Annotated in this window: 68 protein-coding genes and 2 tRNA genes (2 of these 70 only partly in view); 55 read left to right on the forward strand and 15 right to left on the reverse strand. The window is 58.7% G+C overall.

The window, feature by feature from the left end; all coding sequences use genetic code 11:
• The 3 genes from FB593_RS11540 to FB593_RS11550 all read right to left on the reverse strand — a co-directional run.
• A protein-coding gene (locus FB593_RS11540) for an LON peptidase substrate-binding domain-containing protein (protein ID WP_003511372.1) crosses the window boundary here: on the reverse strand, window positions 1–69 show its 5' portion. 603 nt of this gene lie to the left of the window's left edge; 69 of the gene's 672 nt are visible here — the first part of the coding sequence; it begins with the start codon at window positions 67–69; the stop codon falls past the left edge of the window.
• A gap of 68 nt (window positions 70–137) precedes the next feature.
• Window positions 138–1,106, reverse strand: a complete 969-nt coding sequence (gene trxA, locus FB593_RS11545) for a thioredoxin (RefSeq protein ID WP_003511373.1) — start codon at window positions 1,104–1,106, stop codon at window positions 138–140.
• 54 nt (window positions 1,107–1,160) lie between these two features.
• Complete coding sequence (locus FB593_RS11550) at window positions 1,161–1,670, reverse strand: prolyl-tRNA synthetase associated domain-containing protein (RefSeq protein ID WP_013761810.1); 510 nt, start codon at window positions 1,668–1,670, stop codon at window positions 1,161–1,163.
• Between the two features lie 256 nt (window positions 1,671–1,926).
• Between FB593_RS11550 and FB593_RS11555 the strand changes: the two genes are divergently transcribed.
• Window positions 1,927–2,001: transfer RNA gene (locus tag FB593_RS11555), tRNA-Gly, on the forward strand.
• A gap of 1,152 nt (window positions 2,002–3,153) precedes the next feature.
• On the opposite strand, the gene FB593_RS11560 is transcribed toward FB593_RS11555, so the two are convergent.
• Complete coding sequence (locus tag FB593_RS11560; RefSeq protein WP_321186273.1) at window positions 3,154–3,420, reverse strand: hypothetical protein; 267 nt, start codon at window positions 3,418–3,420, stop codon at window positions 3,154–3,156.
• An 89-nt stretch (window positions 3,421–3,509) separates the two neighbouring features.
• The gene (locus tag FB593_RS11565; protein ID WP_321186274.1) at window positions 3,510–4,283 is read right to left on the reverse strand and encodes a LexA family transcriptional regulator; all 774 of its coding nucleotides are present in this window, start codon (window positions 4,281–4,283) and stop codon (window positions 3,510–3,512) included.
• 43 nt (window positions 4,284–4,326) lie between these two features.
• Here FB593_RS11565 and FB593_RS11570 point away from each other — a divergent pair, with 43 nt between their 5' ends.
• The 54 genes from FB593_RS11570 to FB593_RS11835 all read left to right on the forward strand — a co-directional run bounded on the left by FB593_RS11570 (window position 4,327) and on the right by FB593_RS11835 (window position 43,131).
• A complete protein-coding gene (locus FB593_RS11570; protein ID WP_145166578.1) occupies window positions 4,327–4,656 on the forward strand; it encodes a helix-turn-helix domain-containing protein in 330 nt (109 codons plus the stop codon).
• Window positions 4,653–4,949 (forward strand): hypothetical protein, encoded by a 297-nt coding sequence (locus FB593_RS11575; protein WP_145166579.1) that lies wholly within the window; start codon window positions 4,653–4,655, stop codon window positions 4,947–4,949. Before FB593_RS11570 ends, FB593_RS11575 begins: the two co-directional genes overlap by 4 nt.
• A complete protein-coding gene (locus FB593_RS11580) occupies window positions 4,946–5,629 on the forward strand; it encodes a hypothetical protein (protein ID WP_145166580.1) in 684 nt (227 codons plus the stop codon). The genes FB593_RS11575 and FB593_RS11580 overlap by 4 nt, the downstream gene beginning before the upstream one ends.
• Window positions 5,630–5,760: 131 nt before the next feature.
• Window positions 5,761–6,132: a hypothetical protein gene (locus FB593_RS11585; RefSeq protein WP_112191594.1), complete on the forward strand. Its 372-nt coding sequence runs from the start codon at window positions 5,761–5,763 to the stop codon at window positions 6,130–6,132.
• On the forward strand, window positions 6,125–6,970 hold the full coding sequence (locus tag FB593_RS11590) for a ParB N-terminal domain-containing protein (RefSeq protein WP_145166581.1): 846 nt from the start codon (window positions 6,125–6,127) through the stop codon (window positions 6,968–6,970). Before FB593_RS11585 ends, FB593_RS11590 begins: the two co-directional genes overlap by 8 nt.
• The gene (locus FB593_RS11595) at window positions 6,967–7,431 is read left to right on the forward strand and encodes a hypothetical protein (RefSeq protein ID WP_145166582.1); all 465 of its coding nucleotides are present in this window, start codon (window positions 6,967–6,969) and stop codon (window positions 7,429–7,431) included. Before FB593_RS11590 ends, FB593_RS11595 begins: the two co-directional genes overlap by 4 nt.
• Window positions 7,428–9,446 (forward strand): transposase domain-containing protein, encoded by a 2,019-nt coding sequence (locus tag FB593_RS11600; RefSeq protein WP_145166583.1) that lies wholly within the window; start codon window positions 7,428–7,430, stop codon window positions 9,444–9,446. Before FB593_RS11595 ends, FB593_RS11600 begins: the two co-directional genes overlap by 4 nt.
• Before the next feature lie 79 nt (window positions 9,447–9,525).
• Window positions 9,526–10,557 carry an AAA family ATPase gene (locus FB593_RS11605; protein ID WP_145166584.1) on the forward strand — a complete coding sequence of 344 codons (1,032 nt, stop codon included), beginning with the start codon at window positions 9,526–9,528 and terminating at the stop codon, window positions 10,555–10,557.
• Window positions 10,554–10,880, forward strand: a complete 327-nt coding sequence (locus tag FB593_RS11610; RefSeq protein ID WP_145166585.1) for a hypothetical protein — start codon at window positions 10,554–10,556, stop codon at window positions 10,878–10,880. The genes FB593_RS11605 and FB593_RS11610 overlap by 4 nt, the downstream gene beginning before the upstream one ends.
• Complete coding sequence (locus tag FB593_RS11615; protein ID WP_145166586.1) at window positions 10,864–11,226, forward strand: hypothetical protein; 363 nt, start codon at window positions 10,864–10,866, stop codon at window positions 11,224–11,226. Before FB593_RS11610 ends, FB593_RS11615 begins: the two co-directional genes overlap by 17 nt.
• 33 nt (window positions 11,227–11,259) lie before the next feature.
• Entirely contained in the window at window positions 11,260–11,919 is a 660-nt protein-coding gene (locus FB593_RS11620) for a DUF3164 family protein (RefSeq protein ID WP_112191601.1), read from the forward strand.
• 7 nt (window positions 11,920–11,926) lie between these two features.
• Window positions 11,927–12,226, forward strand: coding sequence for a hypothetical protein (locus tag FB593_RS11625; RefSeq protein WP_145166587.1), 300 nt, complete (start codon window positions 11,927–11,929; stop codon window positions 12,224–12,226).
• Window positions 12,223–12,933, forward strand: coding sequence for a hypothetical protein (locus FB593_RS27520; RefSeq protein ID WP_186447908.1), 711 nt, complete (start codon window positions 12,223–12,225; stop codon window positions 12,931–12,933). The genes FB593_RS11625 and FB593_RS27520 overlap by 4 nt, the downstream gene beginning before the upstream one ends.
• Entirely contained in the window at window positions 12,930–13,301 is a 372-nt protein-coding gene (locus FB593_RS11635; protein ID WP_145166588.1) for a hypothetical protein, read from the forward strand. The genes FB593_RS27520 and FB593_RS11635 overlap by 4 nt, the downstream gene beginning before the upstream one ends.
• Entirely contained in the window at window positions 13,301–13,582 is a 282-nt protein-coding gene (locus FB593_RS11640) for a host nuclease inhibitor protein (RefSeq protein WP_145166589.1), read from the forward strand. Before FB593_RS11635 ends, FB593_RS11640 begins: the two co-directional genes overlap by 1 nt.
• Window positions 13,579–13,782, forward strand: a complete 204-nt coding sequence (locus tag FB593_RS11645) for a hypothetical protein (protein WP_145166590.1) — start codon at window positions 13,579–13,581, stop codon at window positions 13,780–13,782. The genes FB593_RS11640 and FB593_RS11645 overlap by 4 nt, the downstream gene beginning before the upstream one ends.
• The gene (locus tag FB593_RS11650; protein ID WP_087745975.1) at window positions 13,772–14,035 is read left to right on the forward strand and encodes a hypothetical protein; all 264 of its coding nucleotides are present in this window, start codon (window positions 13,772–13,774) and stop codon (window positions 14,033–14,035) included. Before FB593_RS11645 ends, FB593_RS11650 begins: the two co-directional genes overlap by 11 nt.
• Window positions 14,019–14,213 carry a hypothetical protein gene (locus FB593_RS11655; protein WP_145166591.1) on the forward strand — a complete coding sequence of 65 codons (195 nt, stop codon included), beginning with the start codon at window positions 14,019–14,021 and terminating at the stop codon, window positions 14,211–14,213. Before FB593_RS11650 ends, FB593_RS11655 begins: the two co-directional genes overlap by 17 nt.
• Window positions 14,210–14,887 carry a regulatory protein GemA gene (locus tag FB593_RS11660; protein ID WP_145166592.1) on the forward strand — a complete coding sequence of 226 codons (678 nt, stop codon included), beginning with the start codon at window positions 14,210–14,212 and terminating at the stop codon, window positions 14,885–14,887. The genes FB593_RS11655 and FB593_RS11660 overlap by 4 nt, the downstream gene beginning before the upstream one ends.
• Window positions 14,884–15,129: a hypothetical protein gene (locus tag FB593_RS11665; RefSeq protein WP_145166593.1), complete on the forward strand. Its 246-nt coding sequence runs from the start codon at window positions 14,884–14,886 to the stop codon at window positions 15,127–15,129. Before FB593_RS11660 ends, FB593_RS11665 begins: the two co-directional genes overlap by 4 nt.
• A complete protein-coding gene (locus tag FB593_RS11670) occupies window positions 15,129–15,512 on the forward strand; it encodes a LuxR C-terminal-related transcriptional regulator (protein WP_145166594.1) in 384 nt (127 codons plus the stop codon). Before FB593_RS11665 ends, FB593_RS11670 begins: the two co-directional genes overlap by 1 nt.
• Window positions 15,513–15,606: 94 nt before the next feature.
• Window positions 15,607–16,359, forward strand: coding sequence for a TIGR02594 family protein (locus FB593_RS11675; protein WP_145166595.1), 753 nt, complete (start codon window positions 15,607–15,609; stop codon window positions 16,357–16,359).
• A gap of 6 nt (window positions 16,360–16,365) precedes the next feature.
• Window positions 16,366–16,662 (forward strand): NAD(P)+ transhydrogenase beta chain, encoded by a 297-nt coding sequence (locus FB593_RS11680; RefSeq protein ID WP_145166596.1) that lies wholly within the window; start codon window positions 16,366–16,368, stop codon window positions 16,660–16,662.
• Entirely contained in the window at window positions 16,659–17,024 is a 366-nt protein-coding gene (locus FB593_RS11685; protein ID WP_145166597.1) for a hypothetical protein, read from the forward strand. Before FB593_RS11680 ends, FB593_RS11685 begins: the two co-directional genes overlap by 4 nt.
• Window positions 17,025–17,243: 219 nt before the next feature.
• Window positions 17,244–17,579 carry a DUF2730 family protein gene (locus FB593_RS11695; protein ID WP_145166599.1) on the forward strand — a complete coding sequence of 112 codons (336 nt, stop codon included), beginning with the start codon at window positions 17,244–17,246 and terminating at the stop codon, window positions 17,577–17,579.
• Window positions 17,576–17,893, forward strand: coding sequence for a hypothetical protein (locus FB593_RS11700; protein WP_035222448.1), 318 nt, complete (start codon window positions 17,576–17,578; stop codon window positions 17,891–17,893). Before FB593_RS11695 ends, FB593_RS11700 begins: the two co-directional genes overlap by 4 nt.
• Before the next feature lies 1 nt (window position 17,894).
• A complete protein-coding gene (locus tag FB593_RS11705) occupies window positions 17,895–18,473 on the forward strand; it encodes a phage protein Gp27 family protein (protein ID WP_145166600.1) in 579 nt (192 codons plus the stop codon).
• Window positions 18,473–19,915, forward strand: coding sequence for a terminase large subunit domain-containing protein (locus FB593_RS11710; RefSeq protein ID WP_145166601.1), 1,443 nt, complete (start codon window positions 18,473–18,475; stop codon window positions 19,913–19,915). Before FB593_RS11705 ends, FB593_RS11710 begins: the two co-directional genes overlap by 1 nt.
• Window positions 19,915–21,498, forward strand: coding sequence for a DUF935 domain-containing protein (locus FB593_RS11715; RefSeq protein WP_145166602.1), 1,584 nt, complete (start codon window positions 19,915–19,917; stop codon window positions 21,496–21,498). Before FB593_RS11710 ends, FB593_RS11715 begins: the two co-directional genes overlap by 1 nt.
• Window positions 21,499–21,501: 3 nt before the next feature.
• Window positions 21,502–22,302 carry a phage minor head protein gene (locus FB593_RS11720; protein ID WP_145166603.1) on the forward strand — a complete coding sequence of 267 codons (801 nt, stop codon included), beginning with the start codon at window positions 21,502–21,504 and terminating at the stop codon, window positions 22,300–22,302.
• Between the two features lie 229 nt (window positions 22,303–22,531).
• The gene (locus tag FB593_RS11725) at window positions 22,532–23,686 is read left to right on the forward strand and encodes a phage protease (protein WP_145166604.1); all 1,155 of its coding nucleotides are present in this window, start codon (window positions 22,532–22,534) and stop codon (window positions 23,684–23,686) included.
• Entirely contained in the window at window positions 23,683–24,093 is a 411-nt protein-coding gene (locus tag FB593_RS11730) for a hypothetical protein (protein WP_145166605.1), read from the forward strand. The genes FB593_RS11725 and FB593_RS11730 overlap by 4 nt, the downstream gene beginning before the upstream one ends.
• A 13-nt stretch (window positions 24,094–24,106) precedes the next feature.
• Entirely contained in the window at window positions 24,107–25,003 is an 897-nt protein-coding gene (locus FB593_RS11735; protein WP_112191620.1) for a Mu-like prophage major head subunit gpT family protein, read from the forward strand.
• Between the two features lie 98 nt (window positions 25,004–25,101).
• A complete protein-coding gene (locus FB593_RS11740; RefSeq protein ID WP_145166606.1) occupies window positions 25,102–26,010 on the forward strand; it encodes a hypothetical protein in 909 nt (302 codons plus the stop codon).
• Window positions 26,010–26,441: a gp436 family protein gene (locus FB593_RS11745; protein WP_145166607.1), complete on the forward strand. Its 432-nt coding sequence runs from the start codon at window positions 26,010–26,012 to the stop codon at window positions 26,439–26,441. The genes FB593_RS11740 and FB593_RS11745 overlap by 1 nt, the downstream gene beginning before the upstream one ends.
• Window positions 26,441–27,004 (forward strand): phage virion morphogenesis protein, encoded by a 564-nt coding sequence (locus FB593_RS11750; protein WP_112191623.1) that lies wholly within the window; start codon window positions 26,441–26,443, stop codon window positions 27,002–27,004. The genes FB593_RS11745 and FB593_RS11750 overlap by 1 nt, the downstream gene beginning before the upstream one ends.
• Complete coding sequence (locus FB593_RS11755; RefSeq protein WP_112291899.1) at window positions 27,001–27,417, forward strand: hypothetical protein; 417 nt, start codon at window positions 27,001–27,003, stop codon at window positions 27,415–27,417. The genes FB593_RS11750 and FB593_RS11755 overlap by 4 nt, the downstream gene beginning before the upstream one ends.
• Window positions 27,417–27,587, forward strand: coding sequence for a hypothetical protein (locus tag FB593_RS27525; RefSeq protein ID WP_186447909.1), 171 nt, complete (start codon window positions 27,417–27,419; stop codon window positions 27,585–27,587). Before FB593_RS11755 ends, FB593_RS27525 begins: the two co-directional genes overlap by 1 nt.
• A complete protein-coding gene (locus FB593_RS11760) occupies window positions 27,580–28,512 on the forward strand; it encodes a phage tail tube protein (RefSeq protein WP_145166608.1) in 933 nt (310 codons plus the stop codon). Before FB593_RS27525 ends, FB593_RS11760 begins: the two co-directional genes overlap by 8 nt.
• A 236-nt stretch (window positions 28,513–28,748) precedes the next feature.
• Entirely contained in the window at window positions 28,749–29,171 is a 423-nt protein-coding gene (locus tag FB593_RS11765) for a phage tail assembly chaperone (RefSeq protein WP_145166609.1), read from the forward strand.
• Window positions 29,172–29,314: 143 nt separating this feature from the next.
• Window positions 29,315–29,527: a DUF1799 domain-containing protein gene (locus FB593_RS28055; protein ID WP_367078662.1), complete on the forward strand. Its 213-nt coding sequence runs from the start codon at window positions 29,315–29,317 to the stop codon at window positions 29,525–29,527.
• The gene (locus tag FB593_RS11775) at window positions 29,527–32,058 is read left to right on the forward strand and encodes a phage tail length tape measure family protein (protein ID WP_321186276.1); all 2,532 of its coding nucleotides are present in this window, start codon (window positions 29,527–29,529) and stop codon (window positions 32,056–32,058) included. The genes FB593_RS28055 and FB593_RS11775 overlap by 1 nt, the downstream gene beginning before the upstream one ends.
• Complete coding sequence (locus FB593_RS11780; protein WP_145166611.1) at window positions 32,058–32,708, forward strand: hypothetical protein; 651 nt, start codon at window positions 32,058–32,060, stop codon at window positions 32,706–32,708. Before FB593_RS11775 ends, FB593_RS11780 begins: the two co-directional genes overlap by 1 nt.
• Window position 32,709: 1 nt before the next feature.
• The gene (locus FB593_RS11785; protein WP_112191630.1) at window positions 32,710–33,333 is read left to right on the forward strand and encodes a hypothetical protein; all 624 of its coding nucleotides are present in this window, start codon (window positions 32,710–32,712) and stop codon (window positions 33,331–33,333) included.
• Window positions 33,330–33,755, forward strand: coding sequence for a DUF6950 family protein (locus FB593_RS11790; protein ID WP_145166612.1), 426 nt, complete (start codon window positions 33,330–33,332; stop codon window positions 33,753–33,755). The genes FB593_RS11785 and FB593_RS11790 overlap by 4 nt, the downstream gene beginning before the upstream one ends.
• Window position 33,756: 1 nt before the next feature.
• Entirely contained in the window at window positions 33,757–36,324 is a 2,568-nt protein-coding gene (locus tag FB593_RS11795; protein ID WP_145166613.1) for a phage tail protein, read from the forward strand.
• Entirely contained in the window at window positions 36,321–37,862 is a 1,542-nt protein-coding gene (locus tag FB593_RS11800; RefSeq protein ID WP_145166614.1) for a hypothetical protein, read from the forward strand. The genes FB593_RS11795 and FB593_RS11800 overlap by 4 nt, the downstream gene beginning before the upstream one ends.
• 2 nt (window positions 37,863–37,864) lie before the next feature.
• A complete protein-coding gene (locus FB593_RS11805) occupies window positions 37,865–39,373 on the forward strand; it encodes a hypothetical protein (protein ID WP_145166615.1) in 1,509 nt (502 codons plus the stop codon).
• Window positions 39,370–39,705, forward strand: a complete 336-nt coding sequence (locus FB593_RS11810) for a hypothetical protein (RefSeq protein WP_210246035.1) — start codon at window positions 39,370–39,372, stop codon at window positions 39,703–39,705. Before FB593_RS11805 ends, FB593_RS11810 begins: the two co-directional genes overlap by 4 nt.
• Before the next feature lie 22 nt (window positions 39,706–39,727).
• Window positions 39,728–40,003, forward strand: a complete 276-nt coding sequence (locus tag FB593_RS11815) for a hypothetical protein (RefSeq protein WP_145166616.1) — start codon at window positions 39,728–39,730, stop codon at window positions 40,001–40,003.
• On the forward strand, window positions 40,000–41,415 hold the full coding sequence (locus tag FB593_RS11820; RefSeq protein WP_145166617.1) for an SGNH/GDSL hydrolase family protein: 1,416 nt from the start codon (window positions 40,000–40,002) through the stop codon (window positions 41,413–41,415). Before FB593_RS11815 ends, FB593_RS11820 begins: the two co-directional genes overlap by 4 nt.
• Before the next feature lie 168 nt (window positions 41,416–41,583).
• Window positions 41,584–41,778: a Com family DNA-binding transcriptional regulator gene (locus tag FB593_RS28060; protein WP_080723101.1), complete on the forward strand. Its 195-nt coding sequence runs from the start codon at window positions 41,584–41,586 to the stop codon at window positions 41,776–41,778.
• Window positions 41,753–42,661 carry a DNA cytosine methyltransferase gene (locus tag FB593_RS11830; RefSeq protein ID WP_145166618.1) on the forward strand — a complete coding sequence of 303 codons (909 nt, stop codon included), beginning with the start codon at window positions 41,753–41,755 and terminating at the stop codon, window positions 42,659–42,661. Before FB593_RS28060 ends, FB593_RS11830 begins: the two co-directional genes overlap by 26 nt.
• Window positions 42,662–42,723: 62 nt before the next feature.
• Window positions 42,724–43,131, forward strand: a complete 408-nt coding sequence (locus FB593_RS11835) for a hypothetical protein (protein WP_145166619.1) — start codon at window positions 42,724–42,726, stop codon at window positions 43,129–43,131.
• A gap of 24 nt (window positions 43,132–43,155) precedes the next feature.
• Here FB593_RS11835 and FB593_RS11840 read toward each other — a convergent pair whose 3' ends face one another.
• From FB593_RS11840 to ftsH, 10 genes are all read right to left on the reverse strand, one after another.
• Entirely contained in the window at window positions 43,156–43,500 is a 345-nt protein-coding gene (locus tag FB593_RS11840; RefSeq protein ID WP_321186277.1) for a YbjQ family protein, read from the reverse strand.
• A gap of 342 nt (window positions 43,501–43,842) precedes the next feature.
• Window positions 43,843–43,919 (reverse strand) — tRNA-Met (locus FB593_RS11845).
• A gap of 135 nt (window positions 43,920–44,054) precedes the next feature.
• The gene (mnmA, locus tag FB593_RS11850; protein ID WP_025595394.1) at window positions 44,055–45,251 is read right to left on the reverse strand and encodes a tRNA 2-thiouridine(34) synthase MnmA; all 1,197 of its coding nucleotides are present in this window, start codon (window positions 45,249–45,251) and stop codon (window positions 44,055–44,057) included.
• A gap of 205 nt (window positions 45,252–45,456) precedes the next feature.
• Window positions 45,457–46,647 carry an OpgC family protein gene (locus FB593_RS11855; RefSeq protein WP_003511376.1) on the reverse strand — a complete coding sequence of 397 codons (1,191 nt, stop codon included), beginning with the start codon at window positions 46,645–46,647 and terminating at the stop codon, window positions 45,457–45,459.
• A gap of 489 nt (window positions 46,648–47,136) precedes the next feature.
• Window positions 47,137–48,219, reverse strand: coding sequence for a Tim44 domain-containing protein (locus FB593_RS11860; protein WP_003511377.1), 1,083 nt, complete (start codon window positions 48,217–48,219; stop codon window positions 47,137–47,139).
• A 225-nt stretch (window positions 48,220–48,444) separates the two neighbouring features.
• Complete coding sequence (gene serA / locus FB593_RS11865) at window positions 48,445–50,040, reverse strand: phosphoglycerate dehydrogenase (RefSeq protein WP_003511378.1); 1,596 nt, start codon at window positions 50,038–50,040, stop codon at window positions 48,445–48,447.
• Window positions 50,041–50,123: 83 nt separating this feature from the next.
• Window positions 50,124–51,302, reverse strand: coding sequence for a phosphoserine transaminase (locus FB593_RS11870; RefSeq protein ID WP_003511379.1), 1,179 nt, complete (start codon window positions 51,300–51,302; stop codon window positions 50,124–50,126).
• 215 nt (window positions 51,303–51,517) lie between these two features.
• The gene (locus tag FB593_RS11875; RefSeq protein ID WP_003511380.1) at window positions 51,518–52,363 is read right to left on the reverse strand and encodes an outer membrane protein; all 846 of its coding nucleotides are present in this window, start codon (window positions 52,361–52,363) and stop codon (window positions 51,518–51,520) included.
• A gap of 188 nt (window positions 52,364–52,551) precedes the next feature.
• Window positions 52,552–53,904, reverse strand: a complete 1,353-nt coding sequence (glmM, locus tag FB593_RS11880) for a phosphoglucosamine mutase (protein WP_003511381.1) — start codon at window positions 53,902–53,904, stop codon at window positions 52,552–52,554.
• Window positions 53,905–54,092: 188 nt separating this feature from the next.
• On the reverse strand, window positions 54,093–54,869 hold the 3' end of the coding sequence (gene ftsH, locus FB593_RS11885) for an ATP-dependent zinc metalloprotease FtsH (RefSeq protein WP_013761814.1). Its footprint extends 1,188 nt past the window's final position; only the last 777 of its 1,965 coding nucleotides appear in the window; the start codon falls outside the window, past its right edge; the stop codon is at window positions 54,093–54,095.

The following is a 54,869-nucleotide window of genomic DNA, read 5'->3' on the forward strand; positions in this document are numbered from 1 at the left end:
CAATGGAAATACCGGCACAGTTTCCGGCAAATCATTGTTCTTCACATATCTCGCATTTCCGACATGCATGGGATCAAGCCCCCTGTTCACCGCTGCCCGGCCGGCGGATCAACCGCCATGGCCGGGATATGCCCGCATTACGAAAACAAGATCGCCGAAAGCTTCCGGCGCCCGGCCACACTTGCCGGATCCTTGAAGCCCCAGGCCTCGAAAAACTCCAGAAGCTGGCGGCGCGCGCCGTCATCATCAAAGGTTCTGTCCTTGCGCATGACATAGAGCAGATGATCCGCTGCCTCATCCCGCCGCCCTTGAGCATTGAGGACCTTGGCAAGCTTCACACGAGCCTCGTAATTATCGGGATCGAGCGCGAGATCACGTTCCAGCGCCACCGGGTCGCCAATCTTGCGGGCTTCTTCATATTGCGCGATCTTTTTCGAGACTAGCTGAATGCCAGCATCTGCGGCCACTTCCGCCGGCAGGGACGAGAGGAGTTCGCTTGCCCGTTCATATTGTCCAACGGCAATCATGCATTCGGCAATACCAGCGATTGCGGCGGCGTTTTCGGGATCGGCCTGCATAACCGCGCCGAACAATTGTGCCGCGCCATTATGATCGCCATCCGCCAGAAGCTGCTTTGCCTCTGCCAGAACCGCTTCGATCTCAGCCTTCGGATCACCCGCATCAGGTCCGGCGATCTTGTCGATGAACTGCTTGATCTGGCTTTCCGGTACCGCGCCCATGAAGCCATCCACCGGCCTGCCATCCAGGAAAGCGACGATAGCGGGAATGGACTGGATGCCGAGTTGTCCTGGAATAGACGGGTGATCGTCGATATTCAGTTTCACAAGCTTCACGCGGCCATTCGCCTCGTTTACTGCCTTTTCGAGAACCGGCGTCAGCTGCTTGCATGGGCCGCACCACGGTGCCCAGAAATCCACCAGAACCGGCTGGTGGCGCGATTCCTCGAGAACATCCTTGGAGAAGGCCGCCGTTGTGGTGTCCTTGATGTGTCCGGAAGACGCGCCGTTCAGCTCCCCGCTATATTGTGCGTTGCCGGACATCTGCCCGCCATAGGAACTGCCGTAAGGATTGTTCGTGCCGCTCATGCCGGTCTCCCGTAATCTCTGTCGTATTGTCTTGGTTGAAGCAAAGATCGTATCTCACTCGCTGACTTTCAAGACAAGCGGCGTGTGGCCGGTCGCCTCCAGGAAGCGAATGAGGTCTTTGTTTCCTATCGTCGTCGTCTGGTCGTTGGAAAGCGGGTGACCGTTGATAAGCTCGTTTTCCAGAAGATCGCTGTCGAGTACGAAGGTGACCTGCCCACCCGTGTCGTTGATGGCGCCGAAAACCGTGACAGATCCCGGCACGACACCCAGATATTCAAGCATTTTTTCCGGCCTGCCGAAGGATACGCGGCTTGCCGCGCCAATCGTCTTGTGAACGCTTTTCAGATCGACGACCGCGTTCTCCTCAACGGTCAGAACGAAATATTGATCCTTCTTGTCCTTCACAAAAAGGTTCTTCGTGTGGCCGCCCGGAATTAGATCACGCAATGACTGGGATTCGGCAACGGTGTAGACCGGCTCATGCTGTTTTGTCTTATGCTCGATGCCGAGCCCGTCCAGAAACGCGAACAAGTCCGCTGCCGTCTTCGGAGAATTTTCCGCCATATCCTGCCGCCTGCCTTTGCCGATTCCGATATCCTCTCCGTCATGATTAAGGGGGCAACCGCGGCTTGGCAACGCGTGAAAAAGCGACGGCGCGAAAATTCCCAATCATTTCCGCCGCTTGTCGCATTTCTCAAAGAAATTTTCGCGTTTTTGTCATTTCCCTGTTGCATTCCAAAATCGATTGAGCGATATAGCGCCCGTCGCCGCATTGCGGTGGCCCACGGTTCAGCGTACTACCCCGGACCGATGGATTTGAGCGGGTGTAGCTCAGGGGTAGAGCACAACCTTGCCAAGGTTGGGGTCGAGGGTTCAAATCCCTTCGCCCGCTCCAAAATTTCCCAGGACACAGTTACTTGCGTTATTTCGATTGCTTGTGAAGACACCGCTCCTGCTCTGTCGGCTTGTCGTGCATGATTTTTATCGGGCGACATGTAATCAGGCGGAACTTATGGCGAGGATATCCGTTCTTGACGCGAGGCTCCTAACCTCAGTTCCCCTCTGAATTGCCCGCCGCGAGCGGGCATTTTTTTGTCACCCCGTGAAAATACCATTTGGCACAGGGAACAGCTTCCGGGCGCATCGCGTTTTCCTGCGTTGTTCAAAGCGAGGGGATAGCTCATGTCGATAAATCTCAGACGAACTTATGCGGTTGCCGTATTTGCCGTCCTGTCCATCCCGGCTGCTTCTTTCGCTGCCGACATGATCACTTACGGAAGGGAAACGGCCCCGAAATACAAAGTGCACCATCATCCACGTGCCGTTGCAAATGTGTATGCTGCCGGCGCGCCCTTACGCTGCAACGAGAATATCGTGTCTTACCGCTCCCCTTACGAGCGGCATACGGAAGTGGTTACTCTCTGCCATCCGCCGCTAAACTGGCAAACAGAGTCTTCTACCGCAACAATATGGTCGCCTTGATCTTGTCATAATTCATTTGATGTGCTTTTGTTCGCTCGCCCTTGTGGGAGGGGGTAAAGGTTGAGACCCGCTGGCTGTTTCGATACGGCAAGCGGGTTTCCCTTTTTTTGGCGTCCGGCCAGCCACAGGTAGTGCGAGTGTACTTTGTCACCACTTACTGGAATCTCTGGGAATATCCGGGAATATGTGGGAACTGGCGAGAAAGCCTTATAAATCAGGGGCTTTCGCAGGAACTGACGATCACCAATCAAAACCGAGTTTGACAGACCTGCGCCGTGATCTGCGAACCGCTGTGGCAAAATCCGCGAAAACTCGAACGGTCCTCAACAACTCTTCAAGAATAGCTATAGCGGCCTTTTAAGACCCTTCAAAGCCCGGAAAACCGGCCTTTTGAAAATCTCGGCGGACTAAGCTGCCGCACTCAAACAGACATCAAAGAGCGCCCACTTTCCAATTCTAAGATGGAAGAAGCTGCCATGTTCGTCTGAAATGACAAATAACCTAGCAAAATCAACGCCGAAGCGAAAAAAGCCGCCCTCCAGAAGATGGAAGGCGGCTTTTTGCATTACCTGACCAGGCCAAATCGGGCGGGGCGTTCCGTTAAGCTCGCTCTCCAGTCACCATTGAAGCCGAAGGATGGTGCGATAACCGGCTCCGAAAACCAGAAATCCGTAAACGCTGCGATATCTGGCTCGCAAAACCAGTGAGCCTCGCCAGTGGCATCGATCGCCCACCAGCGGGCGTTTTTCGGGGCAATCTTCCAATCAACATCCACCATCTCAATTCTCCGCTCCGCGAATGGAACAACAACGAACTTATCAGTTGGCGCCATACCCTTTTACCTCACTTTTGGCGTTACCAATGTTCTTATTTTGTTCTCATTGAGAAATGAGTCAATGCCACCTTTAAGAGAATCTCGAATTATGCTCGACGAAGAAGAGAGAGCACTTGGCCGATCACGGAAAGATCATCTGCAATGTCTTCGCTGATGACTTCGGTGGGATAGCCGTTCTGCTCGTTGTCGGATCGCAGTTCAAGCGAACCGTCCATGCGCCAGTTTGCCCGCTTTACCTTGATGCCGGGGCCAACGCGGAAAACAAAAACCTCATCATCGACGATGTCGGTCTTGCTCTGATCGACGATCATGAATGCGCCGTCTGGAATGGTGGGCAACATGCTTTCGCCCTTCGCCTCAAGCATAATGCAGCTTTCGGGTTTCGCCCCGATGCTTTGGAGAAAAGCTCGGCTGAACGCCACCTCATTGTGGGAGCTGTCGTCCTTGGGGATCAAGCCTGAGCCAGCGGCGGCTTGAACATCGTAGCGCGGAATTTTCACCATATCCACGCCTTCAGTTATCGTCGCCGATTCAGAAAACATGTCACCTTGCCCGGTGACAATCCATAGGACACTGGCTCCGAAATTCTGTCGGTAGGCATCAAGGATCGATGCGGTAGGTTCTGTTTCCCCGCGCTCATATGAAGCCAGCGTATTTTTACTGACGCCGAGTTGCTCGGCGAACAAATCTCTTTCGGGATCGCCGAGCCTACGCCGCAAGTCTCGCAGACGCTCCGCGAGCGGCGTTTTCGGTTTCGCTTCAGGTCTAGCCAATAATTTCCCAGTTAAACCAATAATCCAGTTTACAAAACCGAATTTCTGGTTTAATCCTTTCTGTGTTCGCAGAATTAATAACCCCAAAAAAGGAGGCCGGTCAGGGCCTCCCTTCTGGAAGGAATCCTTTATGCACCGTGTCTCTGACGACGGCAAGGTTACCCTTGCCGAACGCAGGCGGCTGGAAGAAATTGCCCGGATTAAGGGCATGCTCATCGTTGCCAAAATTACGCTTGCCGAGATCGACAAGAAATATGGCCTGCCGACCGGCACGGCCGGTAACGCCGTTTACGAGCCTCATGTGGCTGGCGAACGCGCTATTGCAGCGGCCCTTGATACCCGGCCGCACCTTCTCTGGTTCTCCCGCTACCTGGCCGATGGTCGCAGGCTTAGCCCGCAGCCCTCGGAAAACTACCGGAACGGCCGTCGCGCCGTCGAGGCGGATCAGGCCGCAGCATGAAGCGTGGAACGGTTCGGGATTGCTGCTCTAGCCTGCCGCACATCGTGTGCAAGGCGCTCAATCGCCCCGGCTGTCAGACCCAATCTCTCGACCGCTCCACACCCCGACAATCGCCGATCAGCAGTCACCCCACAATGACGAAACCGCATGCCAATTTCGACACCCCGATTTTCATTCCGGCCCGCTCTCGCGTGTGCCGGTGGGCCGAAACCCTGCTGATTTTTAGTCCTGCGTTCGCAGGCGTTTCGGCCGTCTTTTTCACCTTCATCAAAAACTATGGAGCAGCTCAATGACCGCAGCAGTCCGCAACTACGTCGCCGTGCCTTTCTTTGACCGCGTCCCGCCACGCATCATGGACTTGGTCATCACCACTTTCGACAACATCGTCGAGCGCGGGCAGTCAGTTCGTGAGGCCTATTATTTCTTCGGCAACGCCGTGAAAAAGCGCAATCTCGAAGGGCCAACGTTTGACGACTTCGCCCACTGGCACGAACGCGTAAAAAACGGCCTGATCGATCGCCCGCATCCTTCCGACGTGCTTCTTTTCACGCCTTCGCCCTATCAGCCTTTGCCGAAAACAGCAGAAGAGGTCGCAGTCAAACATCCGCACGCGGTTGCCTGCGTCGTTGATCTTGAAGCCGTGGATACCGAACGTTTACGGCAGGCCCGCGCCATCGTAAAGGCCGCCTACGAATTCAACCAGGCCAAGCTGGCGGCCGGTTACGCCCCCGCATCCATCCTGCTCGATGACACCATCCTGCAGGAAGCCCTGCAAGAAGTCCTCTCTGCAGAGGCGAGCTCCACCGTCATGGACGCGGATGTCCACATGACACCCGGAAACAAGCTGGTCGATCTCCTTCTTGGCGAAGGCGACGAAGATATCGACGCCAAGCTTGTCGATTGCCTCACCATGGACATGCAGCCCGAGCTTTGCCGCCTCCTGGTGCGATCCGAGACCGTTCAATCCCGCTGATTTCCCGAACCGTCGCTCTGTTACCCCCAGGGAGCGACGCCAGATGCCGGGGCGGCCAAATCCCGGTCCCCACCGCCCCGGCATCGATCTGCCGCAATGCCGTCGCCGCGCGACGAACTCCGAGGTTTTCGATGGTCAATCCGTATTCTGATGAAGAGCGTTTGCAGGCGATGGTGGCGTCCAGCTACCGCGCCACGCGCTCTCACTTCAATCACCTTCCCCTTCGTCACATCATCAATCCCCCTGCCGAAATGTTCGACGCGAAGCTTGCCCGTCAGTTGGCGATCTATGTGCTTCATGTCGATTTCAACGTGCCGCGCCGTCGCCTTGTCGTGTTGCTCGGCGTCGCCCGCTGGACTGTCATGCAGGCTGTCCGCATCGTCGAGGCGCGACGCTTCGAGCCGGTATTTGACAAGGCTTACGAGCGGATTGCCGCGCGGGCAAAAGACAACTTCATGACCATGCTGCACGAAGCAGCCGGACAGGACGCAGCATATGGCTGAGTTCATTCGCGTTGCCGTAACCAGCATCCATATCGGCGAGCGCCTGCGCCCGATCGACATGGATTACGTCGAGGCGATTGCCGCTTCGATGTCAGAACACGGGCAGATCAGCCCGATCATGATCCGCAAGACGCCTGCGAGGAAGGGAACGCCCTTTACTCTCGTTGCAGGCGGCTACCGCACTACCGCAGCGACCTTGCTCGGCTGGACGGAGATCGACGCCATTGTCGTCAAGGCCGATGCGATCGAGGCGCAGCTACTCGAAATCTCGGAAAACCTCTACCGCAACGAACTGAACGCGCTCGATCGTGCCATCTTCGTTATGAAGTACCGCGAGCTTTGGGAGGAAAAGCACGGGAAGATCAATCCAAAGGGTGGCCGCCCCGAAAAACAGGGTAACGATTACCCTGTTTTCGCCAAGGGTCGGACCTTGTCCGAGAAAGTCCAAGAGCGTTTTGGCTTCGGTGCTGAAACATATAAGCTCGTGTCACGCATCGGCCAAAACCTTGATCCGGTACTGAAGCAGGCGGTGCGCGGCACGTCGGCTGAAACTGATCAGTCGCAGCTTCTGGCGCTGGCAAAGCTTCCCCGAGAAGATCAGGTAAAAGTTGCCGCCGCAATAGCACACGAACCGGATGTAAAAAAGGTTCTGGCCTTCATCAAGCCCCCGGCTTTGGTGACCACGCCACCCGCCCCTTCTCAATCCATCATCCTCACGAAACTGATCGCTGCCTGGGACGAGGCGAGCGAGGAAACCCGCGACAGCTTCCTTGAGCACATCGGCATGTCGAACACGCCGGATGCCCTCATGGCTGCGATCCGCGAGGAGGCAGCATGAGCACGAAACGCGATCCCAGCCAGATGGACTTTTTCAAAGAGACAGTTTTCCCGGTGCGCTCTGCATCGGAACGTCTCGATATCGACCGCTTCCGTTCGACCCTGAAACGCGAAATGGCGCGTGCGATCCGGGAATGCCAGTACGACCGCGACACGATCGCGGCACGCATGGCTTACTATCTCGGCCTCGACAAAGTCTCGAAGTCGGCTCTCGACAGCTACACCGCCGAGAGCAAAACCGCCCACGACATCAGCATGCCGCGCTTCAAGGCGTTCGTCCGTGCAACCAACGCCTTCTGGCTTTGGGATGTCGTTGTTTCCGATGACGGCCTGTTGCTGCTCGAAGGCGACGAAGCCCGCCTCGCGGAAATGTCACGCATTCGCCAGGAGCAAAAGAAGCTCGCCCAGGAACTGAAAGTTCTTCAGGCGACGCCGGTGCACATTCGTCGGGTGCGCAAATGAAGAAAGAATGGTTCACATCCGCCGAGCTGTCTGACGCGGCCCTCCCCGGTCTGCCGCAGTCCCGAAAAGGCATCGATCTTTATATCGACCGCTCCGGCGTGCGGTCCACCGCGAAGGCCCGCCCGAAGGCCGGTCAGGGCGGCGGGTTTGAGTACCATTATTCCTTTCTGCCTCCGGTAGCACAGGCGAAGCTTGCTTTTCTCAATGCGGAGCCGACCGATCCGCGCCCAACGAAGCTCTCAAAGATGCTTTGGGACCGCTTTGAGGCCCTTTCAGATGCCCATAAGGCCATCTGCAAGACCCGCTTTGCCGTACTGACGGAAGTTGAGGAACTGCGGGCCTCGGGCATCAGCATGAAACATGCCGTTGCCCACGTTACGCGCAGGGCCGATATCGTGCCGGCAACCTACTACGAGTGGCGCAAGATGGTCGAAGGCCATTCCCGCCAGGACTGGCTTGCCGCCCTCGCCCCAGCGTTTACGGGCAGCGCCAGCGGCGAAGCCGCCGATGTCACCCCCTGCCACCCGGAAGCATGGAAAATCCTGAAATCCGACTTCCTGCGACCGGAACGTCCATCCTTTAGCGCCTGCTACCGTCGCATGATGATGGTTGCCCGTGACCAGAACCTGTCACCGATCCCTTCGGAGCGTTCCTTGCGCCGCCGCCTCGACGCGGAAGTGCCGAAGGCCGCCCAGATCATCGCCCGCGAAGGCAAGGACAAGGCGAAACAGCTTTTCCCGGCACAAAAGCGCACCGTGGCCCACTTGCATGCCATGGAGATCGTCAACACCGACGGTCACCAGCTCGATCTGTTTGTTAGGGTTCCGTGGTCTCAAACGCCGGTGCGCATCATACTCATCGGTATTCAGGACATCTATTCCCGCAAGGTGCTTTCGTGGACGCTGGCCGAGGCTGAGACTTGGGAGGCCGTCCGCACCTGCATCGGTTCGATGATCGAGAACCATGACGGCATGCTGCCTTACCACATCTATATGGACAACGGTCGCGCGTTTGCGGGCAAGATGATTTCGGGCGGGGCAAAGACCCGCCACCGTTTCAAGGTCAATGAGGACGACGTTGCTGGCCTCCTGAAAACACTCGACATCGAGCCGCATTTCGTGAAGCCGCGCTCCGGTCAGTCGAAGCCGATCGAACGCGCCTGGCGCGATCTCGCCGAGGAAATCTCCAAGCATCCGTCGATGTCCGGTTGCTACACCGGCAACCGGCCGGACGCGAAGCCGGAAAACTACGGCAACAGCGCCATTCCGCTCGAAACGCTCCAGCGCCATGTCGCACATTGCGTTGACGAGCATAATCACCGGCTGAACCGCACCACGGAAACCGCCAACGGTCGCAGCTTTGCGCAGACGTTCGACGCGTCGATCGCGGAACCATCCACCATCGTTCGTTATGCCAGCATGGCGCAGCGTTCGCTCTGGATGCTGTCGGCCGTTGCCATCACGGCGCGCAAGCCGGACGGCGCGATCCACATGCACGGTAACCGCTATTGGAACGCGGTGCTTAACGAGTGGATCGGCAAGAAGCTGACGGTTCGGTTTGATCCGGCTGACCTGCACAAGCCGGTCAAGGTCTACGATCCGGAAGGCCGTTTCCTCTGTGATGCCGACTGCCTCGCGAAAACAGGCTTTGCCGACACGGGTGCCGCCCGTCGCCAGGAGAAGGCACGCAAGACGCACGTCAAGAACCTTCAGGCGGTGGCCAAGAGCAATGCGGCGCTCTCACCGATGCAGCTTGGCGAGATCATGGAGAAAGGCCGGAAGGCCGAGGCCGCGAAGCGTCCGCAGACGCCGGTTCGGTCCGTCGTCACGCGCCTCGTCACCGGCAACCTTGCACATGCGCCGGTCGAGACGGTCAGCGCCGATCAATTCGAAGACAGTTTTGCGCGTGGCCTCGCCCGAGTGGCGGGCGGGGAAAGCGCAATCATCCAATTCCCCACGGGGAATACCGAGGCAGGCGGCAAGCCTGCCCGCAAAAGAAGAGCCGAAAAGTACTGAGTACGGTTCCAGTCCAACAGGGCGAAAAAAAATGAGCGACCCGAAGGCCGCCCCGCAATTGAACAAAGGAACCTCTAGCATGAAAAAGACCACCAACACAAATATCGTGTGGGACCAGTCGCAGCCGACAATCGAATTTACCGCAAAGCATCCCGCTTCCGACGTTGACGAATGGCGCAAGCTGACATCGCGGATGGTTGACGCTGCAACCGAATTCGGCTGGACCAAAGCCGAAGTGTCCCGCCGCACCGATGTACCTGACGGCACGTTGTCGCCGTGGTTCAGCGGTAAATATCTCGGCGTCCTGTCGAACATCAACCAGAAGGTTGCCAACTGGCTCGATGCGCTCGACGCGAGCCAGAACATGGCTGCCACGATGCCGGTATCACCGCCATTCCAGCGCACGGCGGTGGGTATGGACGTTTACAATGCCCTGCTGTTTGCCCAGGTGACATCCGGTTTCATCCGCGTCACGCTGCCCGCAGGCTCCGGCAAAACCACGGCTGCAAAGCACTTCCTGAACACGCGGCCGCACGTCTTCATGGCCACACTTAGCCCGAGCACCAAAACAGTTCACGGCATGCTCGTTGAACTTTGCGCGGCACTTGAAGTGCATGAGCATAACCCCGCGCGGTTCGTCCGCTCGATCGGCGCCAAGCTGAAACGTGTCGGTGAAGGCTCGCTGCTGATCATCGACGAGGCACAGAACGCCGTACCGGAAGCCATTAACCAGCTTCGTCACTTCGTCGATAACGACCAATGCGGCGTTGCCCTACTCGGCAATGAAGATACCGCCACGGCCTTTGTGAAGGACCTCGGCCGATCGGTTGCGAGCCGCGCCCAGGTGCTTTCCCGGTTTGACCGACAGGTCAGGACGGCGCGCAATCCGGCTGCGGACGCTGCAATCCTCATCAAGGCTTGGGGCGTTGAGGAAGGCACCGATTGCGCCACCTTCCTGAAAGGCATTGCCAGCAAGCCGGGTGCGCTCCGCCAGATCGACCGCACCATGAAAGCCGCCTCCATGCTTGCCATCGGAGACGGCGAGGAAGGCGTGCGCCTGGAGCATCTTCAGGCCGCGTGGAAGAACCGCGACATGGGAGACAGCCTATGACATCGGCGGCTCCCTCCCTGAAAACTCATCTGGAGTATCTCGCCGGTATCTTCGCGGAAGCCAAAAAGATGAAGCCGGACGAAAAGCTGGAGCTGGATGCACAATCCGCGCAGACCGTCCTGAAAACCCTTCGCGCCCTGTCTCAGCAGGCCGGTCACCTTGAGTTGGAGCTTTCCATTCTTCGCGATAGCGAGGCCGGGAAGCTTCTCGCCAGGACGGCCGAGCAGCTCGCAACCGGCGAACTCACGGGACTGCTTGAAAAGGCAGAGAGCAACATCATCCGCCCGAACTTTGGAGGAAAGAAGAATGACGGCGAAGCCTGAATGCGTTTCCGATCTCCTGCGTGAGCTTTATCGAGGCCTGAACGCGGAGCTGGCCGAGAAGGGCCATATTCATCTCGACCGCGCCATGTCGTCGAGGCTCGTGATGAGCGTTGGCAAGATTGCCGATCATGCTCGCAATCTCGAAAACGCCTGGTCGTGCGCGGAGTGGAACCGCCGCGCCTTCGAGGATCGCCTGAAGCTGATTTCCAGCATGAACGCGATCACGGCCGAGGTTCTTCAGCTGATGCGGCCGGACATCGAGGACGGCGGCAACGTCGTCCAGTTCCGCCCCAAATCCTCCAATGCCCCCGCACCTTCCGCGCCGTCCGGTGGCGACGCGGCCTGATCCCCTTTCACATTAAATTATGAGGTTAAACCCATGGAAGCTGTAATTCTGGAAGAAAAGGCCGCAGCCGGCATCACCATCGTGAACGGCAAGCAATATGTCACCAACGCAGACGGCGGCCTAACGCCGCTCGCCCTGGTGAAGGCCGCAGACTTTCTTGAGGACCAGATGGTCCGCAAGATTATCGCGTTCGCCAAGCCGCTTTCCGCCGAGCTGGCCCGGTTCAAGAAGCACACCCGCGCCGATATTGCCGAGTTCGACCGCAACCTTGAGGCCCAGTATAGCCTCGTCAAACGTGGCCGCGCCGGAGCCGGTAACCAGAAATACCGCACCATCGACGGGCTGATGTCCGTCGAGACCCGCGTGAACAAGCTGATCGAGTTTGGGCCGCAGCTACAGGTCGCGAAAGGTCTGATCGACGAATGCCTGAACGAGTGGACGGAAGACGGCCGCGCTGAAATCCGTGGCCTCGTCACTCGTGCCTTCAATGTCGATCAGGCTGGCAAGATCAGCAAGGACGCCGTGTTCGAACTGTTCAAGATCGAAAGCGATGATCCGCGCTGGATCAATGCGATGGAGGCAATCAATGCCGCCGTGCGGGTAATCGGCTCGAAAGAGTACCTGCATTTCAGCTTTCGGGAATCGCACGATGCGGAGTGGATCCGCATTTCCCTCAACATTGCAGACGCGTGAGGTGGAAATGAAAACCTTCGTTTTTGATGTCACCCGCCGCGTCCGCGTCACTTTGGACGAAAGCAAGTTCACCGCCGAGATGATGGAGGTGTTCAATTCTTCCATCACCGACCTCGGCACCGGAGAGCAGGCTTATCTCGCCCACGCGGAACGCATCGCTGATCTGTTTGCCCACGGTTTGGAAGATTTCAGCCCGAGCGACTTCGTAGAAGGGTACGGCCCCGTCGAAGCGGTCGGCATCTCCGTCAACGCCGACGACGATTACGATTACATCGAGCGCGTGTTCCCGAAAGGGGGTGCCGCATGAGAAAGCTTTCCTTCCAAGACGGCGTTGCTCAGTGGCTGCTGGAATGCTTCGGTCCCGTCCTCATTGCCGACAAGACCGAGCGCGCCGATCGCTTCGTTGAGGAAGCGCTGGAACTCGTGCAGTCGGTCGGTTATCCGGCCGAGCGCGTCATGGCGCTTCTGTCCTATGTCTACGGCCGGTCGATCGGTGAACCTGTGCAGGAAGTCGGCGGCACCATGGTGACGCTGGCGGCGTTCTGCGTCTCGCACAGTATCGACATGGACCAAGCGGCAAAGACCGAGCTTGACCGTGTCTGGACTAAGATCGAGGCGATTAGAGCCAAACAGGCCGCGAAGCCTACCGGTTCGGCGCTGCCAGTTGCGCAGCCATCAACAGTCGTCACAAGGCAGGAAGCGCTGGATTTCATCGGCATCGCAACTCGCAACTGGCCAGATATACCGCCGCTTTGTGAAGACGATATCGGCGACGTCGCGACGGGGCTTTCTTGGTTCATCGCCAAGAAAGCGGAACTTGGCAGGATCGAGGCCCACCTGAAAAGCCTTGTGATCGCCCATCCGGAGAAAGCGCTGCTTGCCGCGCTCGATGACGATACGCGCATGTGGTTCCTTGCCGAGCTTATCGCCGGCGCCAGCGGAACCATCCCGTACATCGAAATCGAGGCCATGGTGGCGCGGCACCTGACGCCGGCGAAAGGCGGTGAAGCATGACTGCAAACGGTGGCTCCTCCAAACCCTGCCTTGGCTATCCTTCCCGTTCGGCCGCTATCCGAGGCCTTCGCGGTGATGGCCTGACCAACCTTCAGATTGCAGAAAAGACCGGGATACCTCTCCGCAGCATCACTGCGCTGGCGCCTAACACGCCTAGGCTTGGTTCCGCACCAATGGAGCGTGGCGTGGGTTACCGGGTAGGCGAACAGAACGTTGCTCGGATCGGTTTGAATTTCGAGGTGCGCCAGATGCTTCGGCCCTTCGCGGCCAAGCGCGGCATGGCGGTCGAAACGCTGATCACCGATCTTATCGAGAAGATCGCCGAGGACGGCCTTGTCGATGCTGTCATGGATGACGGGGTGAACTGATGGCCCACATTGTTTGCTATCGATCGGGCGAAACCTTTGTCAGCCGCCGCGTGCCAAAAGGCACCATGAAAATCGTCACCGGTCATGGCCGCCGCCTGAAGCGCATTCTTTCTGTATGCGCCCGCCATGCCTATGACAGCAACACGCTGCTCGTTCCCGGCCTGCCTGAAGCTGAAAACGACCTTCAGGCGATCTCGGCAGTCAAGGGTTTCGAGGAGATGCTGCGCCTGCGCCTAGCGAAGGGTCCGCACCGCCGCACAAAGGGGCGCAGGCTGCTATGAGCTACGACTACATCCGCAACTATTACGGCATCGAGATCACCGTGAACCGGCTCGTCCGGCACACGGTGACCGGCCGCTACGGCAAGATCAAGCCGGAAGGCCGATCGCATCGGCACTACGTCAAAGTGCATTTCCACGGCGACAAGCATAACAGCAATTGCCATCCGGAAGAGTTGGAGTTTGTCGCCCATGACGAGTAAGCGCCAAATCCCTGCGGCCTTCACCAAAGGGCACGTGCTCTGCTCTCCGTCCGGAAAGCTTCAGCCGAAAACATGGAGCGAGACCGCCGCCAAGGCGATCGCCTCCAAATACCGCAAACGCGAGACCTGGGAAAAGGCGCAATCGCGCGGCTGGTCCGTCCAGTTCGTCTACGTGCGCTTTTTCATCCCGGTTTTCAAAGCCACCTTCACAACCACCGAAATCAGCGAGGCCTACGATGCCGAGGACATTTGAACCTGATCAGCTGCTGACGGCGCTGATCGACGCATTTCTGAAGGACGGCCATTTTGTTCACGCCAAGGGCGGCAAGATGTTCGTCCTGGTCGTCACCGAGGAAGACGACGAAAGCCGCTCTTCGGAGTTCTGCCTTTCCGACATCGCAGCCCACGCTGCAGGGAGGATGTCGAAATGAGCCAGCACATCCGCGCCATACATGGCGGTTTCCGCCAACTCGGTATCACCGAAGAGGACGCGCAGCGCGACATCTACGCCCGAGTGACCGGCCAGACCCGGCTTTCCCTCATGACCACTCAGCAGCGGAAATCCGTTGTCGACGAGTTGCGGCGGCTTGGATACAGGCAAAAGCCTTCAGCGCCGTCATTGCCGGGTTTCCGCCAGGACGGCCGCGACGGCAAGCACAAGCTCTCTGGCAAATACCTGCCGAAGATGCGGGCGCTCTGGATCGCCTGTTACAATCTCGGCATGGTTGACGATCGCCGCGATAGCGCGCTTGAAAAGTTCGCCATGGGCAGACAGTTGCCTGCCATTTCGGACATGCGTTTTGTCCACACGGCGAGCGACGGCGCCAGCGTCATCGAGGCGTTGAAGGATATGCTTGCCCGTGCTGGTGTCACCTGGGCAGATCGCAAGCCATGCGAACCTTGGGAGAAAAGCCACGGTTACAAGATTGCCCAGGCACAATGGGCGATCCTGCATCCGGACCAGCCGAATGCCTTCTGGCAGGCCGCCACCCATATCGTCCTTGAGAGCATCAGCTACCGGAATTTCAGCGATGCCGAATGGATCACGGTGATGAACCATTTCGGGCCGCAGGTTCGCCGCCAGAAGAAGGGCGGCAAACCATGACACAAACCGCCGTCCCGCTCGTCCGCGATCCTGCCCTGCGCGATCTTGCCGCTCCGTCGCTTGTCGATCCGGGTGGCCGCGCAATGCAGCTCTATTCCTTCAGCTACCGCCACGGCGACAAGCCCTGGTCGTTCTCGCTCTGGGCCTATTCGAAACGTGATGCCAAACAGCGCCTGCGCGCGCTTCGCCGTAATGTGCGCCTTGACGGCATGATCGTTGCAGAAATTGAGGGCAGCAACTGATGTCCGACCTGCCCGATCGCGCCTATATGACCCCGCTGTTGAACCGTATCGCCGATGTTGCAGGCGAACGGGCAGCGTTGATCCTTGGGCGCGAAAAGGCATGTGAACGAATTTACATCCCCAACGTTGTCACGGCCGATCATTGGCTTTCCGTTCTCGTGGGGATCGAACCGGCTCAAGCTATCTGCGACGCCTTCGGTGGCGACAAGCTGGAAATCCCCCCGGCGATGGCAGGGGACAAACGTCGTCGCGCTGCCACCATTGCCCAAATGATCGAGAAAGGGTATTCAAACAATGCAATTGCCCGTGCGCTCGGTATTACGCACAAAACCGTTCAGCGGCATCGTGGCAAAACTGATGACGGACAAGGTTCGCTCTTCTAGGTGGGTCTTTTGACCATCTGAATTATCCCCACCAAACCCACCAATAGTCCTCTTCACGGGGGCTTATCTAGCCTCACTTGATGGGGCTTTTTTAATGACCAATCCAACATTTGGTGAATGGGCGATTTCGCGATTGCGGGCCGCTGGCGCTTATGGCGGTGCTTATGATGGCGCCGAGGGGCGTGAATACTTCGAAGCGTTGCGGCGCTATCAAGCAGCCGAAGGCCTCAAGATCACCGGCAAGGCCGATGAAGACACCGTTGCCCGGCTGCGGCTTGTTCGCCCTCTCCGTGCTGAAGGCGCTGAAGCAAGTCATGTGATTTCCAAGGTTCCGCCCAAGCCGCGCGAACCGATCTGGATGCGGGACGCCCGCCGTTACATCGGCGTCAAGGAAATTCCCGGCCCGAAATCCAATTCCGTCATCATGTCCTGGGCGAAACGGTTTGGCGGCTGGATCGCCAGCTTTTTCACCAATGACGATATCCCCTGGTGTGGTCTGTTCATCGGCAACGTGATCGCCACGACCCTTCCCACAGAACCCATGCCCGCAAATCCGCTCGGCGCTCTCAACTGGCGCAAGTTTGGCGTCGCAACTGAAGTTGCTGTCGGTGCGATCCTTGTTTTCGAACGGAAAGGTGGCGGGCATGTGGGTATTTATGCAGGTGAGGATCAGACGCACTATCATGTGCTGGGTGGTAACCAGGACAATGCCGTTTCTATCGCCCGCGTCGAGAAAGACCGCCTTGTTTCAGGTGGCATCCGCTGGCCCAGAACTGGCGAAGCTCCGATCGGCGGCGCGGTCTGGCTTACGCCTTCCGGAGCGTCCGTCTCGAAAAGTGAGGCGTGAGCAGCGATGAAAAAACCATCCTATCGCACCACACGAGCGCAGCTTTGGCTTTCCTTCTGGTTCGCCTGGCTAATCATCATGGGAATTGTCGGGGCGGGGCTCTATGGCGTCGAGAACGCGGTTGCGCTGGCAAGCACTGTCGTTCCGTCAATGTTCATGCTCATCGCGGCCATGCTCGGCATCCACCGTTTCGCCGGCGCCATGGACTACGCCAACACGCTCCGCTCCGATTCCGTTTTGCCTTCTCCGCCCCCCTACAATCCGCGCGACGTGCCGGCCGAGTTTCCGGAGGGTTCCCGATGATCGGGGCGTGGCTTTCGAAGGCGGTCACGCCCCTGATCATTGCGGCAGCACTTCTTGCTGCCGCTGCCTTTCTCGGCTGGCTTACCATCACCACGGTCAACGGCATGGTGGAACGGGCAGTCGCTATGAAAGCGTCCGAGCGTGACGCAAAATGGAAGAGCGATATCGAGACCGCGAACACCAAGGCCGCCAATGCCGAGGCGGCTCAAGCCCGTTACGCCATCGAGCTTGAACGAGACGCATCCATTCGGATCGCCGCACTGAACGTCAACAAAGAACAACTGGAGAAACAGAATGCGGCTTTGCCGAATGGCGATGCTTGCGGCCTTGGCCGCGATCGCGTCCGCCTGCTCCCCCGCTGATCCGAAGCCGCCGATCGTCGTCCGTTTCGTCAAGCCAGCCGTACCGCCCGCCTCGCGGGTTCCTTGCGTTGTTGGCGATCTTCCAGACCGTGACATGCCAGAGCGTGAAGTCACAACGCGATGGGGTGCTGACCGGACCGAAATCTTGTCCTGCGATGCCCGCCGTGCGGCGGCCGTCGCGGCGATCGACAACACAAACTTTCCGGAAAGCCTTGGACAATGAGCCTCGACCTCTCACTTTTAACGGCTCTTGTCGCGCTGGCGCTTTCGACACTGAACCTTTTCGCGGGTGTCCGAAACCTGATGTCAGAAGGCGAAAAGAAGATCGATGAGCGGCTGAAAAAAGCTGAAGGCACGCTGATCAGTCACGACCGCCGCATCCAGACGGTCGAAGATGGAATGCAGCATCTGCCGACGCGCGAAAGTCAGCACGGTATCGAATTGTCGCTGCGAGACATCAACGGCCGGTTCGCCGCGTTAGACGAAAAACTCAAACCGATCGCCGCCACTACCGAGCGGCTGCATGACCTTTTGATGGAGCAGGCACGCAAATGACACCCCTTGGCATCGATTACGCTAAACGCATCCGCGAGGATGCACGGCTGATCATCCTGAAGGCTCTTGCCGAGCAGGTGAACGAAAGCCTTGCCAGTAACATTCTTGAGGACGAGGTGCTGCCGCGCTTCGCCATCCGCCAGGATCGAGCGTGGGTTCACACGCAGATGGACTATCTCGCCAATCTCGGTGCCATCACCACCCTCGATGCCGGCACTGTTAAAATTGGCATCCTGACCAAAATGGGCCGCCGTCATCTCGACCGCGATATCGCCATCGAGGGCGTAACCCGTCCGTCCAGGCCGGGAGAGTGACATGGCGAAGGGCCGTGGCCGGTTGAGCAACATCAAGCTGCTTCCGCAGGAATGCAGCGATATCGTTATCTGGGCGGCGGGCGAACTTCAGGCGAACCAGCGCACGCAGCTCGATATCTATCAGGAATTTTCCCATAGGCTGACAGAGCGCCAGCGCGAAAGCCGGGGCGAGCTGGATTTCAAGATACCGTCGTATTCCATGTTTAATCGATATTCGATTGAGCTCGACGCTACGACAAGGGAAATGAATGAGGCCCGCGAGATGGCCACTGCGGTTCTGTCTGGCCTCGACCACGACGATGGCGACGAAATTACCAGGTTTGTTGGCGAAGCTTTGAAGGCCGCCGTCATGGCGATGCTGCGCGCCCAGAAGGGCAAGCTTAATGCGAAAAACCTTATGGAACTGGCGAGCACCATGCGCATGGTGACGATCGCACAGGCCACCTCTGCCGTACACCGCCAGAAACTCGAAGCCGAACTGACCACCAAGACTAAAGAAGCCGTCGAGGAAGTTGGACGGAAGGCCGGAATTTCGCAGGAAACACTTGACGAGATCAGCCGCCGCCTTGGTGCCGCCTGATGGGTGCCGCCCTTATCGTCCCGACCGATCCGTCCGCGATCTTTCTTCCCTATCAGGGGAAATGGATACAGGATAAGTCACGCCTCAAGCTGATGGAGAAAGGCCGCCAGATCGGTCTGTCCTGGTCAACCGCATATGCCACCATCGGCCGCACCAGCGTCCAGGGCGCCAAACACGACCAGTGGGTTTCCTCTCGTGATGATCTTCAAGCGCGTCTCTTTGTCGACGACTGCAAGATGTGGGCCGGTATTCTCGATATCGCGGCGCGTGACCTTGGCGAACAGGTTATCGACCCGAAAGAGAAGCACACGGCCTATATGCTGCGGTTTTTGAACCAGCGCAGCATCATTTCCATGTCGTCGAATGCCGACGCCCAGGCCGGCAAGCGCGGCGGCCGCGTCCTCGACGAGTTCGCCCTGCATCCTGACCCGCGAAAGCTTTGGCAGATCGCCTATCCGGGGATTACCTGGGGCGGCCAGATGGAAGTCATTTCCACCCATCGCGGATCGCACAATTTCTTCAACCAGCTCGTTCGTGAAACCAAAGAAGGCGGTAACCCGAAGGGCATCAGCATACATACGGTTACGCTTCAGAACGCCCTTGATGACGGGTTTCTCTACAAGCTGCAGAAATCGCTGCCCGACGATGACGAACGCCAGGAGATGGATGAGGCCGCGTATTTCGACTTTGTCAGGTCGGGCTGCGCAGACGAAGAGAGCTTCCTTCAGGAGTACATGTGCCAGCCGGCCGACGATGACACGGCCTTTCTGGAATATGATCTCATCGCCTCGGCTGAGTATGGTTCCGATGTGAACTGGCAAAGCATCGAGGGCGGCATTCTTTATGCCGGCATCGATATCGGCCGCAAACATGACCTGACCGTATTGTGGGTAGTCGAAAAGCTTGGCGACGTGCTCTACACCCGCCATATCGAAACGCTTCAGAACATGACCAAGGGAGACCAGGAGAAGGTTCTCTGGCCGTGGATCGAGCGTTGTGTGCGCACCACGATCGACGCCACCGGCCTTGGTATCGGCTGGGCCGACGATGCGCAGAAAAAGTTCGGGGCTGATCGTGTCGAGGCCGTCACCTTCACGCCCCGCGTCAAGGAAGCGCTTGCCTACCCGGTTCGTTCGAAGATGGAAGATCGCCGGCTGCGCATACCTTTCGACAAGCACATCCGCTCCGATCTGCGTTCCGTGACGAAGCAGGTCACGGCGGCCGGCAATGTCCGATTCACGGCGGAGCGCACGCCCGATGGTCACGCCGACCGGTTCTGGGGACTGGCGCTGGCGATCGAAGCCGCCAACACGCCGGTCGGGCAATACGCCTACAAGGCGGCCCCGCGTGCTGCCTCCAAGTTCGATACCCCAAACACCGATCGGGATGACGGCGCGCCTACGCGCCTCGCCTCGATGCGCCGATCGAGAGGACTTTACTGATGGCCAAGCTCATCGACCAGTGGGGAAACCCGATCACCTCCGCCGCCCTGAAGCAGGAACAGGCCGCCCCGACCATGATGGGCGTGCGCCGTCCGAACACGGAGCATCAAGCCAGCGGTCTGACGCCGGCGAAGCTCGGCCGACTTTTGAGGACATCCGTGAACGGCGAGCCGCAGGCATATCTTGAGCTTGCCGAGGACATGGAGGAGCGTGACCTGCACTATGCCGGCGTGCTTGCCGCCCGCAAGTTGCAGGTGGCGGGTCTGGAAATCACCGTCGAAGCGGCCAGCGAAGATGCGAACGATGTCGAGAACGCCGACATGGTGCGGGCCTTTATCGAGCGTGACGCGTTCGAGAGTGAGCTTGTCGATATGCTCGATGCAATCGGCAAGGGTTTTTCCGCCACCGAAATCATCTGGGAAACATCATCGAGCCAGTGGAACCCGGTCGCGCTCAAATGGCGAGATCCGCGCTGGTTCCGATTCGATGAGCTCGACGGTGAAACACTCCTGTTGCGGGACCTCGCCGGCGACGTGCCGTTGGCGCCGTTCAAGTGGATCGTTCACCAGGCGAAGGTGAAATCAGGCCTGCCGATCCGTGGCGGCATTGCCCGCGCCGTCTGCTGGACGTTCCTGTTCAAGTCTTTCACCATGAAAGATTGGGCGATCTTCTGCGAAGCCTATGGCCAGCCGCTGCGACTCGGCAAATGGGGCGAAGGCGCGACGGAGGATGACAAGGAAGTGCTGTTGCGCGCCGTCGCCAATATTGGCGTGGACTATTCCGCGATCGTTCCGGCCTCGATGTCGGTAGAGTTCATCAAGGCCGACATTTCTGGATCGCACGAGCTTTACGAGAAGCGCGCCAACTTTCTCGACCAGCAGACATCGAAAGTCGTTCTCGGCCAGACCGGTACCACGGACGCGATCGCGGGCGGCTATGCTGTTGGCAAGGTCCATGACGGCGTGAAAGCCGACATCGAGCGTTCGGACGCCAAGCAACTGGCGGCAACGCTCAATCGTGATTTCGTGGTGGCGTACATCTCCCTCAACAAGGGACCGCAGAAAGCCTACCCGAAAATCCGGATCGGCCGGCCGCAGGAAGTCGACCTCGAAAAATACATGAAGAACGTCACCGCGTTCGTGAACCTGGGCGGCAAGGTTGGCATGGCGAAGGTTCGTGACAAGCTCGGTATCGAAGACCCGGACAAGGACGAGGAGCTGCTGCGCCCCGCCAATCGTGCGAACGCTGAAGAAACCGACCCACCGACAAAGCCCGAGAAACTGCCGTCACCGAAACCGCAGATTTCCATGCACCGTGTGGCAGACATGGCGGCGGGCGATGCGATCGACACCAGCATCGTGCAGATTCTGTCGGACGATGGCTGGGAGCCTATGGTGGCTCCTGTCGTCGAGGGGCTTGAGGCACAGATCGCCAAAGCGAAATCCCTGGACGAAATCCGCGCCATTCTTCAGGAGCGTCTCGTGTCGATGGACGTGAACGCCCTGACGGAAATACTCGCCCGTGCTGCATTCTCCGCTCGCCTGGCGGGGCTTGGCAACGAAACCCTCTCTGACGAGGCCTGACGCGTGGCAGCAATCCTTCAGCCCCTGCCGCCCCGCGATGCCATCGCCGCCTTTGCCGCCCGAACTGGCTCGCCAGTCGAGACGTTTTCCTATCTCGATATGTGGCAAGCCGAACATGCCACCAGCTTCACCGTCGCCAAGTCTGCCGGTTTCGATATCCTGAATGACATTCTGGCGACCATTGAGCGCCTCTTGAATGAAGGTCAGACCATCGAGCAGGCATCCCGCCAGTTGCGCCCGATCCTCGAAGCGAAGGGCTGGTGGGGCAAGAAATTCGTCGCGGATCCCGTGACGGGGGAAACTGTGCCGGCGCAGCTCGGCAGCACGCGTCGGCTTAGAACCATCTTCGATACCAACATGCGCGTGTCCTACGCGGCTGGACACTGGACGAGCTTCGAGCAGAACCGCCGCACCCGACCGTATCTGCGCTACGTCACCATGCGCGACGAGCACGTTCGTCCAGAACATGAGCGCCGGCACAATCTTGTTCTGCCGATCGATCATCCCTACTGGAACGAGTGGGCCCCGCCGTGCGGCTGGGGTTGCCGTTGCACCCTGCAGAGCCTCTCGCAGCGCGACATCGACCGGTTGATTGCCCAGGGCGAGAAGCTGATCTTCGAGCCACCGGAAAACACATGGCGCAATTTCGTCAACAAACGCACCGGTGAAGTGACCCGCGTTCCCGATGGCATCGATCCGGGCTGGGCGTATAATCCGGGCAAGGCCGGATACGAAGCGAGGGTTGCGCAACTGCTGGCGCAAAAGATAGCAAACGGGTTGGGCTCGCCTCAAACTCCGCCGTAGCTCCGATTGCAACAAAAGCCCGCAGGGAGCGTTTGACGAGCATGAACCGCGCCATCCATCATCCGGACGGCAAAAACGCTTCTACGGGCTTTTAATCGGCCTCAACTTTGGCGCCTGCTTCCCTTGCCCGGTTCAATCTGTCGCGTTATCCATATGACACCAAGACTTGCCGCTGGGATGGTAACTTTACGCTCCTGACCGGGATTACCCCGCTCCCTTAGATGGGAGCATGAAAAACGCTCTCGCAACCCTTCTTTCTTCTTCGTTCCTGACGGCGCATTCCGCCGAGCTGGTGGCAACTGCCACGGACGATGTCTGGCTGAAGCTCATTCCGGCCGGCACATTTTCCGGTCGCGATGGTCGCGGCCCGTATCATGCCGGTGATCTCGTATCCCTTCAGCGCATCGCCGACACGACCCGGCGCTATGCCGGTTCGACGGACATTCTTGTCGACTACGAACATCAGAGCCGTAATAGCCAGGAGAATGGCAAGCCCGCTCCTGCGGCCGGCTGGGTCAAGGAAGTCGAGGCGCGTCCGGACGGACTTTATGGCCGCGTCGAATGGACGGCCACCGCCGCCAACGCCATCAAGGCGAAAGAGTACCGCTACATTTCCCCGGTCTATTTTCACACGAAGGCAGGCGAGGTTCTCGCCCTCCAGACCGTGGCGCTGACCAATGTCCCCAATCTCGACCTGTTCGAGATCTCGGCACACTCCATTTTTTCCGCAGCCCAAACCACAGAGGTTTCCATGAAACGTTTGCTCGCTGCTCTCGGTCTTGCCGAGGGCGGCAGCGAAGACGATGTGCTTGTCGCCATCAATTCGCTGCTGACCAGCTCGACGGCAATTGCCGTTGCTGCCGGTCTCACAAAGGACGCCAAGTCCGAGGCGATCGCCACGGCCGTCCAGTCCGCCTTCGCCGATCGCAAGAAGATCGCGCTTGCTGCTGGCAAGAAAGAGGACGCCAGCGTTGACGAGATCGTCACCGTTCTGTCCTCGGCCCATACCGCCACCACGCCCGATCCGACGAAGTTCGTTCCGATCGAGCAGGTCACCGCCATGCAGGTCGATCTGAAGGCGCTGAAGGACAAGGACGCCAACAAGGATGCAGAGGCCGCAGTCGGCGACGCGATCCGCGATGGAAAGCTTGCGCCGGCGCTGAAGGATTGGGCGGTTTCGATGCACAAGGCCGATCCGAAGAAGTTCGAGGAGTTCGTGGGCAAGGCCCCGGTGCTCACCGCGGCGCAGCGCGCCCAGGTCACCGCCCCGAAAACCGGCGCCACTGCCACGCTCGATGATGCGGATGTCGCGATCATGCGGCAACTCAACCTGAAGCCCGAGGACATGGTGAAGTCCAGGGAAGCGATGGAGGCAAGCCGTTGACCGCCCTTTCCGCAGACCGCAACACCCCGCGCCGTGAACGCACCACGCGCCACGTCCCGGTCGCCGCCGGCGTCAAGCTTTATGCCGGCGCCATGGTCGCGATCAGCGCGACCGGCTTTCTCGTGCCGGTCACAGCCGCCGCGACCCTGAAGGCCGCCGCCCGAAACGCAAAGTTCGTCGATAACACGAGCGGCGGCAACGGCGCTGTGCTCGCCGAACAGGAACTCGGCACGTATCGCTGGGACAATTCGGCCGCAGCAGACCTCATCACCCGCGCCGATATCGGCAGCGATGCCTACGGCGTCGATGACCAGACCGTCGCGAAAACCAACGGCGGCGGCACCCGCTCGATCGTCGGCAGGATCGCCGATGTCGATGACCAGGGTGTCTGGATCACTCACACCTGAAAAAGGCAAGTCAATGGAACTCAATAGTGCTGTTCTTCGCTCTGCTGGTATTGGCTTCAATGCCTCATTCCAGCAGGGCCTGGGGTCCGCAACGTCGCTCTACCAGCGCGTTGCCACGATCGTGAACTCGACCACCGCGTCGAATGAATATGGCTGGCTGGGCAAGGCTCCGCGCTTCCGTGAATGGATTGGCGATCGCGTCATCAATGCGATGACGAAAAGCGGTTACACGCTGAAGAACCGTTCGTTCGAGAACACCATCGGTGTCGATCGTACCGACTTCGAGGACGACAATCTTGGTATTTATGGCCCGCTCTTCCAGGAGCTGGGCAATTCGGCCTCAACCTTCCCCGACGAACTCGTCTTCGCCTTGCTGAAAGTAGCATTCACGTCGCTTTGCTACGATGGCCAGTATTTCTTCGATACCGATCATCCCGTGCTCGACGAAAACGGCAAGCTCATCAATGTGGCCAACACTGACGGCGGAAACGGCACACCGTGGTTCCTGCTTGATGTTTCCCGTCCGCTGAAGCCGCTGATCTACCAGAACCGTAAACCGTTCACGAACCTCGTCCGCAAGGACAAGGAAGACGACGATAATGTCTTCTTCCGCAAGGAATACATCTACGGCGTGGATGGCCGATGCGAAGTCGGTTTCGGTTTCTGGCAACAGGCCTGGGGCTCCAAGCAGACGCTCGATGTCGCCCATTACGAAGCTGCCCGTGCAGCGCTGACTGGCATGAAGGGTGATTTTGGTCGCCCGCTCGGCATCATGCCGTCTCTCCTGGTCGTGCCGCCCAGCCTCGAAGGTGCTGCCAAGCGCATCGTCCAGAGCATCCTCGTCAACGGCGGTGAATCGAACCCGTGGGCGAATACTGCCGAAGTCATGGTTGTTCCCTGGCTGGCCTGATCTGCCTTGGCCGCCCAACTCCCTCCCGTTCAGTCGGGAGGGCTTTTTGAAAACCGCTCACCAGCCGCTTTCGCAAAGCCCTCGAAAGGATAGCTCTTATGTCGAAGCCTACGACATCTCCGAAGAAATCCCGTTCCACCGCGCCCGCTGTCGATCTTGAGACCGTCAAGACGGATGGCACGCAGGATGATGCAGCCGTTACCACATCGGTTGCATCTGACCCGTCAGGTTTGAGAGCACCTGACGGGAACAATACCGGCCCGACCGACGCCGATGGTTCTGCTGCTGACCAGGACCTCCCCGGCGAAGGGCACGCCAAGACCGATGCGGATGCGGCCACCGCATCGGTCGACCTTTCCACCGAACCCTCCCAGGGCGTTGCGGACGGAGCCGGCGCGAATGCCGGTTCCGAGCACCTCGAAGACACAATGGCAGGTGCGGTCAATAGCCTTCTAGTTGCTTCGGGAGCGGCAACCGTTGAGCAACTGCTGCACCTGTCCAACCTTGGAAGGCAGTTTCGCGAAACCCTGCATGAACTTGTTCATGAAGGTCTGGTGTCGGAGTTCTACATTGGCTCAACAACACCCGTGGATGCGTTTCGTGATCTCGCTGAAAAACAGCGCCTTGCTCTGGCACCTCCCGGTTTGGAACCTGGAAGCATGGTCGCCGTCAACGGTGACAGTCTCCTGAAGACTGGCGCAACACTTATGGAAGCCTTCGCTGATGCCGAACTCGACGAGATCGCGGCTGAACTCAATGTCCCGAAATCATGGCTTCACAGCGAAGACGTGTTTCAGGAGCGGTTTCCTTTAACGTACAGCATGGTGAAGCCGTTCACCCTTTCCAACTCGCAGCCCACACTGACAATTGTGAGCGCCCGCGATGGTTTCAGACGCGGCGGCATCTCCCACACCAAGGCCGCCCAATCTCACCCGCTTCTCTCACTTTCGCCAGAACAGGTGGAAGCCATGCTTTCGGAGCCACTCCTGACGGTTGAGGTCGTTTAATGACCTACGTCACGCAACAGGACCTGATCGACCGTTTCGGCGAGAAAGAACTGATCGAACTGACGGACCGCGTCAACAAGCCGGTTTCGACGATCAATCCTGTTGTCGTCGAGCGCGCCATTTCCGACGCCTCCGCCCTGATCGATGGCTACCTGAAAAAGGTCCTCAAACTGCCTTTGAGCGTCGTTCCTCCGGTGCTTACGAAGAACGCGGCCGATATCGCCCGCTATTATCTTCACGGCAAGGCGGCGGAAAAGGATAGCCCGGTCACCCGCGCCTTTAACGAGGCGATCGGTTTCCTGCGTGATGTGTCTCGCGGCCTGGTCGAACTGACGGACGGTGGAGAAACGCCGGCGCCTGCTGGTGGCGGCTCGGTTCGGGCGTCTGCGCCTGGTCGTGTCTTCACCCGTGACAGCCTGAAGGATTTCTGATGACGGGCTCGGCCATCTATCTCGATGACGAACTGACGCCGGTTCTCTCGCGGATCGGCCTTGCTGTCGCGCATCCCGGCGAACTGACATCGGCCTTTGCCGCGTACCTGGTCTTTTCGACACAACGCCGGTTTGAACTGGAGACGGGTCCAGACGGGCAGAAGTGGCAGGCGCTCGCCCGTCGCACGCAGTTGAAGAAAATACGCGGCCGGCAGCGCGGCGCAAACAACATCCTGCGGGTGACTACCGCGCTTTATCGCAGTGTCGTCGGGCACTCCGATGATCGGTCCGCTTCTGTCGGTTCGAACCTTGTTTATGCCCGTGTCCACCAGGAAGGCGGGCAAATCCAGATGTACGCCCGTAGCCAACGGGCATCGCTGGCGAAAATACGCGGCAAGTCGCGGTTCGTGACACGCGGGAAGAAGGGCTCGGTCGAGAAGAAAATCACGATCGGCGAACACACCATCGCCGTTCCGGCACGCCCGTACCTTGGTTTTTCTGCCGAGGATCGCACACGGCTTGTCGAGATCGGTCAGGATTTTCTGGAAGGTCAAGCACGATGATCGATTCAATTCTCGCCCGTCTCCTGGAAGACGACACGCCCTTCGCGATCGGCGGCGATGCGGCCGAACTCGCGGACGTGAAGGATCGGCCGAACAATCTTCCTGCCGTCTATGTCTACGTCTCGCACGAAAAGTCCGCGCCAAATCAGCACGTCAACATTGTTCGCCAGCGCACGGCCTTCGATGTCGCGGTCGTGATTGTCACCGAGAACTTGTCGCGAGGCGACAACGGCGCGGCGCGAGGCGACATCGAGGCGCTAAAGGCCTTTGTGCGTGGTCAGCTGCTCGGTTTCCTGCCGGCAGGCGCATCCGATCCGCTTGAACATGTCGAGGGCGAAATTCAACAGGCGCTGAACGGTGTCGTCTGGTTCGAGGACGTGTTCACCAGCGCCTACTACCAGGAGGCACAATAATGGACGGCCAGGGTGGCTCATACATCCGCAATGAGGACGGCTCCCTGACTTTGGTGAGCCGTACCGAACAGAAACAGACCGAAGCCGGCTTAAGCGAAGCTACCGCTGAAGAGGTCCGCACGAACGTCACCGGTACCGGCCGGAAACCGAAGGGAAACAACAATGGCTAAGCGTTACTGGCGAAATCGATCGCTCCTGGTGAAACCCGAGGCAACCTATGGCGTGGACGCTGTACCGACCGGCCTCGCCAACGCGATGCTTGGCACGAATGTGAGCCTTGAGCCGCTGCTCGGCGAAGATTTGAGCCGTGACCTGGTCCTGCCTTACATGGGCCATCAGGGCATCATTCTCGATGGCAACTATGCCCGTCTTTCTTACGAGATCGAGATTGCCGGTTCCGGTGTCGCAGGCACAGCCCCGGCGTTCGGCCCGGCGTTGCGCTCCTGCGGTTGGCAGGAAATCGTGACGGCCGGTCAGAAAGTCGAATACAAACCGGTCTCGAAGCTGTTCGAGAGCACCACGCATTATTTCAACATCGACGGCGTCAATCACGTTCTGGTCGGCACGCGTGGCACCATGACGTTCGGACTGACACCGCGCCAGATTCCGCGTTTTGTCTTCACCATGACCGGTTTGATCGGGACGATTGCTGACACCGCGTTGCCTGCCGTCGATGTCACCAAATTCATCGCGCCACTTCCCGTCAACAAGGCGAATACAGCTTTCTCCCTGTTCGGTTACGCCGCCGCATGTGAGGGCATTACCTTCGATCTGGCAAACCAGATCGAGCCGCGCATGCTCATCAACTCTGAATCGATCGAGCAGACCGACCGCCAGATGACGGGTAGCGCCATCATGGAAGCCACGCACCTTGCCGACAAGAACTGGTTCCAGATCGCCCGTGCCCACACCAAGGGCGTCCTCTCTGCGCAGCAGGGCACGGTCGCAGGTAACATCGTCAAGTTCGATGCGCCTGCCGTCCAGATCGGCCGCCCCACCTACGGCGAAACGCAGCGCATCATGAACAACACGTTGCCGCTGATGTTTACGCCCACCTCGGCAGGCAATGACGAGATCCTGCTCACCTTCCAGTGAGGGCCGGAGCCGATGCGCATTTATTGCACCTATTGCGGCTCCCAGCTCCACACCTTCGAAGCGTGCCCGAAAACATGGAACGGCAGCGCAACGCGGCTTCATCTGCGGTGCGCATATTGCGGCTCAAACAAACACGATTACGAGGCCCGCCCGAAAATCCGGAGCTATCCGGCCGAGGGCGGCATCATCATCCGGGACTGACATTGCGCCTTTGAGGCGCGCTTAAGGGAACTCAAATGGCCTTCAAACTCTCTCAGGAACTCACTTTCAGGTGGCCGGTCAAAGTGATCGAGCCAGACCCGCACACCCCCGGAAAACTGATCGAGCAGGAGTTTACTGCGCATTTTGCAATAATCGCACCTGACCGCGCCAAAGCCCGCGACGCTGAACGCCTCGCCCTTTTTGAACAGGTGAAGCCCGAGACCGAAGGCCAGGAACTGCGCGACATTAACAAGCGCATTGAGAAGCACGACTTCGAATCGCTGACCGACGTTTTGCGTGGCTGGGATGGTGTCTTTGACGACTATAACAACGCCATTCCCTTCAATCCGGAAACGGTCGAAATCGTCTGCGCCCACACCCGCGTGAAAAACGCACTTATCCGCGCCTACCGGGAATCCATCTCCGAAGATAAGGCCCGCCTGGGAAACTCGAATTAGTCGCTACGGCCTGGGCGCATGCCCGCCTCGGCCGTGCCGACAGAAGCAAACCCGTCGCCATCGATGACGACGCCCGCAAGCAGTTCGAAAAGATGGGCGTTCGTTTCACCGCCGCACCTGATGTTGAGGAAGATATCCAGATCATGCCCACCGCCTGGGATAGCTACATCGCCTTCCGCGCCTGCGAAACGCAGTGGCGCATGGCTATTGGCATGTCCGGAGTGATCTGGCTTGGCCTCGATTATCCTGCCTGCCGTCTCGTCCTCGATGACATCGCCGCGCCGGCGCATGTTTTCGCCGATCTCCGTTACATGGAAGGTGTAGCGATGCGCGTTCTCAATGAGGTGGATGGCTGATGGCTGACCCATTGAGAATTTCCGCCCGTATCGATATCGACCCGAGCAAGGCGCAACAGGGTGCAGCTGAAGGTGCCAAGGCTGTTACCTTGATCGGCACGGCAGCGGATCAGGCTGCCGAGCAGCTGGAAAAACTGAACCGTGCGGCGGGCGAAGGTCTCCGGACGCCTCTGGGTGGAAGCGGTACCGGCGCTGAACTGGACCGCCTGCGCGCTAAATATAATCCGCTCTATGCGGTCATCATGCAGTACAAACAGGCGCAGTTGGAAATCCGGAGCGCTCATGCTGCCGGCGCACTCTCCGCCGATGAGATGACAGCGGCGATTGATCGTAGTCGTCGATCGACGCTTGCCAGCATCGACGCGATCAAGGGCCGCAACAAGGCGATCGCGGACACACCCGTCGCAGCCAACGCAAACAAGGGCGTTAGGGGATTCGAGACCGCCAACATCGCTGCGCAATTGCAGGATATCGGTGTCACCACCGCAATGGGCATGTCACCATTACAGATTGCTCTCCAGCAAGGCACTCAGCTTTCCGCAATTATCGGCGGCATGCAGAACCCGATCCGAGGTTTAGCTGCTGCTTTTATGTCAGTCGTGTCACCCGTCTCGCTCGTGACGATCGGCGTCATTGCGGCCGGTGCTGCTGCAATCCAGTATTTCACGTCCGCGAAAGAGGGAGCCAAATCGACAGACGAAGTTCTGAAGGGGCACGCCGAAACGATCAAGACTTTGAAGGAGCGCTATGGCGAGGCTGCTTCGGGGCTTCGCGAATATGTCAACGAGGGTTCCACCGGCACCCTCGTTGACATCCGCGACCGCCTGCGGGACGCCCGCGACTTGATAGCGGAAGCGGCCACCGCTCGCAGCTCCTACTCACCTATGATCGCGCCGTATGTGAAGGACACCGACACGAATGTCGTAAAACAGTGGCGTCAAGCATTTATCGAGTTGCGCGACTCTATCCGCAGCGGTGAACCTGATATCTTGCGCTTTCGCGATGCGATGGCACGCATAGCAGCAAATAATGACGTGCCTGAAGGTCTACGCAAGCTTGCAAAGGAAATGCGCGACTTCAAGGATGAAGGCGTTGTCGAGACCGCCCGTGCCATTCCCGGAATGGTCGACCAAATTGGCCTAATTGGTGGTAAGGCACAAAATCAAGTTTCCGCCGTCCAAGAGTTGAATAAGGCACTTCGCGAACTCGCTGGCATCGCAATTCCAGCGATGACCCAAGCAGAAAACGCTCAGCGGCTGTATCAAACAGCTCTTTCCAATGCGAGGAACCGTGAACAACGTGATGACGCATACGGCGTCTACCAGGACGCGCTTCGGAGGATCGACAACCAGAATCCTACCGTAATCAATTCCGACGGCAACCGCACGAATGTCCCCCTGCCGGGCTCCAAACCAATCACTATTGGCGACCGTGATCGCGCAGCCGAGCGAGCCGCCAGCTCGACCGCCAACGCTTATCGCGATCTGATCAAGACGGCCGATGACCGCGTTGCCCAGATGAAGCTGGAGGCTGAACTTGCGGGACAGACCGGCGTTGCATCCGACGCTTTGCGCTTCAAGCTCGATCTGCTTCAGCAGTCCGAGGAGAAGGGCCGCTCGCTTTCCGCCTCGCAGGTCGAGGCGATCAACAGCCGCGTTGAAGCCTTCAAGAAATATGCCGAGGCGGCGGCTTCTGCCAAGCTGAAGGCCGACTTGCTGTTTGAGCGCGAGCAGCTCGGCCGCTCCGCGATTGACCAGCAGATTGCCGGTGGGCTTCGGTCATCCGGCCTGCCGGTCGATTTCAACAGCTATGAGGCTGGTCTCCTCCGGACAAACCTTCAGCTTCAATATGCCCGCGATCTGGCCGGCGATTTCACATCGACCTTCTTTGACGGATTGCGCCAGGGCGAAAGCGTCTGGGATGCTTTCGGCAACGCCGGTGTGAAAGCGCTTCAGCGCATTGCCGATACGTTGATGAACGATGTTCTGAACAGCATGTTTAGCGTGTCCAGCGCATCGAGCGGTTCAGGCGGCGGTCTTTTCAGCGGCTTGCTTGGCGGTCTCGGCAGTCTGTTCGGCGGTGGCAAGGGTGCTTTCCCGTCCGCTCCGGGCGGTCTCTACGCCAAGGGCGGCACCTTCCTTGACGGCATCAATGGCTTTTCCAACCAGGTCGTGAACAGACCGACCATGTTCGCTTTCGCCAAAGGCACCGGCCTGATGGGCGAAGCCGGTCCCGAGGCTATCATGCCGCTGACCCGTGACGCTTCCGGCCGTCTCGGTGTTTCGGCCGATGTCTCGCCGCTGATGTCGCAAAAGCAGGCTGGCAACATCAGCGCCGGCGCCGGCGCGCAGCGCATCGAGCTTGCCATCAAGCTCGGCCTGTCGGTCGACGAAAGCGGAAACATCATCCCAATCGTCAAGAAGGTCGTTGCCGAGGACGCGCCTGAAATCGCGCTAAGCATTGTCGAAACCTATGACAGCAATCTGCCGAACCGCATGGCGCAGATCGACAGCGATCCGAGGTTGCGCTGATGGTCGCCCCGCTTTCCCTTGCCCGTATCAACGACATCCTGCCGATCGAAACCGTCGAATGGGACATCCAGCGCAACGACGAACTGTCTGGTGACGGTAACGGCGATCTCTGGCAGGCCGAACTGGCGGACCCGTTCTGGCGGGCGACCGTAACGCTCGGCCGTGGCCTGCATGCGGAGCTGAAGAGAATAGCTGCCCGCATCCGGGCGTTGGAAGGCGCAAAACAGTCTTTCCTGCTCGTCGACCCGTTGTCACCGTTCCCGGCCGCCGATCCGAAAGGCATGATCGTCGCCGGCGCCAACGTCACCATCCGCGCGACCGGCAACCGTTATCTCGCCCAGGTCTCCGGCCTGCCGGCGAACTACGTTCTGACCGAAGGCGATAAAGTGCAGATCGTCTACGGTACGCAGGAAGCGCCCCGATACGCCTTTGTCGAGGTATCCCAGGACGTGATCGGCACGGCGGGCGGTATTGCCGACATCCGCGTGTACCCGCGCCTGCCCTTGTCGCTCGTCATTGGCGCGCCCGTCACGCTCGCCCGCCCGGCCTGCGCCATGATCATCCAGCCTACCACCCACAAGCCCGGAACTGCACGCCGATCGGTGACAGAGGGCGCGGCCTTTACCGCACTCCAGAAGAAGAGGAGCTGACGTGAGAAACCAACCATTCGAAATCACCGAGATCCTCAACAATGTGAAGGACGACAGCCTGATCGACAGAAAGGCCGTCTGGATCGTCGCCAAGAACCGGCAGACCGGCTTGAAAGAAGGTCTCGGCGTCTGGGGCGGTGACGAGGATCTCGGCCTGACCGTCATCGAGGGCGAGAACGGCACAACGGTGACGCGGCCCTATTACGGCGGCGGCAACCTGCTTTCGATCGGAGATATCCCGCGTGTTTCGGACTTTACAATCCAGACCGTGGCGATCGATCTGTCGAAGATCGCCGATATCGCCCGCAAGGTCACCCGCGAATATGACGTGCACCGCGCTTACGTCGAGATCCACGACATCACCTTGCGTCCGGACACCGGCATGCCGGCAGCGCCTGAAGAACCGGTTTTTATCGGCATCGTCGACGGCGCCCCCGGCAAGACTCCGCGTGTTGGCGGACAGGGAAAAGCCACGCTGAAGATCGTTTCGGAAGTCATGCGCATGCTCGGACGCACCAATCCGGAAAAGTCTTCCTATGAGGCGCAGCGCCTGCGCGATAATGACGAATTCTTCCTCTATGCCGGCCAGATCGACAGCTGGGAAGTTCCGTGGGGGGCGAAATGATCGCGCTCACCCGCTTGGCCGACTGGAGACGGCAATTCGAAACCGCGATCGATGATATCAAGGCCAAGCCCTTTGCCTGGTACGATCACGATTGCGGCCCCGGCCTTGCCGGCCGCCTCGTCAAGGCACAGACCGGCATTGACGTGGCCGGCTTCGTCGTTGGCCGTTATCACGACGCTGCCAGCGCTGCCCGACTGATCCGTGAACTCGGTTTCGAGACGCTGGGCGAACTGGTCGGCTCGATGCTGCCGGTCATCCATCCGAGCGAAGCCCGTGTGGGCGATATCGCCGCAATCGAAGTCGGCGGGCCGATCGGTCATGCGCTTGGCGTCGTCAATGGCGAGCGCATCTTTGTTCTCGGTGAAACAGGCATCGGCACGGTCGATCTGCTCAAAGCCGCCATGTGCTTCAAGGTAGGTTAGAATGGCTTTGAAGCGCCTTTTATGGACACTCGCATTTCTGCTGTTTGCCGCGACGGCCGTTAAGGCCGCGCCGGTCGGAGGTCTGATCGCCGGTATTGCCGGATCGATCCTGTCTGCCGGCACCTTCGTCAAGCTCGCAATCGGCCTTGCCATCAATGTCGGCCTGTCACTTTACCAGCAGGCGAAGGCGCGGCGTGAGGCCCGCAAGAACCAGCAGAGTACCGGTGGCGTCAAGCTGTCGATCCAGATGGGCGAAAGCGTTCCGCGCTCCTATCTGATCGGCACCAGGGCAACGGCCGGCCGCCGCGCCTATTTCGGGAGCTGGGGCGAGGAAGAGAACACCCCGAACGCTTATGCGACAGAAGTCATCGAGATTTCCTGCCTCCCCTCCTATGCCGGGCCGCAGGGCGTGGACGCTGTCTGGTTCGGCGACACGGCCGGCACGATCCTCTGGAACGAACCGCATCCGGACGGGCGGGGCTATCCCGTCGCGCAGTATCGCCGAAACGGCGTAGACTATCTCTGGTTCAAGTATCTTGACGGCTCGCAGACCACGGCCGACAGCTTTTTGCTGTCCCGCTTCGGCGGCAGAGCCGAGCGGCCTTACAAGGACACGATGATCGGCCGGGGTTGCCAGATCGTCATTGTCACCGCCCGCCGCCACGAGGAGCTGTTCCGCAACGGCTTTCCGCAGGGTCTTTATCAGCCACGGCCGATGCGCCTCTATGACATCCGCAAGGACAGCAGCGTCGGCGGCAATGGCTCGCATCGCTGGCACGATCCCTCGACATGGGAGCCGAGCGATAACCTGCCGCTAATGATCTACAACATCGCACGCGGCATCTATTACAATGGCCGGTGGGTTCATGGCGGCCGCAACTTTTCCACCTACCGTTTCCCGGTCTCCTCGTGGATCGCGGCGCTTAATGAAGCCGACCGCGACATGGGCGGCGGCCGTCGCCAGTTCCGGGGCGGTCTGGAAGTGTCGGTCGATCGAGACGGCCTCGATGTGATCGAGGATTTGCGCCTTGGCTGTAGCGGAAGACTTGCGGAAGTGGGCGGCCGGATCAAGATGCTGATCGGTGCGCCTGGCGCCGCCGTCTACAGCTTTACCGATCGGGAAATCGTCGTCACGTCCGACCAGGACTATGAGCCTTTCCCGACGATCGCCGCTACGCACAACACCATCACCGGCGTTTATCCGGAACCGGCGCAGCGCTGGGCCGACAAGGACGCTCCGGAACAGTCCTCGCCCGAGCTGCTTGCCCGCGACGGTGGCGAGCGCCTGGCCGTCTCTGTTCGTTTCGATGCCGTGTCGTCGTCCGCTCAGGTGCAGTCGCTCACCTCGACGATGATTCTGGACGAACAGCGCTGGCGCACCCACGAGTTTACCCTGCCGCCCAACGCGGCAGCACTTGAGCCCAACGACCCGGTTGCCTGGTCGAGCGACGGAAACGGCTATTCGAACAAGAAGTTTCTGGTTGATCGGGCGATCCCGATGCCCGGCCGCCTTCAGCGCGTCATCATCAAGGAAATCGATCCGTCCGACTATGATCCGCCGTCAATCATCGTTCCGCCCGTCATTGGCTGGATTGGTCCCGTTCCCGTACCGCCGCAGCCGATGTACGGCTGGCAGGTGTTTCCGGCCACGCTTCCCGATGCTGAAGGCAATCCGCGCTATCCGACTATTGAAGTGCGCTGCGCACCCGGTCAGGACGATGTCAGCTATGTGCGCGTCCAGGTGAAGCTGACTGCGACTGATGAACTCGTGTTCGATAGCGGCGATGCTACCGTGATGTACGAACCGCCCTATGCGTGGATTTTGAATGCCGTGCTTGCGGGGAATGCCGACTACCAGGCGCGCGGCAAGTTCGTTCCGACATCGAACCGCCCGACCGATTGGGGCGGCTGGCTTCCGGTCCGCACGCCGAACATTGACGGTTCCGATGTGACGGTTGGTCTCGGCCAGGTCCGCGACGATGTCAAAAACCGCATGATGGAACTGCAGCACCAGATGGACCAGCTCGCGGGTATGGTGGAAAGCCTCTCCCTGTCTGTCGTTTCAAGCGATGTCATCAACCAACTCGACCGTGACGTGATCCGATCGGAACTCGGCGGCGCAATCGCAAGCGTCATAGATGAGAGCGAAACCCGCGTAACGGCTGAAGGTGCAATGGCTCGCCGTCTTTCGGCTGTCCGCGCCGAGATGGGGAATGTGTTGGCGGAAGGCTACCTTTCGATGAAGGCCAACACCGTGGGAGACACTCTGGCAAACGTCGAATTCGGGGTCCGCGCCCAAAAAGGAGACCAGACTGCCCTGGGAGCATTCATCCTCGAAATCATCAATCAGGGCGGCGTCCTTAAGGCGCAGGAAATCCATTATTCGGACCGCTTTATAATTGTCGCCCCGGACGGCTCGGGCGGTCAGGGCGTATTCACCTTCGACCAAAATGGCGCGAAGCTCGCCGTTGCCAACATCGGAACGGTGCGCGCCGCCTACATGGAAGGCTATAACGGCAAGATGATGCTCGACCTCAACAACGGACGAATGAGGATTCGATCAGCATGATTCAGCTTCACATCGGATTGGATTATGAGGGCGTCGGCAGCGTCAAGATTACCAAGGGCGCTTATGACCCCGGCATGACCCATGACAATACGCTGGGCGCGTTCCTCTACAATTCGAAATTCGCTGTCCAGGCGAAGATTGCCGGTCGCGACACCCAGCCGTTCCGGGACGGCGAATACAATTATCCACCCGGCGCCGGCGTCGATAACTTCTCTCTGCGCAGCTGGCGTTATCCGAGTGACGTTGCACAGAACCGGGTGTTTTATCGGGCGGCATATTTTCCCGGTCTGAACTACACACTGCCGCTGTTTGATGTCCTCGTTCGCCGCATCACTGACAATTATTACGTCAACGCGCGCTCGATCCTCAGCACCTATGGATACGAGAGCCGAGGCGAGCGCATCGCGACCGTGATGCCGCTCAACGACCAGTCCGACTTCGGGTGGAAACTGAACAACCGCACTCTGGTGGATACCAATTACCGTACCTTCGGCGACATTCTTCAGCTGTCCAATATGTTCGGACCTGTCAACTCGGGGAACTACAATTACCTGACCAACGAACTTGTGGTCTGGAACCTGCCGGGTGACGAAGCGGGCATCGTCGATGCCCAGCCCATGCCGCCAAACCCGGAGCACTTCGCGGTCAATCTGGATAGTTCAGGGCTGCGGGTGGCAAAGCCCGGCTACAACGTCGATACCGCGTTTGGAACGCAACTCGCCTTCGACAGCACCAATCGGCCAACGAAGATCGTCGCGGCCGATGACGTCTACGTGCCTCCGGGCGGATCGGAATATGTGCTGCCCATGGCCGTGCCTGACGGCACCATGTGCATCGTCAATTTCTATACGGGCGGCACCATCGTCTATCCTGCCAATCCTCACGAGGCACAGAGCGGAGCGGACTGGCGCATTGCCGGGAATCGCCTCTACTTCAGCAATCCGAATGGCGGATGCCGGGCGCGCTTCATGGTCGTGGCTTTCGACCAGACGCCACCAACGGCTGGCGATAATGATGTCTACCGCATGTTCGAGGAGAATGGCGAAGACGTTATCCAGTTCCTGCGACCAGGTGCCGGCAATCCGCCCGCCTTTGCCGATATCATCGTCGATAGCCGCTGGCCGGCGATCTCACTACTTGCCCAGGGGTATTTTGGTGTTGGCGGCGGCGCACAGAACACGGCTATCCCGATCGACACGACGAACTTCTATCCGATCGTCCGCTACATGACGGTGCATTCTGGCTATGGCGGAGAGAATGGCGGCGACAACTCATATTCAAAAATGATCCGCCCGCCGATCACCGCCAAGTATCGCGTCAATCACCCGACGGTTGGTTTCTCGTGGAGAGATTCGGGCGACAGTTCATATGTGACGATCAACTCAAACGCGGCGGTCTTTACGACCTTCTCGGGAGCGGCCGCTTACGCTCGCGTCATCAACAATGGCGGCGGCAGCTACTCCGTTTCCTACACCTATCCATCATCGCCGGTGATCGGCATTCGCTACTACATCTTTGGCATCCCGAAGAAAGACTGATCATGACCGCACTTTACATCAGCGGCACAATTGCCCTCGTCAACGGTTCGCCCGTCATCAACGGTATCGACACCGCATGGAAAACCGCCCTCATTGTCGGCGGCACTGTTCACGTTGAGGCCGAGGGCAATCCGTTGCCCATATTGCCCGACGACAGCGCCGGCGCATCCGAGCATCCGATTACCGACACGCAGATGACAGCCGCGATCAAATGGCAGGGCGCGTCCGGAACCTACAAATATGCCCTGGTCCGGGAAAACACTTACACCTCGCAGCAATCTGCTAATGCCACCGCTGTCTCTGAGCTGCTGCGCCGGCTGAACAATCCGACCATCGCGGCCATCGCTGGCGTCCAGGGCGAGCAGGATCATCTTATCCTTCTCACAGGGCCGAGCACGGCGACGATCATTCCGCGCACGTCGCTCATCCAGGGCATCGAGGCGGATGCCACCGTTGAAACCCCTGCTAACCTCGTAACCTATGACGGTGAAGCGGCCGGGTTCATTGTGCTGGTGTCAAACGCTGGAAATCAGCGAGCAGCGCTTTACTTCAAGAAATCCGCGACCGCTGGCGATTGGTCGGCTCCGGCATTCCTCACGGGCGAGAAGGGTGATCAGGGGAATATCGGTCCGACCGGCATCACGTGGCGTGGCGCCTGGAATGGAGCTGCGGCTTACTCGAAAAACGACGTTGTCCAGAACAATAAGTCGGCGTGGATCGCCCTGCGCGCCAATGCAAACGTTGCACCCCCGGTGCTTCCCACAACGGCAAATGCGGATTGGGAGCTTTTCGCACGAGCCGGCGTCGATGGCACGGGCACAGGTGATGTGGTTGGGCCAGCCGCAGCTGTATCGGCTGGTGCACTTGCCCAGTTTACCACCACAGACGGAAAAACCCTCGGGCCTGCGACAATCGGTTCGCCTGCCCTTCTCGGGAGGGTCGCTGCCGGCGTGGGTGAGGTCGAGAGATTGACCCCCGCACAAGCACGTCAGGTCCTCGGCGGATGGGTGTTTATCGGGGACTATGTCCTCGACGGATTGACTGGTCTCGATATCAACAATCTTGGCGCATTCAGGTCCCTAAGAATACAGTGCTCATTCATCGCTAACGGCAACACATCAAGTGGGCTAAGATTTTCTTCGGACAATGGCTCAAGCTTCTACATGGACAACGATGAGTTTGCCTATACGCTCGTACAAAACTCAACGGCATCAGGCGGCAACATTGTTAATGGTGACGAGAATATATCCTCGGTTGCCCCGTCATTTGGTGACCATTCCGGCGCTACCGGTTGGGCTAATTCTTCAACGGTTCTTGTCCATTCATTCAACAACAACAGAAACGCGATAATTCACGCCCAGACATACGGGCAAGTACCTAACGGCAGATACATAAGGGAGGTTGGTTCTGCAAATAAGAGAGCCATATCAATGAATGCTCTGCGCATGGCATTAACTTCTGCAACAACAATTCAATACGGCAGATTTTACATTGAAGGGATGAAGGGGTGAAAAGGTTAGTCGCGAATGCCGAAACAGGCGAAATAGTCGAAGTAGATTTGACCGCCGAAGAAATCGCGGAGTTGGAAGCGTCCGCGCCGCCTATCGTCTTACCGGAACCTGTCACCATCGTCTTTAACGTCGACCTCTGGTCCCGGATGACGGACGACGAAGCAGATCAGGTCGGCGCCGCCATGGACCAGCAGCCCTTCCGCGTCCGAAAAATCTTCGAAAGCGCCAGCTCCTTCCGAAGCGACCATGAACTGTGGCCGCTGCTGGAGCAAATCGCCACCACGCTTTTCGGGGCAGAGCGAGCGGCGCAAATCCTCGCCCCTTCAGCGTAACCCACACTTCAAAGGACACCCGATGCCCGAACGTCTCAATGCCAACACCGCAACCGCTATCGGCGGCGTATTCAACCCTGCCGGTGATTTTTCCATCCAGGCCGACATCCCGCCCGGCTCCTCGGCCGTCGTCAACATCGAGGGGCAGGCGGATAATGCCGCACCTTGGGTGTCGCTTGGCGGTATCAGCGCCAGCACCATCCCGCCGATGCGGCGGTTTGCCAAATGCCCGAATGTGCGTCTCACCCTTTCGGGCAACAATGACGCCAAGGTCATCAAGGCCTGGAGTGGTGAATGAACGGGCTGTTTCGCTCCCTCAACATCCCTTTGGCGCAGCCGGCCGACGTGTCTTTGATGCCCTCGCCATTGAGAGGCGAGCAATCCGTTGCCAACGCTTTCGGAAATATGAAGACCAAGCTTGAAGCTGGTGAACACGTCGTCATCTTTATTGACGGCGACAGCACCGCGCATTCGGAGTTCGGCACCTATTACAAGTTCGCGGTGGCTTTGGGCGATCTCTATAACGCCACCGTCATCATGCACCGGTGGGCTGAATGGGGCGGCGCGTCCGCCAACGGCCCGAAGGAATATGCCGCGCCGGTGACGCTTCGCAACGGAACATCGCAGACCATTGATGTCTGGCTTGCCTCTTTGCCGGGACAGGTTGCCGGATGCATGTTCGAAGCTTCCCGCAAACCAGCCGCAGTCGATGCGATACCGAAACCGGACGTGGCGATCATCCATCACGGCCATAACATGTCGACGTTTGAAACGCCTGGCAACGATCTGGCGATCGGACGCGGGCTGTTCTGGTCGGTCATCGGCCTGATAAGCTGGCAGTGGCAAGGCGTTCCGCAGGTCATCACCACACAGAACCCGTGGCGCGACACCACGGGTTACGACAAGGTCTATAACGCCATTCTCGGCGTTGCCTCGGTTTTCCCGAGCCTCACGGTTGTCGATAGCCACAAGCTTTTCATCGACGCCGGCAAGGATGCGAACCTTTATCGGACCGGCGAGGGGACACCAGTTGTCCACCCTTCGGACACGCAAGCCAATGCGGCCGGCGCGCAAAAGGTCACTGATGCGCTTCTGGATACGTTCAGGAAAGCAAGGAAAGCGGCGTTCTCGACGGTCAGCTGGATGGAGCTGCCGATCGGCACAAACCTGTTCGTCAACGGCGATCTCGCGAACTGGCCGAGCACGGTTCCCGTGAACTTCCAGAACGTGGCAGGAAACACCGTCACGAAGGATACGGACCCCGCCAACATCTTCCCCGGTTCCGGAGCGGCCTACTCCGCCAGGGTAAAGCCGGCCGATGCAAACGGTCACTTCTCCAGCCTGTCCAACTCCTTTGATGCGGCCGAGCGGGCTTCGATGGCCGGGAAGACAGTCACGGCAATCATGTTCGCCAAAGCCAATCCGTTGCAGCGCACCCCAACGACCAGTTTCGTCACGCGCGCCAACAATGGCCTGCGAACGTACACTGGCGGCGGCTTGATGTGGGGAGCCAACTCGGGCGCAGGCGGATGGATGCCGATCGTCTATGGCGGCATACCCTGTGACGCCGTCAACGACGACGCGAATTCCACGTACAGGTTTGCCCCGGCCTTCGGTGGCGCTGCCGCTCCCACAGCTGATGTAAACTGGCTTCAGCGGTGCGTAATCATTGAGGGCCTCGTGCCTCGCCTCGGTCTCGTCAGGCCGTAGGATTTGCGAACATCCATCCGGACAAGACCGGGTGGCCGGGGTGCTGAAACACCCCAAGCGACGGGGCAAAGATTGGCGTCCAAACCCGTCCGACAGCGACACACGATAACCGTCGCACCCGTACCCTGCAGGGCGGGTTTCTTGTGACTGACTCGTGAGCTTTTTGATATGCAAAACATTCGTTGTGGCACCTGCTCAGCCCTTCTTTTTAGGGCTGGACAGGGAGCCATTTCCAACGACATAGAAATCAAGTGCCGCCGCTGCGGCACCATCAATCATTTGAGGCCAACAGAGCCCTTAACCGACCGCCAGGAGCGGCAACCAAGGATGAACTCGTGTGGCTCTACATACCTCCAGAAATGATCTCTGCGGCGTCTCGCTCTGCGCTGGCGTCGGCGGCCTTGAACTCGGCCTCCATATTGCCGAACCCTCCTACAGAACTGTTTGTTACGTCGAGCGGGAAGCCTTCCCTGCGGCCACTCTCGTGGCGAGGATGGACGACAAGACCCTGGATAAAGCACCTGTCTGGGATGACGTTACCACCTTCGACGGCGCGCCTTGGCGCAGAAAGGTTCATATCCTCACTGCCGGATATCCCTGCCAGCCCTTCAGCTTTTCCGGCCGGCGCAAGGGCGAAGACGATCCCCGGCACCTCTGGCCTCACGTCCGCAGGATCGCCGAGGAACTCGATCCCGAATGGTGCTTCTTCGAAAACGTCGAAGGCCATATGTCCCTGGGAGCCGATACGGTTTTCGGGGACCTTCGAGCAATGGGCTTTACAGTCAAAGCGGGCTTGTTCAGCGCGGCAGAAACTGGCGCATCCCACCAGCGTCGGCGGCTCTTCATTGTGGCCCACGCCGACAAAATCGATCTACTGCACGAAGATCGAAATGGAACTGGTCAACAACTGCTTCAAGATGAGGGACGATGCGGCAGCAGCCGGGTCGCAGTTCGGCATCGGGAAGGCTGCTCGGCTCTGGACGCAGATATGGCTACTGATGCAGGCATGCGGAGCGACGCCGACGCGGCCGTTCAAATTCCCATTTTCCCGCCCGCTCCATCTGAGTTTGAACGCTGGGCACCGATCCTCACCCGGCGACCTGACCTTCAACCCGAACTTTTCGGACTGGATCATGGGATGGCCGATCGGATGGACCGATCCGATGCAGCCGGTAACGGAGTGGTCAGCCTGGCTGCGGCATATGCGTGGCGCACTCTCAAAAATGCCCATTTAAGCGGGCATTAAAGGCTCCTCGAAGCATCCTCAACGCGGCCTCAAAACCGCGTTGAGACTTTAAGGAGAGACCGATGGACCCCGCTTTGGACAACGACATCGAGAAGGCTATCACAGTTGCTCTGGCGGTCGTGCCGAGGACTTTTAGAAACGGCTTTGGTGGCACCGGTGTGCAACGGCGGCGCATGCCTCACGCAACAAGGGAAGTCGCCGTCGTCGTCGCTCGATACCTAGGCCACACCTACACCTTCTACGAGGGCGACAGGAAGATCGAGACATGCGAAGTGGAAAGCTTCATTGCCGAAGTGCTGACGGCGGTGCCGGATGATCTGGCAAAAACCTACGCCAACAAGCTCACCCTCTATGCCGAGCCAGCCCGTAACGAGATTTCGGCGCGCTTGGCGCGGGCTTTAAACAATAAGTGGCGATGGACCTACAAGCCGAGTGACGCGATCCACCTAAAGCCCATGTTTGGCGATTGATCGGCGTGCCCGATCGGCAATAATCTAGATTGTCGGTTTTAAAGCTACTGCTGTGCCGGTAGCGGCGACAAACAGTATTCCGCCAGGGCCACTGGTATTCAGCTGATTGTAAGTGAAATCCACAGCGATCACAGCGTCTGCGCCGACCTTCGCCGCTTCTTTCTTCAGACCCTCAATGCAGGCTTCCCGCGTTTCCCTGAGAGCATTTTGAGACGTTTCCGATCTCCCGCCAACGAAATCGCGCCAGTTGTTCGCGATGTCTTTGAACACGCTCATGCCGATCGCTGTTTCCGATGCGACGATTGAGATAACATTTTCGATTGCGCGATTGGGTACATCGATCGAAGTTGTGAGGATCATTTCGTCCATCAAAACTTGAAGCTGCTTCGACGCCTCACGAGACTCGCAGTCGCCGCACAACTGCGTACCGCTGATCCAATACTCAGTCCCGCAACTCTTACATCTTGGCATGAAACACCCCTAGCCGTTTTCACAGACCGGACCATATCTAGGGCGACGCCGTTGGGTAAAGGGGGAGTTGACCGAAATCGCATTTTACGGCTTTGACAAGCTAGTTTGGAATTTTCAGAAATTCCGATTTCTCGTGTCAAAATTCCGAAACCGCGCTACAGGGTACAGCGAGGAATGCCGCAAATTCTCAACGTACGTCCAGAAGACGACGCAAACTTTGCTTTTCTCATTGAAGATGAATGGTAGCGGGAGAGGGACTTGAACCCCCGACACGCGGATTATGATTCCGCTGCTCTAACCACCTGAGCTACCCCGCCACAGGGAAAACGTGACAGCCATGTGACCGTCCGCTCCATCAGGATGAGCGGCTTATAAGGTGCCGCTCCCCAAAGTGTCAAGCGCATGACGCGCAAAAAATTCGCTTTCCACACGGCGGTGAAAACCGAATTGTTTCAGGCAGCAACCGGCTTTTCCAAAAGCGCCTTCAGCGAAGCCTCGGCGTCCACCGAGCGTTCCGAACGTTCGATGAAACCACCACCGTAAACGCGGGCATCCGCGCCCGGTGCAGAATAGAGCACGCAGGCCTGACCGGGAGCGACACCCGCCTCGCCGGTCATCAAATCCACGTAGATGCCGTTTTCATCGGCATGCAACATCGCTTCGGTTGGCGGGCGGGTGGAGCGCACCTTGGCGAAGCAGGCAAAGCCCTGCCCGGCCTCGTCCGCAAGCGCGCCATCGCCAAGCCAGTTCATGTCTCGCAGATAGACACGGCGGGTCTCCAGCGCCTCCCGCGGACCAACGATGACCCTGCGGCCACGCGCATCGAGATGCACGACGTACAGCGGCTCTCCAGTCGCGACACCAATACCCCGGCGCTGACCGATGGTATAATGCACGATACCGTCATGGCGGCCGAGTACGCGCCCGTCCAGATGGACGATATCGCCCGCCAACGCCGCATTTGGCTTCAGCTTGTTGATGATATCGGTATATTTGCCCTGAGGTACGAAACAGATGTCCTGACTGTCGGCCTTCTTGGCGACGACGAGACCCATGTCTTCCGCCAGCGCGCGTGTTTCGGCCTTGGAGAGACCGCCGAGCGGAAACCGCAGATAGTCGATCTGCTCCTGCGTCGTTGCAAACAGGAACCAGCTCTGGTCACGATCACTATCGATCGGGCGATAGAGCGCGCGGTGTCCCGGTTGGCCGGCAACGGGATTGGGACGCGAGCGGATGTAGTGGCCGGTCGCCAGCGCATCTGCGCCGAGTTCCTGAGCAGTGGCGAGCAGATCGGCGAATTTTACCGTCTGGTTGCAGGCAACGCAGGGGATCGGCGTTTCACCCATCGCATAGGCTTCGGCAAAGGGATTGATGACGGTTTCGCGGAACCGCGCTTCATAATCCAGCACATAGTGGGGAATGCCGAGCGTTTCGCAGACCCTGCGCGCATCGTCAATATCCTGTCCCGCACAGCAGGAGCCGGCGCGGTGCACAGCCGCACCGTGGTCGTAAAGCTGGAGAGTTATGCCGAGGACGTCATAGCCCTCGCGCTTGAGGATACCGGCCACAACCGAAGAATCGACGCCACCGGACATGGCGACAACGATCCGGGTGTCTTCCGGCCTCTTGTCAAAATCGAGCGTATTCACGTTTTTTCCCATCGTCAGTCATAACGGGGGTAAAGGCCCCGCCGCCTGTCGGTCATCCGCTGCGGGAAGCCTTAGTCGAAAAAGACTGTCCTGCCTCGCCACCATGCGGATTTAAGGGCTGCATATAGAAAGGAATGGCCGCGCACGCAAGTACGGGGCGGAAAACCGCCCCGTAAAGCAATCAGAGTGAGGTGGTGACCGGTTGTTAAGCGCCCGCCGTCTTCTGGCCGCTGCTGCCAATCCACTTGTCGCGCTCCCTCCACAGGGCCGGCAAAGCCAGCAAGCCTATTGCGGTAAGGGCGATCAGCGTCTTGCTGACCTGCGAAAGTTCGGCCGTACGGCCATCCAGATAATAGACGCCATAGACGATAGCCACGTGCCAGACATAGACCTGAAGCGAATGGCGGCCGAGCAGCTGCAGGAATTTCAGCGAGAGCACCCAGATCACGCCCTCCGCAATCGAGCGGACGATCGGGCGGTGATGCTTCGGACCGGCGATCACCAGCCAAGTGAGACCCACACCAACAGCAAGGAAATTGATGAGGTAGACCGGGCCGAAATCGGCACGGATCTCCATCGTGGAGAACTTGCCCATCACGAATTCCGGCATCAGGCCCCAGGCGGTTGCAATACGAAGCGGCATGAAAAACAGGCAGATGAGAAGTGCCGCCTTCGGAAGCCATGTTTGTTGCGGTGAGAAGATCGCCTTCCACGGAATGCGGTTCTGCGCCGTCATCGCGCCCAGCACCAGCGCCGAGTAGAACACCAGCTGCCAGCCGAGCAGATTGAAGCTGACACGGATACCCTGCTCGTCGGCACCCTTGACGAGTTCATTGAGCGGCGTCGTAACGATCTGCTGAAGACCGAGCTGGCCGGCCATCCAGACCAGCAGCGAGCCTGCCATGACATAAGCCCATTTGCCGTCGAGGCAGAGTTTAACGAGGACGGGTGCGAACAGCATGTAAACAATGTACTGCGGCAGAATATCCATGAATGTCGGCTGGAAGAGGAATGTGGCAATCGCCGCCAGACGCAGCGGATCGTCGAACGATGTCATGCCCAGCCAGTTGTACCAGATGTACGGCGCATGCGGGATGACCATGCGGAAGAACAGCACGGCGATGACGAGACCCATCGCATAGCGATAGAGCTCCATCGCCCGGTTCCAGATCATCTGTTTTCCGGCGTCATAGCCATATTTCATCATCTTGCGGGCATAGACCATGCCGATCAGCAGACCGGACAGAAAGACGAAGCCCTGCGCGTCTTCCACGAAGGCAAACTGGCGGTGATTGATTTCCACCAGCCAGAAACCGCCTGCAAACACCAGATGGTTGATCAGCATGAAGACGAGGAAGTAACCACGCATCCCGTCGATCAGGTCAAAGCGTTTCATCTCGATAGCTCTCCGTTCTCGCGGGCCGTGCATTGCCCGGCCACCCAGCCCGGCTTGCGGGAGGCGGGCCGGGAATTGGATTGTCAACGCTGTTTTGCGCCTGTGGTTCCCTTCCCAAAGCGGTTTAGAACCGGCGCGAAAAGTAACATTGACGTGTACGCATGCTGGTTAGGATGCGCGGACTGAACACCGGATGAATGAAAAACGGCAATTCCGTGGAGCAAAAGAGCTATGCGTCAGCGCCAAACCTCGACGAAGAGGGCGCAAACCCCTGCATGGCAGGGAAAACGCGGACAGCCACTCGCGGGACGATACAGATATCACCCGTTAGATTTATCAGTCATTTTTTTGGAGAGTTGTGATCTGCCACCGCGATCACTGAATTATCGACGAAAGACAATGTCGCGGCATCACGCATCGCGGCACGCAGAAGCCCGGAGGTTGGTAAAACCTCCGGGCTGTTTCATTCAGACAAGACTACGCGTCGTCTCAGGCAGCGGCCTGAATGGCGGCGACCTGCCAGTTGTCGTTACCGCCACGGCGCACGAAGGTCCACATTTCCACCGCTTCGGACGGATGCTGCTCGTCCCCTTCGATCACCTTGCCGGAGGTGCGGTCGCGCATAATGTCGATGGCGGAGTAGCGCATGGCTACCGTTGCATAGTCCTGGCCCTCTTCGTGCCAGGCTTCGGCAACATCGCCCTGCAGCAGCGTTACGTCGCGCACGTCGTTTTTCACGCCGCTCGTCGCGTTGTCGCTCAGTTCCTCAGCAAGATAGGACATGGCTTCCGGCGTCGTCAGCTTGCGCAACGTGCCGTAATCTTCAGCCCCATAGGCAGCCTGAACATCCTGCAGCATTTTCTGGAAGACTTCGAGATCGCTCTGGGTAATGCCAATTTCGTCACCTTCGGACATAGCATTGGCATGTGCCACCGGCTTTGCGGTTGCGGCAGTGGCCGCGGCTGCGCCGCCCGCAGCACCGGCAAGCGCGCCGATCTTCGGAATCTTGAACGAGGATGCGGAAGGACCTGCCTGCGGGCCGCCATTAAAGGAGGAGCCGGAATGATCCGTGCGCTGCGATCCGCCTGCGCCACCGAAAGCCGGCTGGCCCTGACGGCGCGATGCGAAGAAACGCATGGCGAACATGACCAGAAGGCCAATCAGCGCCACCTGCAGCAACATACCGAAGAAACCGGCCATACCGCCGAAACCGCCACCCATGAGCATGCCGAACAGGCCACCCATCAGCAGTCCGCCCATCAAGCCACCCATCATGCCGCCAAACAGGCCACGGCTCTGCTGCGGTGCCTGCGCACCGGGACGCGCCGGCTGTGCAGCACCGGGCGTCGCCTGGTTTTGCTGGGTGTTAGGAGTCATGCTGCGGTTGATCGGCGCGGTCTGGCCGGGGGCGGTGCTGGTCGACGGCGGCGCGGAAAACGTCCTTGTGCCGCGGCTACCGAAACCGCCGCTCGCACGGCGTGCTTCCGCCATATCGACGGCTACGAAAGATACCGCGATACCAAGCGCGGCGACTGCGAACAAACCTTTGAAGCGCCGAAAGGCAGCAAACATCACTATCTCCTGTTGGCCACCCTCCCATGAGCGGCATATCAGCACGCGATATAGCAACTCATGATCATCATTTTTAGTATGCCCGCCTTAAATTTTTCGTGATATGCAACCAGAGAGAGAAACACGCACACATTTCGGTGAAACCGGCGGTTCAGAAACAAAAAAACCGGCACAGGGTTTCCCCTGCACCGGCCCTTATTGTCCCCTTGGGAGGAACGATAGGTATCAGTCGATGTTGAATGTCAGCGGCCTGACCTGGCGGATTGCCGGGTTGGCGCGCAGCTTGTCCAGCACGTCTTCGGAAACCGGACCATCGACATAAAGAAGCGCGATGGCGTCGCCGCCTTCCTTTTCACGACCGAGCTGGAAGTTGGCAATGTTGACGCCAGCCTCACCAAGCGTGGTGCCCATGAAGCCGATCATGCCGGGAACGTCGGTGTTGGTGATGTAGATCATGTGCGATCCAACATCCGCATCCATGTTGATGTTCTTGATCTGGATGAAGCGCGGCTTGCCATCCGAGAACACCGTACCAGCAACCGAGCGAACCTGGTTTTCAGTCTTGACCGTCAACTTGATGTAACCGTCGTAAACGCCGGTCTTGTCACGCTTGACCTCGGACAGGATAACACCCTTTTCCTTGATCATAACAGGCGCGGAAACCATGTTCACATCCGCAACCTGGCTGCGGATAAGGCCCGCCAGCAACGCGCTGGTCAGCGCCTTGGTGTTCATGTTGGCGGTTGCGCCATCATAAAGGATTTCGATTTCCTTGGTGGCGCTTTCCTGCACCTGACCGACGAAGGAGCCGAGAACATCCGCCAGACGGATGAAAGGCTTCAGGCGCGGTGCTTCTTCCGCCGTGATCGATGGCATGTTGATGGCGTTGGAGACGGCACCCTTGACCAGATAATCCGACATCTGCTCGGCAACCTGAAGTGCAACGTTTTCCTGTGCTTCCGTGGTCGAAGCACCGAGATGCGGCGTGCAGACGACATTGGGAAGACCAAAAAGCGGGCTCTCGGTGGCGGGCTCGACTTCGAAAACGTCAAAGCCTGCACCGGCGACATGGCCGGACTTGATGGCGTCGGCAAGAGCCGCCTCATCCACCAGACCGCCACGGGCGCAATTGACGATGCGTACGCCCTTCTTGGTCTTGGCAAGGTTTTCGGCATTGAGGATGCCGCGTGTCTTGTCGGTCATCGGCACATGCAGGGTGATGAAATCGGCCTGCGCCAACAGCTCATCCAGCTCAACCTTCGTCACGCCCATTTCCTGCGCGCGCTCCGGCGACAGGAAGGGATCGTAGGCCAGAACGTGCATCTTCAGGCCAAGTGCGCGCGAGCAGACGATGGAGCCGATGTTGCCGGCACCGATGACACCGAGCGTCTTGCCGGTGATTTCGACACCCATGAATTTCGACTTTTCCCACTTACCCGCCTGCGTGGAGCTATCGGCAGCCGGAAGCTGACGCGCGACGGCGAACATCAGCGCAATCGCATGTTCGGCAGTGGTGATAGAGTTGCCGAACGGCGTGTTCATGACGATGATACCGCGGCGCGAAGCGGCCGGGATATCGACGTTATCGACGCCGATGCCGGCGCGGCCGATGACCTTGAGATTGGTCGCCGCTTCGATCAGCTTTTCGGTCGCCTTCGTGGCGGAACGAATGGCAAGACCATCGTAATTGCCGATGATTTCAGCCAGCTTGTCCTTGTCCTTGCCGAGTTTCGGCTGGAAATCGACTTCGACGCCACGATCACGGAAAATCTGGACGGCGGTTTCCGACAGTTCGTCGGATACGAGTACGCGAGGTGCCATGGTTCAGGGGCTCCTTGAAAAACGGTGCAGTTTTAAAAGCGGGAAATCGGCGGCCCTGCATCAACGCAGGGCCGGTATCAAAATCAGGCGGCAGCCTTGGAAAGTGTTGCCTTCTGCGTCTGGTAGGCCCAGGCGAGCCAGGGCATGACGGCTTCCATATCGGCCGTCTCGATGGTTGCGCCGGCCCAGATGCGCAGACCGGACGGTGCGTCACGGTAAGCGCCGATATCGAGGGCGACATTTTCCTTTTCAAGCAGGGCAACGATGCCCTTGGCGAAATCCGCCTGCGCAGCAGCATCCAGCGCCTGTACGTCGGGATCGACGATCTTCAGGCAGACGGAGGTGTTGGAGCGGGTTTCCGGCTTGACGGCCAGGTTGGCGATCCAGTCGTTCTTCTCGATAAAGTCGTAGATGACCTTGGCATTGGCATCAGCACGGCCAATCAGCGCCTTCAGGCCACCAAGGTTCTTCGCCCACAGCAGCGCGTCGATATAATCCTCAACGCAGAGCATGGACGGGGTGTTGATGGTTTCGCCAGTGAAGATGCCTTCGATGAGCTTGCCGCCGGAGACCATGCGGAAGATTTTCGGCAGCGGCCATGCCGGCGCGTAGCTCAGCAGACGCTCGACAGCGCGCGGCGAAAGGATGATGACGCCGTGGCCACCCTCGCCGCCCAGAACCTTCTGCCAGGAGAAGGTTACGACGTCGAGCTTTGCAAAGTCCATATCCTGCGCGAAGGCCGCCGAGGTGGCATCGCAGATCGTCAGACCCTTGCGGTCAGCAGGAATGAAATCGGCATTGGGAACGCGGACACCGGAGGTGGTGCCGTTCCAGGTGAAAACCACATCGCGGTCGAAATCGACTTCCGCCAGGTTCGGCAGCAGGCCGTAATCGGCCTCCAACTTGCGTACGTCCTTAAGCTTCAGCTGCTTGACGACATCGGTAACCCAGCCGGCACCGAAGCTTTCCCAGGCAAGCATATCGACGCCGCGTTCACCAAGCAGCGACCAAAGGGCCATTTCAACGGCGCCGGTGTCAGACGCGGGAACGATACCGATGCGATAATCGGCGGGAACATTGAGAATTTCACGGGTGAGATCGATGGCCTGCTTCAGCTTGGCTTTGCCAACCTTGGCGCGATGCGAGCGACCGAGCGGTGCATCGGAGAGAGCATCTAGCGACCAACCGGGACGCTTCGAGCAGGGACCAGAAGAAAAATGCGTATTGCCCGGACGGAGGTCCGGCTTCACTATATCTGTCATTTGACTACCCTTTCAGATAGGCGCCTCTCGTTAGGGAGAGGTGTCCTGACGCCGTTGCTATTCCTCTCACCGGCCTCCGTCAAGCGGAATATGTCGCTACGCATGAGAATTTTAGTCCATATGCGTCATGCGACGAACTGGATACCGCTGAAAACAAAAACCGCCCGCACCGGAGGAGGATGCGAACGGCTGAAGCTAACAGTCGGGCGTGACGTTTATTTATAAACGGCAGGCTGCAGCGGAATATCGGCAGGCGGCATGTACTGCGCGGTATCGCAGCCGTTAAAGACATAACGGCCACCGACGCGAACCTCATGCGAATACAGACCCTTGTCGCGGCCAGGACCGCCACCATTCGCAAAATCGAACATGTCGCCCTTGTTGATCTGGCGGAAGCGGTAACCGACATCTGCCTTCAGATTACAGGTAACATCGATCGACGCACCGGCCATCAGGGCATAGGCGAAGCGCCACTTGCCTCTGCCGCCATGTTCGGTGGTCGGGTCGCAGCCAAGGCCGTTGGTGCTGCACGAGGTATTGCGCAGCTTATCCCATTTGACGTAGGAGCCGCCGATACCGCCGCCAACATAAGGCGTGATGCGGCCATAGGTACCAAGATCGACATAGGCGTTTGCCATCAGCGTGTATGCTCTAAGCGAGCTGAGATCCGCTGAAACGCAGGGACCGGGCACGGAACCACAGCCGCCGATGGTAGACCCGCGGAAATCCGATTTACCCATGTAATCGAAGGTTACGTCACTGCGGAAATAGTTGTTGAACTGATAACCGACACCGGCGCCGACGATGTAGCTATCCTTGACATTAGCCGTATCGAAATCGGCGAGATAACCACCCGGTCCACCCTGATAATAATTGGCGCCGCGAAGCTTGTTGAAGGAATAACCGACGTCGCCGCGCAGATACCAACCACTTGCCTGCGTGATCTGCACTTCGGGTGCCTCTACATAGGCAGGTGCAGGTTCAGCTTGATAAAGATCGGCAGCGAAGGCGCTCGTGCCGGTCATCAGAACGGCCAGAATGCCGGCCAAAGCGTTTTTCATGACTTCCACTCCAGAAGAGGCACCTGCCGTTGCGGCAGCAAATGCCAGTGAACTGTTCAGTCACGGAGATTGGCGTAAAATGGTTAAGTCCCGATTAACCACGATCATTCACTATATTTATTAGGCAATACTCAAAGAAAAAGCCGACTCAAAAGCCGGCTTTTTCTTTTCACATTTGGTGGCGCAATTTATGCAGCCGAGCGGGCATTGGTGATGACGCCGACGAGATCGTTGACGATCTGCTCCACCTTCGCACTATCGTCGCCCTCCGCCATGACGCGGATCAAAGGTTCCGTGCCGGAAGGGCGGATGACGAGGCGGCCATTATTGGCCAATGCGCTTTCCGCATCGGCGATCGCCTGCTGCACGATCGGATTTTCCAATGGCTTGCCGCCGGAAATACGGACGTTCTTCAAAAGCTGCGGCACCGGCTCGAACTTGCGGCAAACCTCGCTGACGGTGAGGCCCGAACGTTTAACCTTGGCGAGAACCTGCAAAGCTGCCACCAGCCCATCGCCAGTCGTGCCGTAATCCGACAAGACGATGTGGCCGGACTGCTCACCGCCGACGTTGAAATTGTGGTTGCGCATATGTTCGACAACATAACGGTCGCCCACCTTGGTGCGGGCAAGGGTGAGACCCTTGTCGCCAAGGAAACGCTCAAGACCGAGATTGGACATCACGGTTGCGACAATGCCGCCACCACGCAGGGTATTGTCGGAAGCCCAGCTGTCGGCAATCACCGCCATGAGCTGGTCGCCATCGACGATCTCGCCGCGTTCGTCGACGATGATGACACGGTCCGCATCGCCATCGAGCGCGATGCCGATATCGGCCCGCACCTCATGCACCTTTTTCTGCAGGGCTTCCGGGTGGGTGGAGCCACATTCGAGATTGATATTGATGCCGTTCGGCTCGTTGCCGATGGTAACGACTTCGGCGCCCAGTTCCCAGAGTGCTGCGGGAGCCACCTTGTAGGCAGCGCCATTGGCACAGTCGATGGCAATCCTGAGCCCGCTCAGCGTCACATCACGCGGCAGGGTACGTTTGACGAATTCGATATAGCGGTAGATATCGCCATCCACGCGCTTGGCGCGTCCGATCTCGCTCGGCTTGGCGAGCTGGGCATAGAGATCCTTGTCGAGAAGATCTTCGATTTCCAGCTCAAGCTCGTCGGAAAGCTTGTATCCGTCGGGTCCGAAAAGCTTGATTCCATTATCGGAAAATGGGTTGTGCGACGCCGAGATCATTACGCCGATATCGGCCCGCAGCGAGCGGGTCAGCATGGCAACAGCGGGGGTTGGAATGGGCCCGAGCAGGAAGACATCAAGGCCGGCCGCGGTGAAACCTGCGACCAGCGCGTTTTCCAGCATGTAGCCCGAAAGCCGGGTATCCTTGCCGATCACGACACGATGGCGATGATGGCCCCGGCGGAAGATCGTTCCGACCGCAATGCCCACACGCATCGCCAGATCCGGCGTCATGGGGAAGACGTTCGATTGTCCGCGGATACCATCGGTTCCGAAATAACGGCGTGCCATTTGAACTCCAAATCTTTCGGGCATTCCGGCATAGCATAAAAGTACCGGAAGCGTTTTTGGCTAAATGCCACAAACCACGATAAACAGCACGTAAATTACAGCAAAAATGGCTTATATCTTGTTACCAAACTGAAAAGGCCACCCGGAAAACCGGATGACCTTTTTCAATAGTCGTCTTGGCCAGGCAATCAGTGCGGCTGTGGCTCCATGCCGCCTTCAGCCTCGCCGTCGCCCTTGGCTTCGCCGTCACCCTTGACTTCGCTTGGGCCGTCCTTCTTGGTGCCTGCTTTCGGAACAGCCGAGCCACGGCTGCCAGGAGAATCGTCACCCAGATCGCGTGCCGGCTTCTCGCCCCTCAGCAAAGCCTTGATCTCGTCGCCCGTGAGGGTTTCGTATTCCAGAAGACCCTCGGCAATAGCAACGAACCCGTCGTGATTGTCCGTCAGGATACGACGTGCCTCTGTATAGGCCTCGTCGATCAGACGGCGGACTTCGGTGTCGATCGTCTGAGCCGTTGCCTCGGAGACATTCTTGGACTGCGAGACGGAATGGCCAAGGAAGACCTCCTGCTGGTTTTCACCATAGGCGACCTGGCCGAGAGCGTCGGAGAAGCCCCATTGCGTTACCATGGCGCGGGCAAGCTTGGTGGCCTGCTCGATATCCGAAGATGCGCCGGAGGTGATGTTTTCCTTGCCGAAGGTCAACTCCTCGGCAACGCGGCCACCCATCATGATCACCAAACGCGACACCATCCATTTGTAACTCATGGAGTAGCGGTCACCTTCAGGCAACTGCATGACCATGCCGAGTGCACGGCCACGCGGAATAATTGTCGCCTTGTGCAGCGGATCAGCCAAAGCAACCTTCAGCGCGGTAATCGCATGCCCCGCCTCGTGGTAAGCGGTCAGTTTCTTTTCCGCTTCGGTCATGGCGGAGGAGCGGCGTTCCGCACCCATCATGATCTT

This window comes from Rhizobium sp. SJZ105 (assembly GCF_007828365.1).
GTDB classification, from domain to species: Bacteria; Pseudomonadota; Alphaproteobacteria; order Rhizobiales; family Rhizobiaceae; genus Agrobacterium; species Agrobacterium tumefaciens.

Excerpts from the sequence above, each read along its gene's own strand:
- glmM (WP_003511381.1), bottom strand. The coding sequence starts at position 53,904 with ATGGCACGCCGTTATTTCGGAACCGATGGTATCCGCGGACAATCGAAC.
- FB593_RS11800 (WP_145166614.1), top strand. The coding sequence starts at position 36,321 with ATGATTCAGCTTCACATCGGATTGGATTATGAGGGCGTCGGCAGCGTC.
- FB593_RS11685 (WP_145166597.1), top strand. The coding sequence starts at position 16,659 with ATGATCGGGGCGTGGCTTTCGAAGGCGGTCACGCCCCTGATCATTGCG.
- FB593_RS11595 (WP_145166582.1), top strand. The coding sequence starts at position 6,967 with ATGAGCACGAAACGCGATCCCAGCCAGATGGACTTTTTCAAAGAGACA.
- FB593_RS11680 (WP_145166596.1), top strand. The coding sequence starts at position 16,366 with ATGAAAAAACCATCCTATCGCACCACACGAGCGCAGCTTTGGCTTTCC.
- FB593_RS11670 (WP_145166594.1), top strand. The coding sequence starts at position 15,129 with ATGTCCGACCTGCCCGATCGCGCCTATATGACCCCGCTGTTGAACCGT.
- FB593_RS11840 (WP_321186277.1), bottom strand. The coding sequence starts at position 43,500 with ATGGACGAAATGATCCTCACAACTTCGATCGATGTACCCAATCGCGCA.
- FB593_RS11550 (WP_013761810.1), bottom strand. The coding sequence starts at position 1,670 with ATGGCGGAAAATTCTCCGAAGACGGCAGCGGACTTGTTCGCGTTTCTG.
- FB593_RS27520 (WP_186447908.1), top strand. The coding sequence starts at position 12,223 with ATGAGAAAGCTTTCCTTCCAAGACGGCGTTGCTCAGTGGCTGCTGGAA.
- FB593_RS11585 (WP_112191594.1), top strand. The coding sequence starts at position 5,761 with ATGGTCAATCCGTATTCTGATGAAGAGCGTTTGCAGGCGATGGTGGCG.
- FB593_RS28060 (WP_080723101.1), top strand. The coding sequence starts at position 41,584 with ATGCAAAACATTCGTTGTGGCACCTGCTCAGCCCTTCTTTTTAGGGCT.
- FB593_RS11660 (WP_145166592.1), top strand. The coding sequence starts at position 14,210 with ATGAGCCAGCACATCCGCGCCATACATGGCGGTTTCCGCCAACTCGGT.
- FB593_RS11815 (WP_145166616.1), top strand. The coding sequence starts at position 39,728 with ATGCCCGAACGTCTCAATGCCAACACCGCAACCGCTATCGGCGGCGTA.
- FB593_RS11790 (WP_145166612.1), top strand. The coding sequence starts at position 33,330 with ATGATCGCGCTCACCCGCTTGGCCGACTGGAGACGGCAATTCGAAACC.
- FB593_RS11640 (WP_145166589.1), top strand. The coding sequence starts at position 13,301 with ATGGCCCACATTGTTTGCTATCGATCGGGCGAAACCTTTGTCAGCCGC.
- FB593_RS11700 (WP_035222448.1), top strand. The coding sequence starts at position 17,576 with ATGACACCCCTTGGCATCGATTACGCTAAACGCATCCGCGAGGATGCA.
- FB593_RS27525 (WP_186447909.1), top strand. The coding sequence starts at position 27,417 with ATGGACGGCCAGGGTGGCTCATACATCCGCAATGAGGACGGCTCCCTG.
- FB593_RS11755 (WP_112291899.1), top strand. The coding sequence starts at position 27,001 with ATGATCGATTCAATTCTCGCCCGTCTCCTGGAAGACGACACGCCCTTC.
- FB593_RS11650 (WP_087745975.1), top strand. The coding sequence starts at position 13,772 with ATGACGAGTAAGCGCCAAATCCCTGCGGCCTTCACCAAAGGGCACGTG.
- FB593_RS11855 (WP_003511376.1), bottom strand. The coding sequence starts at position 46,647 with ATGAAACGCTTTGACCTGATCGACGGGATGCGTGGTTACTTCCTCGTC.
- FB593_RS28055 (WP_367078662.1), top strand. The coding sequence starts at position 29,315 with ATGCCCACCGCCTGGGATAGCTACATCGCCTTCCGCGCCTGCGAAACG.
- FB593_RS11605 (WP_145166584.1), top strand. The coding sequence starts at position 9,526 with ATGAAAAAGACCACCAACACAAATATCGTGTGGGACCAGTCGCAGCCG.
- FB593_RS11860 (WP_003511377.1), bottom strand. The coding sequence starts at position 48,219 with ATGTTTGCTGCCTTTCGGCGCTTCAAAGGTTTGTTCGCAGTCGCCGCG.
- FB593_RS11780 (WP_145166611.1), top strand. The coding sequence starts at position 32,058 with ATGGTCGCCCCGCTTTCCCTTGCCCGTATCAACGACATCCTGCCGATC.
- FB593_RS11620 (WP_112191601.1), top strand. The coding sequence starts at position 11,260 with ATGGAAGCTGTAATTCTGGAAGAAAAGGCCGCAGCCGGCATCACCATC.
- FB593_RS11795 (WP_145166613.1), top strand. The coding sequence starts at position 33,757 with ATGGCTTTGAAGCGCCTTTTATGGACACTCGCATTTCTGCTGTTTGCC.
- FB593_RS11655 (WP_145166591.1), top strand. The coding sequence starts at position 14,019 with ATGCCGAGGACATTTGAACCTGATCAGCTGCTGACGGCGCTGATCGAC.
- FB593_RS11775 (WP_321186276.1), top strand. The coding sequence starts at position 29,527 with ATGGCTGACCCATTGAGAATTTCCGCCCGTATCGATATCGACCCGAGC.
- FB593_RS11580 (WP_145166580.1), top strand. The coding sequence starts at position 4,946 with ATGACCGCAGCAGTCCGCAACTACGTCGCCGTGCCTTTCTTTGACCGC.
- FB593_RS11870 (WP_003511379.1), bottom strand. The coding sequence starts at position 51,302 with ATGACAGATATAGTGAAGCCGGACCTCCGTCCGGGCAATACGCATTTT.
- FB593_RS11645 (WP_145166590.1), top strand. The coding sequence starts at position 13,579 with ATGAGCTACGACTACATCCGCAACTATTACGGCATCGAGATCACCGTG.
- FB593_RS11875 (WP_003511380.1), bottom strand. The coding sequence starts at position 52,363 with ATGAAAAACGCTTTGGCCGGCATTCTGGCCGTTCTGATGACCGGCACG.
- FB593_RS11575 (WP_145166579.1), top strand. The coding sequence starts at position 4,653 with ATGAAGCGTGGAACGGTTCGGGATTGCTGCTCTAGCCTGCCGCACATC.
- FB593_RS11695 (WP_145166599.1), top strand. The coding sequence starts at position 17,244 with ATGAGCCTCGACCTCTCACTTTTAACGGCTCTTGTCGCGCTGGCGCTT.
- FB593_RS11590 (WP_145166581.1), top strand. The coding sequence starts at position 6,125 with ATGGCTGAGTTCATTCGCGTTGCCGTAACCAGCATCCATATCGGCGAG.
- FB593_RS11765 (WP_145166609.1), top strand. The coding sequence starts at position 28,749 with ATGGCCTTCAAACTCTCTCAGGAACTCACTTTCAGGTGGCCGGTCAAA.
- FB593_RS11665 (WP_145166593.1), top strand. The coding sequence starts at position 14,884 with ATGACACAAACCGCCGTCCCGCTCGTCCGCGATCCTGCCCTGCGCGAT.
- FB593_RS11635 (WP_145166588.1), top strand. The coding sequence starts at position 12,930 with ATGACTGCAAACGGTGGCTCCTCCAAACCCTGCCTTGGCTATCCTTCC.
- FB593_RS11705 (WP_145166600.1), top strand. The coding sequence starts at position 17,895 with ATGGCGAAGGGCCGTGGCCGGTTGAGCAACATCAAGCTGCTTCCGCAG.
- FB593_RS11820 (WP_145166617.1), top strand. The coding sequence starts at position 40,000 with ATGAACGGGCTGTTTCGCTCCCTCAACATCCCTTTGGCGCAGCCGGCC.
- trxA (WP_003511373.1), bottom strand. The coding sequence starts at position 1,106 with ATGAGCGGCACGAACAATCCTTACGGCAGTTCCTATGGCGGGCAGATG.
- FB593_RS11835 (WP_145166619.1), top strand. The coding sequence starts at position 42,724 with ATGGACCCCGCTTTGGACAACGACATCGAGAAGGCTATCACAGTTGCT.
- FB593_RS11615 (WP_145166586.1), top strand. The coding sequence starts at position 10,864 with ATGACGGCGAAGCCTGAATGCGTTTCCGATCTCCTGCGTGAGCTTTAT.
- serA (WP_003511378.1), bottom strand. The coding sequence starts at position 50,040 with ATGGCACCTCGCGTACTCGTATCCGACGAACTGTCGGAAACCGCCGTC.
- FB593_RS11710 (WP_145166601.1), top strand. The coding sequence starts at position 18,473 with ATGGGTGCCGCCCTTATCGTCCCGACCGATCCGTCCGCGATCTTTCTT.
- FB593_RS11625 (WP_145166587.1), top strand. The coding sequence starts at position 11,927 with ATGAAAACCTTCGTTTTTGATGTCACCCGCCGCGTCCGCGTCACTTTG.
- FB593_RS11570 (WP_145166578.1), top strand. The coding sequence starts at position 4,327 with ATGCACCGTGTCTCTGACGACGGCAAGGTTACCCTTGCCGAACGCAGG.
- FB593_RS11760 (WP_145166608.1), top strand. The coding sequence starts at position 27,580 with ATGGCTAAGCGTTACTGGCGAAATCGATCGCTCCTGGTGAAACCCGAG.
- FB593_RS11675 (WP_145166595.1), top strand. The coding sequence starts at position 15,607 with ATGACCAATCCAACATTTGGTGAATGGGCGATTTCGCGATTGCGGGCC.
- FB593_RS11610 (WP_145166585.1), top strand. The coding sequence starts at position 10,554 with ATGACATCGGCGGCTCCCTCCCTGAAAACTCATCTGGAGTATCTCGCC.
- FB593_RS11740 (WP_145166606.1), top strand. The coding sequence starts at position 25,102 with ATGTCGAAGCCTACGACATCTCCGAAGAAATCCCGTTCCACCGCGCCC.
- FB593_RS11725 (WP_145166604.1), top strand. The coding sequence starts at position 22,532 with ATGAAAAACGCTCTCGCAACCCTTCTTTCTTCTTCGTTCCTGACGGCG.
- FB593_RS11560 (WP_321186273.1), bottom strand. The coding sequence starts at position 3,420 with ATGGCGCCAACTGATAAGTTCGTTGTTGTTCCATTCGCGGAGCGGAGA.
- FB593_RS11750 (WP_112191623.1), top strand. The coding sequence starts at position 26,441 with ATGACGGGCTCGGCCATCTATCTCGATGACGAACTGACGCCGGTTCTC.
- FB593_RS11805 (WP_145166615.1), top strand. The coding sequence starts at position 37,865 with ATGACCGCACTTTACATCAGCGGCACAATTGCCCTCGTCAACGGTTCG.
- FB593_RS11715 (WP_145166602.1), top strand. The coding sequence starts at position 19,915 with ATGGCCAAGCTCATCGACCAGTGGGGAAACCCGATCACCTCCGCCGCC.
- FB593_RS11600 (WP_145166583.1), top strand. The coding sequence starts at position 7,428 with ATGAAGAAAGAATGGTTCACATCCGCCGAGCTGTCTGACGCGGCCCTC.
- FB593_RS11745 (WP_145166607.1), top strand. The coding sequence starts at position 26,010 with ATGACCTACGTCACGCAACAGGACCTGATCGACCGTTTCGGCGAGAAA.
- FB593_RS11735 (WP_112191620.1), top strand. The coding sequence starts at position 24,107 with ATGGAACTCAATAGTGCTGTTCTTCGCTCTGCTGGTATTGGCTTCAAT.